General features: G+C 43.2%; 36 protein-coding genes, 3 tRNA genes and 1 CRISPR repeat array. Of the genes, 16 read left to right on the top strand and 23 right to left on the bottom strand.

What is annotated here, in order from left to right; genetic code table 11:
- Positions 1–257 precede the first annotated feature (257 nt).
- Positions 258–1061 carry a DnaA regulatory inactivator Hda gene (gene hda, locus B4240_RS02585; RefSeq protein ID WP_068407080.1) on the top strand — a complete coding sequence of 268 codons (804 nt, stop codon included), beginning with the start codon at positions 258–260 and terminating at the stop codon, positions 1059–1061.
- 54 nt (positions 1062–1115) lie between these two features.
- Positions 1116–1823, top strand: coding sequence for a DUF2057 family protein (locus B4240_RS02580; protein WP_296236677.1), 708 nt, complete (start codon positions 1116–1118; stop codon positions 1821–1823).
- A gap of 148 nt (positions 1824–1971) precedes the next feature.
- Here B4240_RS02580 and B4240_RS02575 read toward each other — a convergent pair whose 3' ends face one another.
- Positions 1972–2460 carry a Dps family protein gene (locus B4240_RS02575; protein WP_296236676.1) on the bottom strand — a complete coding sequence of 163 codons (489 nt, stop codon included), beginning with the start codon at positions 2458–2460 and terminating at the stop codon, positions 1972–1974.
- Between the two features lie 326 nt (positions 2461–2786).
- Positions 2787–3452, bottom strand: a complete 666-nt coding sequence (locus B4240_RS02570) for a YcxB family protein (RefSeq protein ID WP_296236675.1) — start codon at positions 3450–3452, stop codon at positions 2787–2789.
- Positions 3453–3968: 516 nt separating this feature from the next.
- Here B4240_RS02570 and serS point away from each other — a divergent pair.
- Together serS and tkt are read left to right on the top strand one after the other, a co-directional pair.
- Positions 3969–5255 carry a serine--tRNA ligase gene (serS, locus tag B4240_RS02565; RefSeq protein WP_296236674.1) on the top strand — a complete coding sequence of 429 codons (1287 nt, stop codon included), beginning with the start codon at positions 3969–3971 and terminating at the stop codon, positions 5253–5255.
- A 278-nt stretch (positions 5256–5533) separates the two neighbouring features.
- Positions 5534–7531 (top strand): transketolase, encoded by a 1998-nt coding sequence (tkt, locus tag B4240_RS02560; RefSeq protein ID WP_296236673.1) that lies wholly within the window; start codon positions 5534–5536, stop codon positions 7529–7531.
- Between the two features lie 387 nt (positions 7532–7918).
- On the opposite strand, the gene B4240_RS02555 is transcribed toward tkt, so the two are convergent.
- Positions 7919–8524 (bottom strand): YceI family protein, encoded by a 606-nt coding sequence (locus tag B4240_RS02555; RefSeq protein ID WP_296236672.1) that lies wholly within the window; start codon positions 8522–8524, stop codon positions 7919–7921.
- Between the two features lie 232 nt (positions 8525–8756).
- Here B4240_RS02555 and B4240_RS02550 point away from each other — a divergent pair, with 232 nt between their 5' ends.
- The gene (locus B4240_RS02550; protein ID WP_296236671.1) at positions 8757–9719 is read left to right on the top strand and encodes a nuclease-related domain-containing protein; all 963 of its coding nucleotides are present in this window, start codon (positions 8757–8759) and stop codon (positions 9717–9719) included.
- 86 nt (positions 9720–9805) lie between these two features.
- Here the strand turns inward: B4240_RS02550 and B4240_RS02545 are convergent, their stop codons facing one another.
- The 9 genes from B4240_RS02545 to B4240_RS02505 all read right to left on the bottom strand — a co-directional run bounded on the left by B4240_RS02545 (position 9806) and on the right by B4240_RS02505 (position 20161).
- Entirely contained in the window at positions 9806–10777 is a 972-nt protein-coding gene (locus B4240_RS02545) for a peptide ABC transporter ATP-binding protein (RefSeq protein WP_296236670.1), read from the bottom strand.
- On the bottom strand, positions 10774–11868 hold the full coding sequence (locus B4240_RS02540) for an ABC transporter ATP-binding protein (RefSeq protein WP_296236669.1): 1095 nt from the start codon (positions 11866–11868) through the stop codon (positions 10774–10776). Before B4240_RS02540 ends, B4240_RS02545 begins: the two co-directional genes overlap by 4 nt.
- Positions 11869–12783: an ABC transporter permease gene (locus tag B4240_RS02535; protein WP_200661657.1), complete on the bottom strand. Its 915-nt coding sequence runs from the start codon at positions 12781–12783 to the stop codon at positions 11869–11871.
- Between the two features lie 148 nt (positions 12784–12931).
- Positions 12932–13948, bottom strand: coding sequence for an ABC transporter permease (locus B4240_RS02530; RefSeq protein ID WP_296236668.1), 1017 nt, complete (start codon positions 13946–13948; stop codon positions 12932–12934).
- Between the two features lie 231 nt (positions 13949–14179).
- Positions 14180–15820 (bottom strand): ABC transporter substrate-binding protein, encoded by a 1641-nt coding sequence (locus B4240_RS02525; protein WP_296236667.1) that lies wholly within the window; start codon positions 15818–15820, stop codon positions 14180–14182.
- 506 nt (positions 15821–16326) lie between these two features.
- Entirely contained in the window at positions 16327–16581 is a 255-nt protein-coding gene (locus B4240_RS02520; RefSeq protein WP_296236680.1) for a GMC oxidoreductase, read from the bottom strand.
- Entirely contained in the window at positions 16533–17972 is a 1440-nt protein-coding gene (locus B4240_RS02515) for a GMC family oxidoreductase (protein WP_296236666.1), read from the bottom strand. The genes B4240_RS02520 and B4240_RS02515 overlap by 49 nt, the downstream gene beginning before the upstream one ends.
- Before the next feature lie 217 nt (positions 17973–18189).
- Positions 18190–18516: a DUF779 domain-containing protein gene (locus B4240_RS02510; RefSeq protein WP_296236665.1), complete on the bottom strand. Its 327-nt coding sequence runs from the start codon at positions 18514–18516 to the stop codon at positions 18190–18192.
- A gap of 118 nt (positions 18517–18634) precedes the next feature.
- A complete protein-coding gene (locus B4240_RS02505; RefSeq protein ID WP_296236664.1) occupies positions 18635–20161 on the bottom strand; it encodes an aldehyde dehydrogenase family protein in 1527 nt (508 codons plus the stop codon).
- Positions 20162–20418: 257 nt separating this feature from the next.
- Here B4240_RS02505 and B4240_RS02500 point away from each other — a divergent pair, with 257 nt between their 5' ends.
- From B4240_RS02500 to B4240_RS02490, 3 genes are all read left to right on the top strand, one after another.
- Positions 20419–22347, top strand: coding sequence for an AAA family ATPase (locus B4240_RS02500; RefSeq protein WP_296236663.1), 1929 nt, complete (start codon positions 20419–20421; stop codon positions 22345–22347).
- Positions 22348–22489: 142 nt separating this feature from the next.
- Positions 22490–23623 carry a type I glyceraldehyde-3-phosphate dehydrogenase gene (locus B4240_RS02495; RefSeq protein WP_296236679.1) on the top strand — a complete coding sequence of 378 codons (1134 nt, stop codon included), beginning with the start codon at positions 22490–22492 and terminating at the stop codon, positions 23621–23623.
- A gap of 155 nt (positions 23624–23778) precedes the next feature.
- A tRNA-Ser gene (locus tag B4240_RS02490) sits at positions 23779–23869 on the top strand.
- Between the two features lie 86 nt (positions 23870–23955).
- On the opposite strand, the gene B4240_RS02485 is transcribed toward B4240_RS02490, so the two are convergent.
- From B4240_RS02485 to B4240_RS02475, 3 genes are all read right to left on the bottom strand, one after another.
- Positions 23956–24699, bottom strand: coding sequence for a hypothetical protein (locus B4240_RS02485; RefSeq protein ID WP_296236662.1), 744 nt, complete (start codon positions 24697–24699; stop codon positions 23956–23958).
- A 225-nt stretch (positions 24700–24924) separates the two neighbouring features.
- Positions 24925–25278, bottom strand: a complete 354-nt coding sequence (locus B4240_RS02480) for a CopG family transcriptional regulator (RefSeq protein ID WP_296236661.1) — start codon at positions 25276–25278, stop codon at positions 24925–24927.
- 209 nt (positions 25279–25487) lie between these two features.
- Positions 25488–25563 (bottom strand) — tRNA-Asn (locus B4240_RS02475).
- Positions 25564–26138: 575 nt separating this feature from the next.
- Between B4240_RS02475 and B4240_RS02470 the strand changes: the two genes are divergently transcribed.
- From B4240_RS02470 to B4240_RS02455, 4 genes are all read left to right on the top strand, one after another.
- The gene (locus B4240_RS02470; RefSeq protein ID WP_296236660.1) at positions 26139–26483 is read left to right on the top strand and encodes a DMT family transporter; all 345 of its coding nucleotides are present in this window, start codon (positions 26139–26141) and stop codon (positions 26481–26483) included.
- Positions 26484–26533: 50 nt separating this feature from the next.
- Entirely contained in the window at positions 26534–27040 is a 507-nt protein-coding gene (locus B4240_RS02465) for a M48 family metallopeptidase (RefSeq protein WP_296236659.1), read from the top strand.
- Between the two features lie 61 nt (positions 27041–27101).
- Positions 27102–28046 carry a DMT family transporter gene (locus B4240_RS02460; protein ID WP_296236658.1) on the top strand — a complete coding sequence of 315 codons (945 nt, stop codon included), beginning with the start codon at positions 27102–27104 and terminating at the stop codon, positions 28044–28046.
- A 144-nt stretch (positions 28047–28190) separates the two neighbouring features.
- Positions 28191–29024, top strand: a complete 834-nt coding sequence (locus tag B4240_RS02455) for a sterol desaturase family protein (protein WP_296236657.1) — start codon at positions 28191–28193, stop codon at positions 29022–29024.
- Positions 29025–29082: 58 nt separating this feature from the next.
- Here the strand turns inward: B4240_RS02455 and B4240_RS02450 are convergent, their stop codons facing one another.
- Positions 29083–29829 carry a type 1 glutamine amidotransferase gene (locus B4240_RS02450; protein WP_296236656.1) on the bottom strand — a complete coding sequence of 249 codons (747 nt, stop codon included), beginning with the start codon at positions 29827–29829 and terminating at the stop codon, positions 29083–29085.
- Positions 29830–30037: 208 nt separating this feature from the next.
- Here B4240_RS02450 and B4240_RS02445 point away from each other — a divergent pair.
- A tRNA-Val gene (locus tag B4240_RS02445) sits at positions 30038–30114 on the top strand.
- Between the two features lie 360 nt (positions 30115–30474).
- Here the strand turns inward: B4240_RS02445 and B4240_RS02440 are convergent.
- Positions 30475–30720: a helix-turn-helix domain-containing protein gene (locus B4240_RS02440; RefSeq protein WP_068408359.1), complete on the bottom strand. Its 246-nt coding sequence runs from the start codon at positions 30718–30720 to the stop codon at positions 30475–30477.
- Positions 30721–30836: 116 nt separating this feature from the next.
- On the opposite strand from B4240_RS02440, the gene B4240_RS02435 reads away from it, so the two are divergent.
- Genes B4240_RS02435 through B4240_RS02425 form a run of 3 tightly spaced genes read left to right on the top strand, consistent with a single transcriptional unit; the run spans position 30837 to position 32553 of the window.
- Positions 30837–31052, top strand: coding sequence for a hypothetical protein (locus tag B4240_RS02435; protein ID WP_011959964.1), 216 nt, complete (start codon positions 30837–30839; stop codon positions 31050–31052).
- Between the two features lie 11 nt (positions 31053–31063).
- Complete coding sequence (locus B4240_RS02430) at positions 31064–32266, top strand: Arm DNA-binding domain-containing protein (protein WP_296236678.1); 1203 nt, start codon at positions 31064–31066, stop codon at positions 32264–32266.
- The gene (locus B4240_RS02425) at positions 32263–32553 is read left to right on the top strand and encodes a hypothetical protein (RefSeq protein WP_296236655.1); all 291 of its coding nucleotides are present in this window, start codon (positions 32263–32265) and stop codon (positions 32551–32553) included. The genes B4240_RS02430 and B4240_RS02425 overlap by 4 nt, the downstream gene beginning before the upstream one ends.
- A gap of 510 nt (positions 32554–33063) precedes the next feature.
- Positions 33064–35793: a CRISPR direct-repeat array (repeat unit 28 nt; unit sequence TTTCTAAGTCACCTATGCGGTGATGAAG).
- 170 nt (positions 35794–35963) lie between these two features.
- Here the strand turns inward: B4240_RS02425 and cas6f are convergent.
- From cas6f to cas1f, 6 genes are read right to left on the bottom strand one after another with little or no spacing between them, the layout of a single operon-like run.
- A complete protein-coding gene (cas6f, locus tag B4240_RS02420; protein WP_296236654.1) occupies positions 35964–36560 on the bottom strand; it encodes a type I-F CRISPR-associated endoribonuclease Cas6/Csy4 in 597 nt (198 codons plus the stop codon).
- Entirely contained in the window at positions 36561–37580 is a 1020-nt protein-coding gene (csy3, locus tag B4240_RS02415) for a type I-F CRISPR-associated protein Csy3 (protein WP_296236653.1), read from the bottom strand. It abuts the gene before it with no gap.
- A gap of 44 nt (positions 37581–37624) precedes the next feature.
- Positions 37625–38629 carry a type I-F CRISPR-associated protein Csy2 gene (gene csy2, locus B4240_RS02410; RefSeq protein WP_296236652.1) on the bottom strand — a complete coding sequence of 335 codons (1005 nt, stop codon included), beginning with the start codon at positions 38627–38629 and terminating at the stop codon, positions 37625–37627.
- 3 nt (positions 38630–38632) lie between these two features.
- A complete protein-coding gene (locus B4240_RS02405) occupies positions 38633–39901 on the bottom strand; it encodes a type I-F CRISPR-associated protein Csy1 (RefSeq protein WP_296236651.1) in 1269 nt (422 codons plus the stop codon).
- A gap of 53 nt (positions 39902–39954) precedes the next feature.
- On the bottom strand, positions 39955–43311 hold the full coding sequence (cas3f, locus tag B4240_RS02400) for a type I-F CRISPR-associated helicase Cas3f (RefSeq protein ID WP_296236650.1): 3357 nt from the start codon (positions 43309–43311) through the stop codon (positions 39955–39957).
- Positions 43312–43314: 3 nt separating this feature from the next.
- Complete coding sequence (gene cas1f / locus B4240_RS02395) at positions 43315–44307, bottom strand: type I-F CRISPR-associated endonuclease Cas1f (RefSeq protein ID WP_296236649.1); 993 nt, start codon at positions 44305–44307, stop codon at positions 43315–43317.
- Positions 44308–45047 lie beyond the last annotated feature (740 nt).

Raw genomic sequence — 45047 nt, 5'->3', positions numbered from 1 at the left:
TCTTCTTTTTTCAATCACTTTCGAAGTTGAGAGTGAGGTAACTTATTGTCAGTTGGCTAAATAAGGATAGATTATCCTTAACGGGTAAAAGACTTGTCAGTCATTTTGCAAATATGTTATATATAGGCGCAGTAATAACGGTATTTGCCGTTACTAGGTTGGCTTTGTTAAATGTAAATGCTAGCAAGGCCAGTTTACAGAGTATTAGTCGTTTAGCCTTTTTAGTGATTGCGCTACGCAAACCGAGTTGATGATTCATGGCAGAAGCACAGCTAAGTCTCAATCTGGACATTAAGCATGATGCGAGTCTCAGCGACTTTGCCGGTCCAGGTTGGATGTCTATTATCGATGCAGTGCGGCAGCTACATGTCGGCCTGATAGGTCAGTTGTACCTATTCGGCAGCCCTGAGACGGGCAAGTCGCACTTATTATCCGCCATCTGTGAGTCGTTTATCGAGATGGACAAATCAGCGATTTGTCTGTCATTAAATGAATTGATTCATACCGATGTCAATGTTCTCTCTTCTTTAGAAAACTTTTCCTTGATTGCGATTGACGATTTAGAGGTGCTTGAGCAGAGCAGCCAATGGCAAGAAGCTTTATTTCATCTGATTAATCGTAGCCGCGAAGGGCAACGCCAGCTTATTTTTGCCTCCAATAAACCGGCAACCGAACTGCCGTTTCAGCTGACAGACTTGCTTACTCGTTTGGCACAATCGCCAAGCTTTAAAGTGCCAACTGGTCACGATTTGGCGGACCGTCAAGCCTTGCTACAATCTATCCTACGCCGCCGCGGTTGGCAGTTTGATGAGCGTATTATCAATCATTTGCTTACCGAAGGGCCGCACCGTATTGGCGCTATGATGGATGTGCTAAATTACATTCAACCGATGTTTTCCAATCTTGGGCGTAGTAATATATCCAAAGCGGTCATTAGCGATGCGCTGCGTACGATTGATGAGCAGACACTTGCCGCTGAGCTGGCCGATATTGCCCAAGAAACGCAAGGTGATAATGAGGTCGCCAACCAAGACCAACATACCATGCCGCTCGATTTTTAAGATTTAAAAATCCAGTTTTTTTATAAAACGTATTTACTATCAATGGAACAATTTATGAAATTAAGCGCTTCTATACTAAAAAAACTGACTGTTGGCTCGTTATTGGTAGCGGCAGGCTCAGTATCGATGCTAACGCATGCCGCAGTTACCTTACTTGTTGATGACCATATCAAAGTAACTGCTATCAACGGCCAAGAAATCCAGCAAAGTCCGTTTCAGCCGTTAAAGAAGTCGTTTACCTTAGAGCCAGGTCAGCACGCGATTACGGCTAAATATGACCGTTTATACAACTTGCGCCGTGATGAGCACGATTATCTGCGCTCGGGTAACGTGAGTGTAACGGCAGAATTAAAAGACAATCAAACGTACCGTCTGACCATGCCAAATCAGCCAGAAAAATATGAAGCGGCAAGAGAGTATGCCAAGCGCCCAACACTGGCGGTGCAACAAAACAATACTATCCTAGCCAGTCAGCAGGCTTTAGAGGGCGGTCAAGGTGGTTTACTGTCTGGTCTAGGTAAAACGTTGGGCGGCGTGTTTGGCGGTGCTGATGATGCCGAGCTACAAAACCAACGTGCCATAGCCGCTTTAGGTCAACCATCTACCAACACGCCAAGTACTGTCAATACAGGGGCTATGACCACAGTTAAGCAAACGGCAAGCGCTGCTTCATCGACCAGTACTTTAGATCAGTTTATGCAAATTTGGCTACAAGCAACGCCAGCTGAGCGCGAAAAAATACGCCAGTGGATTCAAAAGTAGTAAACATTTAGACATTGAGAGAGCTTAGAATTTAAGCATTTTTAGTCAAGCGAGTACAAAAAAAGCACCTAAATTAGGTGCTTTTTTCTTACTTATGATTTCATTGAAAAGTATTGATAAGTCGTTTTATCTGTCATCTTTTTAGGCATTATTTAGCCAAAAAAGCGTTGTACATCCAAATGAGCTTTTCTTGCTGCTGTACGTATTCATCAACTAAGTCAGCGGTACCTTGGTCTTCAGATTTCTCTGCTAACGCTGATACTTCACGCTGCTCTTCGATAAGCGCTTGTAGACCAGTGACCACACCTTGCACACAAGCGTTGCCATCTTTGACGTTTTTATCTTCTTTGATATTGGAATGTTGGCTAAAGTCGCTATAGGCATGGAGCGGCGTGCCACCCAAGGTTAAAATACGTTCAGCGATTTCATCAATTTCTACTTGCAAATTGGTATACAGCTCTTCGAACTGTGGGTGCAAGGTGAAGAAATGCTCACCTTTTACGTTCCAGTGATAGCCGCGCACGTTGATGTAAAACATATGATAGCTTGATAATAAGTCGTTTAGCTTAGCAATCACTTCGCTCATGTCTGCTTTTTCTAGACCAATTTGGTTGGTTACGTTATTAGTATTACTCATAATATTATCCTTATAGTTTGAGTGTAGATTTAATAGACTGGTTGTTTTAGTTTTATAAACTCAGACTGTACCATCCTAAGTTCAGTATAGAAGTCTAAGAGTGTAGCAAGCCGTCTCCTGCATTGCTACGCCCATCTATTGCCTATTGATGCTTATTATAATAGCAAAGAAACTATGATAAGTTAAATTTGATTAATCTAATGCTGTGATTGATTTAACGAATCATAGAATCTGTGCTATGCAAATTATTTTATAAGGCCAATACTTGAGCAATACTAATGTTTAAGTGTAAAAAACCACCAACCGCGACACTGTAAAAATGACTTCTATACTGTTGCAGGGGGCTGTAGATTCTCAGGATTTAAACCTTTAACAGCAACCACTTCTTGTAGGTGCTGGCGTACGGTATCGATTGGAAATTTTTGCGCTTGTAAACGCTTAGGAATGATTTGGCTACCTTGCTGACCTTTTAGCTCAAACATCACAAAGATATAGTCGTCGGTTTCATCCCAGCTTTTAACGGCGCTCCAAGGAATAACGGCTTGCTGAGTGCTACTGGCGCGCATTTGCATACCGCGCATCTGATTGTTGTTAAACATATCAGACTGATTGACTGGCATTGCCATGACCAAACCGTGCTTTTGCACGCCCAACTTCATTTGGCGCATCTCATCGGGCATTTCTTGGTCAGCCACTTGTTTTTCAAACTCTTTTTTGACATACCATTTAAAACCAAGGGTACGCACCAATAGATAAATGACCACCGCCGCTAGCATAAGCCAAAAGATAATCGTTGAGTAACCGGTCAAAAAGACTAGACCTGCGATGGCTAATATGACGACCACCGCCATAATAATCCACTCTTTCATCTTAATACTCGACAGACCAAACGACGGGCTGGCACTGGCAAATAGCTCATACTGTGCTTGGTGAAATTCGGCCTCGGTTAAGTTTAAGGCGACAGGTTGTAGCGTGTAGGGGTACAGGGCCATAAAGGTTCTCAGATACTTATGTTAAAAGCGTGGGATGAAAAGCGCCAAAGCGAAGCTGCGATGCCATGCTTAGCGATTTTATACGACGCTTAGCGATGCTTGGCGAAAAGTAGAATAAAGATATGCGCTTATCTTACCGAAAACTGCTCTTAAATGAAACATATAAGCAGCGCTGTTCATGGATAGCCCGGTTATTTATAATATTGGCGACCCTGATGTGATTAATAACGCAATTATGTGTCGCATATTTGTTCAGTAAAGGTGCAATAGAGAGCGCGGGGAACTTCGCTAAAAATCAGCCAAAGCGCAAGCAAAATTTAGCCAAAACATGGTCAAATCTGCTCGGTCTTGGTATGATAGCAGCTACTACTTATTCTGATGTTTGACACGGCGTTATCGCTTAGCTTTATAATGATATTATAAGGCGGCGCGCTATTTTGTGTTTTTACGATGTGACTTTGCTACTATTTTCTCCTTTTTATTTCTTACTCACTTTTGGCGCTACAGGCAACTATTATGATTGACCCAAAACTCTTACGCGGTGATTTAACGGATTTACAACAGCAGCTGGCGACGCGTGGTTACGCGCTTGATGTAGCGTTTTGGCAAAGTGTTGAGAATGAACGTAAATCCTTGCAGGTTAAAACAGAAGAGCTGCAATCGCGCCGGAATGCGGGCGCCAAGCAAGTGGGCGCGCTAAAAAAAGCGGGCGAAGATGCCAGTGAATTATTGAGCGAGATGCAAAGTGTCAGCGGTGAGATTAAGGCAGCCGAAGATGAGCTACGAACCTTGCAAGAGCGCATTAGCCAAGCGGCCATGCAAATCCCAAATATCCCAGCTGCCGATGTACCGGTTGGTACGTCAGAAGACGATAACGTCGAAGTGCGCAAATGGGGCACGCCGCGTGCGTTTGATTTTGAGATTCAAGACCATACGCATATCGGTGAGACGCTTGGTATGCTTGATTTTGAAGCCGCCGCAAAGCTGACTGGTAGCCGTTTTAACGTCTTAAAAGGTCAGCTTGCGCAACTGCATCGCGCCTTGATTCAGTTTATGCTCAATACCCACACCATCAAGTACGGCTATACTGAAACCTATGTGCCTTATATTGTCAATTCTGAAAGCTTAAAAGGTACGGGGCAATTGCCAAAGTTTGAAGATGATTTGTTTAAATTGACCAATCATACCAATAATGATGGCACAGACTTTTATCTGATTCCGACCGCCGAAGTACCCATGACCAACTTGGTACGCGGTGAGCGTTTGGATATCAAGGAGCTGCCATTAAAATTCACCGCTCATACGCCGTGTTTTCGTAGTGAGGCGGGCTCGCACGGCCGTGATACCCGTGGTCTGATTCGCCAGCATCAGTTTGAAAAAGTTGAGATGGTTAATATCGCCACTAGCGAGCAGTCCGATGACTTGCTTGAAGCGATGACGGCACAAGCTGAGTACATTTTACAGCAGCTTAATCTGCCATACCGCGTGGTCAAGTTATGTACCGGTGATATGAGCTTTGCGGCGCAAAAAACTTACGATATCGAAGTCTGGTTGCCAAGCCAAGATACTTATCGTGAAATCTCTAGCTGCTCAAACTGCGGCGACTTCCAAGCTCGCCGTATGGGCACGCGCGTTAAAGATGGCAAGCAAACTAGCCTAGCGCATACGCTAAATGGTTCGGGTTTAGCCGTTGGTCGTACGTTACTTGCGGTGATGGAAAATCATCAAAACGCCGATGGTAGTATCACCATTCCAGAAGTATTGCGTCCGTATATGGGCGGTGCGGAAACCATTTCAGCTTAACAAGTGAATTTTTATCTAAACTGCGGGTCAATTGCTGATTCGCAGTTTTTTAATTAGTATTGGTTTAATAAAACTGATACGAATGATTGTTAAATACAAACGCTTCTGTCAGCGCATTTTTAGATTGCGCGATAGCAAATATGTTAATATTGCATTGTGATTTTATAATCTATCTTTTGATGACGCCTATTGTATTTTGTCGTATTTTTGATGGATTGCCCTCTGAGTAACCCCTTCTCTTATGCTCCATACTTTTCATTCGAATATTAGGACACGCTATGCCGACTCCAATTAATGAGCGCAAACTTGCCAATGCCATCCGCGTACTGTCGTTCGACGCGGTTCAAAAAGCCAACTCTGGACACCCAGGCGCGCCGATGGGTATGGCTGATATTGCCGAAGTGTTGTGGCGCAAATTTTTAAAGCACAATCCTGCTGACCCGCAATGGCATAACCGTGACCGCTTTGTGTTATCAAACGGTCATGGCTCGATGCTTATTTACTCATTGCTACATTTGACGGGTTATGATGTCAGCGTTGATGACTTAAAAGGCTTTCGTCAGCTGCATTCAAAAACCCCTGGTCACCCTGAGCTTGGTTATACCCCAGGCATTGAAACCACGACGGGTCCACTAGGTCAGGGTATCGCCAATGCGGTTGGTTTTGCGATTGCAGAGAAAACGCTAGCGGCGCAGTTTAACCGTGACGGTCATAACATCGTCGATCACCATACTTATGCGTTCTTGGGTGATGGCTGCTTGATGGAAGGCATTAGCCATGAAGTTTGCTCATTGGCTGGCACGCTAGGCCTTGGTAAATTGGTATTCTTCTACGATGATAATGGCATCTCAATCGATGGTGATGTTGAAGGCTGGTTTACTGACGACACGCAAGCGCGCTTTGAAGCGTACGGCTGGCAGGTGATTAAAGTTGATGGTCATGATACCGATGAGATTACCAAAGCGACTGAACAAGCGATCAAAGAGACGACTAAACCGAGCTTAATCATTTGTAAAACCACGATTGGTGCCGGTAGCCCAAATAAGCAAGGCCTAGCAGCCAGTCATGGTGCACCGCTTGGTGATGATGAAATTGTTTTAACTCGTGATGCGTTATCTTGGAAGCATGCACCGTTTGAATTAGATGACGAAATCTATGAAGCATGGGACGGTAAAGTAAAAGGCGATGTGCTACAAAAGAACTGGGAAGCGGACTTTGACGCGTATAAAAAAGCGTATCCAGAACTCGCAAGCGAGCTACTACGCCGTTTAAACGGTGAGTTGCCAGCGGATTTTGAGGCACAAGCGAAAGATTATATTCAGCAAACCCAAGAAGCGGGCGGCGATGTTGCCAGTCGTAAAGCCAGTCAAAATGCGATCAATACTTTGCAGCCATTATTACCAGAATTACTGGGCGGCTCAGCGGATCTTGCTGGCTCAAATCTGACACTATTTAAAGGCGCAAAAGGTATCGAAAAAGACGCTGACGGCAATTATATTTACTATGGCGTCCGCGAGTTTGGTATGACAGCGATTGCCAATGGTATTGCGCTGCATGGCGGCTTTATCCCTTACGTGGCGACCTTCCTGATGTTTATGGAATACGCGCGTAACGCGGTGCGTATGGGCGCACTGATGAAGCAGCGTGTGATTCATGTTTACACCCATGATTCAATTGGTTTGGGTGAAGATGGTCCAACGCATCAGCCAGTCGAGCAATTGACCAGTCTGCGTACCACACCAAACCTACGGACATGGCGCCCTTGTGATGCGACTGAATCTGCTAGTGCTTGGGTTGAAGCGATTAAGTCTGAAAATAACCCTTCTGCTCTTATCTTTAGCCGTCAAAGTCTGCCACATCAAGCGCGTGATGCTGAGCAAGTGGCTAACATTACTAAAGGCGGTTATGTCTTAGCGAAAGAGGAAGGCGAGCTTCAAGCTATTATCATCGCTACGGGTTCAGAAGTCGGCCTTGCCATGCAAGCGCATAAGACGCTTAGCGAAAATGGCGTTGGCGTACGTGTGGTGTCTATGCCATGTGCAGAAATCTTTATGGAGCAAGATGCCAGCTACCGTGAAGCGGTATTGCCAGCTAATATCCGTGCGCGCGTTGCTGTAGAAGCCGCGCATGTCGATTATTGGTATAAGTTTGTCGGTCTTGATGGCAAAGTCATCGGTATGACCACTTATGGTGAATCGGCGCCTGCGGACGAGCTGTATAAAGAGTTTGGTATTACTGCTGAAGCGGTGGTTGATGCGGTAAATAGTTTGGTCTGATTCATCAAAGCTTAAACTTAGTTTTTGAGCTTATAAAAGAGCTGCTGGAGAAATCTGGCGGCTTTTTGTTTGTTAGAATTTAGAATGATGAGTAGGTCGGCGCCAAGGTTCGAGTCCTAACAAATTGTTGAATTGAAGCGTTGGGTGCCGAAAGCTTCACCCAACCTACGCCCTAAGTTCAATAATGAAAATGTGCGCGCGAGGGACGAGCGCCGAGCGAAGCTTTTAAAGAAAATCGACCCATGCCACGCATATTTCCTCACTTTTAAAGCAGCAGATATCGAGGCTAATTTTTTTGTCTTTTCCTAACTTATAAAATGTCTGAATCCTAAACCAAAAAAAGAGTTGCTAGAGTAATTTGGCCACTCTTTTTTACGCTCTTTATTATTAATTCGCAGCAATCAGCTTTCCTGATATCTCAAGTGGGATGATATTGCTAATAAGTTTTGGGAAGGCGGTCACCCCGTAGCTATAGCGATCTACCTTACCCGTCGCGCGAAACTTTAGCGTTGGTTGGGCGGTAACGGGGTCAATTTCGACATCCGATAGGGTGACTCTTACCGTTAACGGTTTGGTTTGACCCAAGGCAGTAAAATCGCCCGTGACGTTGGCTTCTTTCGGCGAAATCATCGTGACTTTTTTTGAGACAAACGTCATCGTTGGATATTGCTGCGTATTGAGCAGCTCTTTTCGGCGTAAAAAAGAATCACGTAGGCGGCGCTCGGTGTCAATGCTATCGGTATGCACAGTAAAATTAATCGTCGTGCTGGCAGGCTTTCTGACGTCATAATTGATGGCGCCGTTTACCTTACGAAACTTACCGTCAGTCGTCGCCTTGCCTAAGTATTTGACCTCAAAATCCGCACTGGTTTTTGGCACATCCAGCTTCCATTTTTGTGGCATGGTACTAGCGGCTTGTCCCATTATGGGTAGCGATAATAATAAAGTGGTGCCAAGGGTAATGTTGAGCCAAGATACGGCGCGTGTATTCATACGTATAATCCAAAGGGTGATAATAAAGCGTTCATGTTTAAGAGTGTTTATGAAACTTTGTTGTTTTTTAGACCGTAAATAATAAACAGCAGCCTACTACAATTAACTTATTTCAATGTATGATTAAAGTTGTCATTCAGCGATAGTCATAAGTATCGCTGCGCTTTTATAATAAGCGCCTTTATAATAACTGTTTTTATCCTATTCTTTATGTCTTCTATGGTAGAAATCCATGTCTTTGATGTCCAGTTTTAAAGGTATCGTCGGCGAGACCGTCATCAATGTAGCCATGTGGCTAAAGCTTGATAAAGATATTTATCATCGCCTAAACAATGTCACTTTGCCATTAGCAGATGGCGGCAGCACCCAAATCGACCATGTCATCGTCTCTGTGTATGGCATCTTTGTCATTGAAACTAAAAACTATAAAGGCTGGATTTTTGGTAACGAGAAGCAGCGGCAGTGGACGCAAGTTATCATGGGGCGTAAGTATAAATTTCAAAATCCACTGCGGCAGAATTATCTGCATATTAAGACATTGGCAGATTTGTTAGCGCTTGATATGAACTATTTTCACTCGATGATTGCGTTTATTGGCGAGTGCGAGCTTAAAACTCGTGATGAGTTGCCTGAGCACGTATTGACGAGCGGTATGGTGTCCTACGTGAAGAAAAAACAGGATAAATTGCTTACCGATGAAGAAGTCAAAGCTATCGTTGTGCAAATTGAAAGCAATCGATTTAGCAAGTCTTGGCACACTAACAGGGCGCATAAAGCCTATCTAAAAAACAAGCATAGCAATGCTAGCAAGACAAAAAAAATAATGCCAAATGCCAGTTTGACAGCACAAGCAAACTCACAAGCAGACGCGCCAATTAGAAACGCGCCAATTAGAAGCGAGGTCAAAGAGTATGCTCGCTGGTCTGGTCAAACGCAGGTTGAACAATCAGATTTTAATGCCGCAACGGTTGCATCTATCAATGTACAGCTTAGTAATAAAGTGTTTGATGATAATGCGGAAGAAATCTTCATTACCCCGTTCGAAGTTATAGAGCCTAAAACTCAACCTCACCAAGCTTCGATAACAGAGCAGTTCGTTACGCCTGTCAGTAACGAGGTCATTCCCACTTGTCCAAAATGCCCTAAGTGCAGTGGTGAGATGGTTCAGCGAATCGCCAAAAAAGGCGCGCGCTAAGGTCAGATATTTTATGGCTGTGCTCAGTTTCCAAAATGTCGCGGGGTAGTGAATGTGTAATTCACCTTCATAAACGGACGACTGTCTTATCCGTATATCTCTTCTAAGCGTAAACAAGCAACCAAGCGGCCATCCCACTCACGCAGCTGCGGCTCGACTTCGCTACATTTTGGTTTGGCATAAGGACAGCGTTTATGCAGCGCGCAGCCACTTGGCGGATTTAGCGGACTTGGCAATTCACCTTGTAGCGTTAAATCATTCTTATGACCACTGACAGTTGGCGCAGCCGCTAATAAAGCGATGGTATAAGGGTGCTTTGGCGCACTGTAAATCGCTTCTTTTGGTCCATGCTCAACCGCTTGGCCTAGATACATGACCATCACATCATCAGCAACATGGCGGACCACTGATAAGTTGTGCGAAATAAACACGTAAGCAGTATGGTATTCGGCCTGCAAATCCATAAATAGATTCAACACTTGCGCCTGAATCGATACATCGAGCGCAGAAGTCGGCTCATCAGCAACGACAATTTTTGGATTGAGCATCATCGCGCGGGCGAGGGCTATACGTTGGCGCTGACCACCCGAAAACATATGCGGAAAACGCCCAGCGTGTTCGGGACGTAGGCCGACATTTCTCATCATCTCGTTTATTTTTTCGCGCTTTTCTTCTTTTGACAATTTGGTATGAATATCTAATGGCTCGGTCAATTGATAGCCAATCGTATGACGCGGGTTTAAGCTGCCGTAAGGATTTTGAAAAACCATCTGAATCTCGGTTCGCAAATCTTTTAATGCTTTTCTACTATAGCCAGTCGTTGCGGCATCGTTGATAAACAGCTCGCCATCAGTCGGCTCTTCGATAAGTGTCAATTGACGCGCAAGGGTAGATTTGCCGCAGCCCGACTCACCCACGACGGCAAGCGTTTTGCCCGCTTCAAGCTCAAACGAGACGCCATTTAACGCTTTAACATAAGCTTTTGGTTTACCCAAACCTTGCGATACGGGGTAATGCTTGTGTAAATTGTCTGCTTTTAAGACCACTTTATGACTCATGCTTGGGACTCCAAAGTAGCAGGGTGCGGGGTGGAAATGCGAGTGGGTAAGCTTGGTAGTTCGGCGTGAATACAGCGCACTTTGCCAGTAGGCGTGTCTAAAATGGGCGGTGGCACTTCACAAGCGGCTTCTTTATACGGGCAGCGCGGAGAGAGCAAGCAGCCGCTTGGACGGTCATATTGGCTTGGCACCACACCCGGTAAGCTATTGAGCCTGTCTTGGCCAATAGCCAGCTCAGGAATGGCTTGCAGCAGCGCATCGGTATAAGGATGAGTAGGATGCTGGAAAATCTCTGGCACCGTACTAGTTTCAACCACTTGCCCGGCATACATGACGGCGACATCACGTGAGTTTTGCGCCACCAATCCCAAATCATGGGTAATTAATACCATGGCCATTTGTTTTTCGCGTTGTAAGCGCCCAAGCAAATCCATAATTTGCGCTTGCACCGTGACGTCAAGCGCCGTGGTTGGCTCATCGGCGATGAGTAGTTTTGGCTCGCAAGCAATAGCCATGGCAATCATAATACGCTGACTCATACCGCCCGATAATTGATGCGGATAAACTTTTAGCCGGTTTTTAGCATCGGGCATTTCAACCAATTCAAGCAGCTCTAATATACGCGAGCGCACAGCCGAACCGCGCAGGCCAAGATGCTTGCGTAGCACTTCGCCCAACTGCATCTCAACCGTAAAGCTTGGATTTAAGCAAGACATCGCATTTTGAAAAATCATAGAAATGTCTTTGCCAATGATGCCGCGTTTTTCTTTGGCGGACATACTCAGCATGTCTTTATTATCAAACATCACCCGCTGCGCCCGAACTGTGGCAGAGGGCGGCAAAAGTCCCATGAGCGCCATCATGGTGACCGATTTCCCTGAGCCGGATTCCCCAACGACAGCGAGAACTTCACCTTGGGTGATTTTCAACGATACATCATCAACGGCGCGAAAAGCGCGCGCGCCTTGACCAAAGGTAACCGAAAGATTTTCAATATCTAACAATAACGGCGCTTGTTTTTTTAATAAACCAGTCATCGAAGTGTCACTGGCGGCGGTAGTAGTAGCGGTTGTATTTAACGTACTAGTCATTTAGGTCACCTGCTTTAATTTTGGATCTAGCGCGTCGCGTAGCCCATCACCCGTCAAGTTAATTGACAGGGCAGCTAAGAAAATAGCGACACCGGGCCAAATGGCAAGCCAAACATTACTTTGAATGTATTGCCGCGCTGTACCGAGCATCGCACCCCACTCAGCATCAGGTGGTTGTACGCCAAAGCCTAAGAAACCAATCGCCCCTGCTTCTAAAATAGCAGAGGAAAAAATCATCGTCGCTTGGACGATAAGCGGCGCCATACAATTGGGCAAAATGGTGATAAATAATAAGCGTAGTACGCCAGCACCCATCACTTGCGAAGCGATAAAGTACTCACGCTGTAGCTCGACCATCGCCGTTGCCCGAGTCAGACGAATAAACGGCGGCGTACAAACCAAGGCAATGGTAATAATGGTATTGGTCATAGAAGGGCCTAAAATAGCTGCAATAATAATCGCCAATAGTAAGCTGGGGTAAGACATCAAAATATCATTGACCAGCATCACCGCTTTGCCCCAAACCTTTGGCCAAAACGCCGCGCTCAGTCCTAAAGAGATACCGACCAACATCGCAAGGGTCGTTGCGCTAAGGCCGATAAATAAAGAATAACGCGCGCCATACATTACCCGTGATAACGTATCGCGGCCGGCATCATCAGTACCGAGCCAAAACATACTATCGCCGCCACTTAAAAAGGCGGGTGGTAATTGCTCTTGACCAGTAAATAACTCGTAAGGGTCATGCGGCGCAAGGGTGGGCGCAAGTATGGCAATAACGACCATCAAGGCTAAGACAAGAAAGCCCAGTACCGCGCCTTTATTTCGGCAAAACGTCGACAAAAATAACTGCAAAGATGACGGCGGTGTGGCAGCTATCAGATTAAGATCTGAGGGAAGAACAGAAGGCTTCATGAGTAGTTCCTATAGTGGCCAGCGCTAAAAGCATTTAGAGTCTCATTCTTTATTAACCTTAAAAAATTGAGGACTTGCTAAAAATTGCTCTAAACCATATAAGCGCGTATCGCCACTATTTATAATATGGGTATTTATCATTATTAAATTAAGAGGTATGTCGAATACGCGGATTGATCAAACCATATAAAATATCAATAAATAAACTGACTAAAATCAAGGCAGTGGCAACCAATAAGATACCGTTTTGTACAATAGGATAGTCACGGGTAAAAAAGCCATCGAGAAGCCAATTACCAACGCCCGGCCAACTAAAAATGGTCTCGGTGATAATCGCGCCAGCGAGCAAGGTCGCCATTTGTAAGCCAATCACCGTGACGACAGTAATCAAGGCATTGCGCATCACGTGTACCAATATCACGCGGCGCGGCGATAAGCCTTTTGCCCTTGCCGTGCGCACATAGTCTTCGTCCAGCACTTCTAGCATCGCCGAGCGCGTCATCCGCGCAATCATCGCGAGTGGAATGGTCGATAAGGCAATGGAAGGCAAAATAAAGTGTTTTACCACGTTCCAAAATGCGCCAGGCTCACCGGACGTCAAAGAACCTAATAGCCAAGAGCCATACAGTGGATGGACATCTAAAAACTGAGCGACGGAAATGACACCAGCGACGGGTAACAGGCCTAAATAATGGGCAAATATACCGGTTAGGATAGGCCCTAATAAATAGATGGGCATCGAGTATCCCGCCAGTGCGCCTGACATCAAGGTGTAATCAATCCACGTGCCACGGCGCAGCGCCGCAAAGATACCTAAGCTGACCCCGACGACGCTAGCAATGATAATCGCACATACTGCAAGCTCTAGCGTTGGGACAAAATGGGCAAAGAAGTCTTGTAATACCGGGGCGCGCGTACGAAAAGATGCCCCAAAGTCACCGGTCAATATACCGGATAAGTAATCCCAATATTGGACGATGAGAGGTTTGTCTAATCCAAGTCGTTCTAAGGCGCGAGCATGTAGCTCTGGATCAACCATTCGCTCACCCATCATAATCTCGACGGCATCTCCTGGTACGAGACGAATCAGGGTAAAAGTGGACAGCGTTAAGCCAAGATAGACAGGAATTAAAATCGCAATTCGGCGCAGAATATAAAGTAGCATGGGCTGCTCAATTGTTGTGGTTCAGTAGTTATGGTACAAAAGTTATAAATCGAAGAGTAAAGCATGAGCGGTGATAAGAGCGTCCGTGACAAAAGGTTCAACAAGGTATTTAACAAAGTGCTAAACAGGTCGCTGAATTTATAGAAATTCGGCTGGAGCAAACAAAGCGTCTGACCAGCCGAATACCAATTAAATAACCGTGCCTGTCGTACCGGACTTTATGAGCGGCTGCTATTCAACTTTTACACCATCGAAGCGTATGGCACCAAGCGGGCTGATTTTATAATCGACAACGTTTGGTGCGGTGAATACGGTCACGACCGAATGCGCCATCGTCGTCCAAGGTAGCTGCTCTTTAAATATTTGCTGAGCTTTTACATAATCATCGACACGCTCATCCTGATTGGTAATCTGACGGGCATTGGTGACCAAGGTGTCAAAGTCTTTATTACACCAGCGCGAGTAGTTATTACCGCCGACCGCATCACAAGATAATAGCGAACCAAGCCAGTTATCAGGATCGCCATTGTCACCCGTCCAGCCTGCCAAAATCACATCAGGCTCACCTTTCGCGGCGCGTTTTAAATACTCGCCCCATTCATAAGTGACGAGCTTGGTATCGACGCCAATTTTGGCCCAATCTGCTTGTAGCATTTCAGCCATGAGCTTGGCATTTGGATTATAGGGTCGCTGAACCGGCATATACCATAGGTTGATAGACAGGTTATCCGCGCCTGCTTCTTTGATAAGGGCTTTGGCCTTTTCGACGTCATAAGGCGCATCTTTAATCGATTCATCGTAACCCCATTGCGTTGGCGGCATAGGATTGGTTGCTTTAACCCCCTCACTTTGATAAACCGCATTGATGATAGCGTCCTTGTTAATGGCCATATCTAACGCTTGACGAACTTTAAGGTCGCTAAGTTTTGGTTTTTCAACGTTGTAGCCGACATAACCGACGTTAAAGCCGGGTTGGTCAAGAACCGTGGCTTTGCCAGATTTCTTGACAGAATCAATTTCAGCAGGTTTTGGATAAGCGGACACATGACATTCGCCAGCTTGTACTTTTTGCGCGCGCACGGCCGAGTCTTTAGTGATGACAAACACTAAGTTGTCGATATGAATGTCATCTTTGTTCCAATAATCTGGGTTTTTGCTATAGCGAATTTGCGCGTCTTTTTGATAGGAAGTAAAGACGAAAGGCCCGGTACCAACTGGCTTGGTATTAATATCAGCCGCGTTACCAGCCGCCATTAATTGGTCAGCATATTCAGCAGAATCGATATAAGCGAAGGCCATAGCTAGGTTTTGCAAAAACGGCGCGTTGGTTTCGCTTAAGGTAACTTTTACCGTATAGTCATCAACTTTTTCAATATTAGAGATAAGATCAGGCAAACCCATACCGACTGAGTATGGGAATTCAGCAGGATACGCTTTGTTAAATTCAAAATCAGGGTTGGTGAGGCGTTCTAGGGTAAAGACAACGTCGTCAGCGTTAAAATCGCGGGTCGGGGTAAAGTAATCGGTTTTACCAAATTTGACGCCTTTACGCAGATTAAAGGTGTAAGTTTTGCCGTCTTCACTGATATCCCAACTTTCAGCTAATGCTGGCTGAATCTCGGTGCCATCTCTTTTAAATTCTACTAGGCCGTTGTAGATAGGATAGGCGCTCGCATCAAAATCAGTACCTGCCGTGTACTGCGCTGGGTCAAAGCCAGCAGGGCTGCCTTCTGAGCAATAAAGCAAGGTTTTGGCGCCTTTGGCGTCTGAGCTGGCAGCAGAGTCATCGGTGGTTTTGTTGTCGCCGCTACAGGCACTGATACCCAAGATAACCGTCGCTAACAGGGTCAGTTTGAAGAGTGATTTTTGCATTATTACATCCTATGTAATGATAAGTAGTCGCCAACATAACTATCGGTTCATAAGCGAACCATAGATATAATTAACGCGCTGCTAATTCCCTTTAAAGTGTTTATAAATAAAGTATTTATCCTATGCAAAAAGAAAATGAGTGAGGTGTTATTAACTCAAATTGCAGACTGCAATAAATAGCAATATAAATAAGTGGTTTAAATATACTACCTTACGCAGTTGTAACGCAAGGTGTCTATAGATTTAATTTGATAGAAAATGTCCCGTTTTAAAAAGACGGTTCCAAGGCGTTAATTACACCAAAAATGGCGACCCATATATTCAGTTTAAGATAAAATCGATACACTAGTACGATGCGCGACTGGTATAAATTTTCCTTGCTTGCTGTTATCACAGAGGCTACGAAAAATTTATCCCAGTCGTCCTGTATCTGTTTTAAAGTAAATCCACTATAACGCAGTAAGTTAAATATAATTTAAGCAAATTCGCTAAGACCGTCCTTTGTTTTAGGCAGCTACCGTCTCTTGGCTAACATGCTGTGCTTTGATCAGGTCGGCCATTTTTTCCGCTATCATAATCGTTGGCGCATTGGTATTGGCGCTAATCAATGTCGGCATCACGGATGCGTCAATGACGCGTAAGCCGCTCACGCCGCGCACCTTTAATTCTAAGTCGACTACAGACTGGTCATCTGAACCCATACGGCAAGTGCCTACAGGGTGATAGATGGTGTCTGACTTACTACGAATATAGCCAAGCATGCCGTCTTTTTCGATATAAGGGGCAGGGTAGTCTTCGGTGATATATTTGGCGATGGGCGCTTCTTGCATGATGGCGCGCTACGCTCAGCGCCTGCGACCATATATTCTACATCTTTAGGATGGGAGAGGAAGTTTGGATCAATTAATACGCACTCTGAGGGGTCAGCTGACGCAAGCCTGACGGTACCGCGGCTTTCAGGGCGCAAATAGGAGGCGTGACAAGAGATGGCAAAGCCGCGTCTAAGGTCACGTCCGTGCTCAATCACCCGCGAGATGACAAAGTGCAGCTGGATATTTGGCCACTCCTTTGGCGCGTCACCGACGCTAAAGAACGCACCAGCTTCGGCGTAGTTGGTAGACAGCAATCCTGTGCCATCTTTTCTCCATTGGCGAATGCTTTTAGACAAGGTTGAAAGCGTTGCCATACCAATACCGATAACATCGGTGGTATTGACCTCGTAATCGAACACCACATCTAAATGATCTTGTAGATTACCGCCAACCTCAGGCGCATCGATCAATACATCGATGCCGTGCGCCTGCAAATGCTCAGCAGGACCAATACCCGATAGCATCAAAACTTTCGGCGAACCAAAAGCGCCGCTCGACAAAATAACTTCCTGACGCGCCATCACTGTGTGCTCGACGCCATCTTTTTCATAAGCGACGCCAACGGCCTGTTTGTCTTCAAAGATGACACGGTTGGCTTGCGCGTGGGTAATGATGGTTAAATTTGGACGGCTTTTCTGCACGGGGTGTAAATAAGCGGCAGCAGCAGAGCAGCGTTGACCTTGTTTTTCACCATGAAAATGGGTGACTTGATATAGCCCTGCGCCATCTTGTTTTTTGCCATTAAAATCATCATTTTTATCTAAACCATTGGCGACGGCCGCTTCTACAAACACTTTTGATATTTCACGCGGGCTTAATAAATCACTGACATGCAAGGGGCCGCTATCGCCATGCCGCTCGTCTGCGCCGTGGACATTGTTTTCAGCTTTGATAAAGTAGGGCAGGACATCGTCAAAGCCCCAACCTTCGCAGCCTTGCTCAACCCAGCGCTCATAATCAAGCGCGCTACCGCGGGTATAAATCATCGCATTAATGGCAGAGGAGCCGCCCAAACATTGACCGCGTGGCTGAAAGCCGCGACGATTATTAAGATGGGTTTGCGGGGTAGTATGAAAGCACCAATTGTTTGATTTTAGCGGTTTTCCTGGAACTAAAAGGATTAAACCCGCCGGTACGCGAATCGCAAGGTCTTTGCCTTCGCCGCCGTACTCCAATAAACACACTTTGATATCGGGATTTTCTGTTAGGCGGCTGGCAAGTACGCAGCCCGCAGAACCGCTGCCCACGATGACGTAGTCAAATTTTGGATCAACTTCCATGTTATCTTCCTTTTAGCATCCATGCTTATTAAGACGTGCTCGTTAAAACAAGCTTATTAAAATAGCTTCTCCTTACAGTATCTATTATTTTGCTAAAACAATGCAATAAAAATGACTAGCGCGTGTTATTCGTCCATAAGTCTTAGAAGAAAGAGAACTTAAATTTTTAAGCTAAGATTATGTTTATTGATAACAATTTATACTTCGCAAGGCTGCTTTACACTTCGCACATCTCAGAGCGCACGATAAAGCGTTTGCCCTCAGGTATTTCTAGCGAAAAACTTGCCCCGCGTCCATCGACCACATCGATGGTCAAATCGGTGTGTTGCCAAAGCTTATACTGCGCTTTGCCCATATAAAAAGGGCAGCCGGCCAGCTCACCAACCAAGACATCTTGTCCGCCTATCTTAAACTCGCCAAGTGGGTAGCACATCGGCGAGCTGCCATCGCAGCAGCCGCCAGATTGATGAAACATCAGCTCGCCGTGTTTAGACTTTAATAATTTAATGAGTGCTTTACAGGAATCTGTCGCCGTGACTTTCATGATGAACTCCTTATCACTTATCAATAGCTTGTGCGTATTAATGCTTTATTAAAGCAAAAATGCAATCTACCTTACGACAGATTGCATTGGTTTATTTAAAGAATGCTCAAAGAAGGATTTAAAAGAAGCCCATCTTTTTGGGACTATAAGAGACCAGCATATTTTTGGTTTGTTGATAATGATCAAGCATCATCAGATGGTTTTCGCGGCCGATGCCTGATTGCTTATAACCACCAAAGGCGGCGTGCGATGGATAAATGTGATAGCAGTTGGTCCATACGCGTCCTGCTTGGATACCGCGACCAAAACGATAAGCTTTATGCACGCTGCGTGTCCAAATGCCAGCGCCAAGCCCATACAAAGTATCGTTGGCAATGCTCATGGCTTCGTCATCGTCTTTAAACTTGGTGACGGCAAGTACGGGTCCAAAGATTTCTTCTTGGAACACACGCATGTCATTGGTGCCTTCAAAGATGGTCGGCTTCACATAATAACCGTCGCCAAGATCGCCATCGTGCTTGGCTTGCTCGCCGCCAACCAAGACTTTTGCGCCTTCTTTTTTACCGATATCTAAATAAGATAAGATTTTTTCTAACTGGTCTGAGCTGGCTTGTGCACCAATCATGGTGTCAGTATCTAATGGATTGCCCATTTTGATGGCTTTAACACGCTCGATACAGCGTTGCATAAATTCATCATAGATGCTCTCATGTACCAGCGCACGCGATGGACAAGTACAAACTTCGCCTTGGTTTAAGGCAAACATCACCAGACCTTCGACCGCTTTATCCAAGAAGTCATCGTCTTCATCCATAATATCGGCAAAGAAGATATTTGGACTTTTACCACCAAGCTCAAGCGTCACAGGGATGATATTTTCACTGGCATACTGCATGATAAGGCGACCAGTGGTGGTCTCACCAGTAAAGGCGACTTTGTTAATACGTGGATTAGAGGCCAGTGGTTTACCGGCTTCAACACCAAAACCATTGACGATATTCAGCACGCCCTTTGGTAATAAGTCAGCGATGCCGATGGTTTCTAACATAAATAAAATCGAAGCAGGCGTTTGCTCAGCAGGCTTCATCACGATACAGTTACCAGTAGCGAGAGCGGGTGCGATTTTCCATACCGCCATTAAAATAGGAAAATTCCACGGGATAATTTGTCCAACGACGCCGAGCGGCTCATGGAAATGATAGGCAACGGTGTCTTCGTCGATTTGGCTGATACCGCCTTCTTGCGCACGAATGGCGCTGGCAAAATAGCGAAATTGGTCGATGGCCAATGGAATGTCTGCCATTAAAGTCTCGCGCACCGGCTTGCCGTTTTCGTAACATTCAGCAATGGCTATTGCTTCTAGATTGGCTTCCATTTTATCAGCGATTTTTAGGAGCAAATTGGCGCGTTCAGCGACGCTGGTTTTGCCCCAAGCGTCTTTGGCAGCATGGGCGGCGTCTAAGGCTTTTTCGATATCGGTTTCTTTTGAGCGCGCGACTTGGCAAATGATTTTGCCATCGATTGGGCTTGGGTTGTCAAAGTACTCGCCATCGACTGGCGCGACCCATTCACCATTGATAAAGTTGTCGTATTTTTTGCGGAATTGGACGGGACTGTTTTCAGTATTGGGATAAGCGTATAACATGAACGATTCCTTGTTGTGTGCTATGGTTATATAGAAACGTACCTGGCCTTCCTGACCAAGCTATCCATCTATCGTACTGAGCTTTTACCCAGAGTTATAATGATTTTTTATAATGATATATTTTGTATCACATAACTTTAAGTTATTAGCAGGTCAATGGTTAAAAGGGACCGCAAAGTTGATGTAGCTGTTATAATCATGGCAGCTATTTTTTATGCTCTTTTTCTTTTTACTATTTATTTAATTGGTTTGGATATATGCGTCAATCTTCTGCTCTTGATATCTTAAAAACAGGTCAAAACGTGTTTTTGACCGGCTCGGCAGGTTCAGGTAAGACCTATACGCTCAACCAATATATCGACTATCTACGCGCGCGCCGTGTACCCGTTGCAGTCACGGCTAGTACGGGTATTGCTGCCACGCACATGAACGGCACGACCATTCATAGTTGGTCGGGTATTGGGATTAAAGATGAGCTGTCGGATCGCGACTTGGCCAATTTATCGCGTAAGCAGTTTTTGGCAGACCGATTAAAGGATACCGCGGTACTTATCATTGATGAGATATCGATGCTGCATGCCAAACAGCTTAATTTGGTCAGCCAAGTTTTAAAGTATGTACGCAAAAACGACAAAGCCTTTGGCGGTATTCAGGTCGTCGTTGCCGGAGATTTTTTTCAGCTGCCGCCCATTGGTAGCAAGGGTGAGACCAACCGCGAAAAATTTGCCTTTATGAGTGAGGCGTGGCTTGAGGCCAAATTTCATATTTGCTACTTATCTGAGCAACATCGGCAAGTGAGCGAAGCGGCAAATGGCGGGCTTGATTTAGACGATATTCTCAATCAAATTCGCCGTCAAGAAGTGAGCTTTGAAGCCATTGCTGCCTTAGAGGCCACCTTTGATCAAAACGTTGATATCAAGCGTACCCGTCTTTATACCCATAATCTCAACGTTAATAAAATCAATGATAAAGAGCTTGCCGCCTTAGATGGCGAGATGATGCGTTTTGAAGCCACCGCGACTGGCGATAGCAAATTGGTTGAGACGCTAAAAAAGACCGTGCGTACCCAAGACGATTTGGTATTAAAAGTCGGTGCCAAGGTCATGTTTATCAAAAACAATAGCGAGCTTGGCGTCTCTAACGGCACGATGGGCGAGCTGATCGGTTTTGCTGCGGTAAAAATCGATGATAAAGACACTAGCGCTGATTTGATTGAAGATGATGAGGAAAATGCTGAAAGCGCTACTGCTAAGGGTACAAAAAGCAAAGCTAAAAAAGATAAAGAAAGTAAGGAAAAACCAAAAGATAAAAAACCAACCACGCAAAAAATGCCGGTAGTGCGGCTAAACTCGGGGCGTGAAGTCATCGCTGAGATAGAGGAATGGATTATCGAAGATGAGACGGGCGATGTACTCGCAAGCTACCAGCAAGTGCCGCTATGTCTGGCGTGGGCAATTACCATTCATAAGTCGCAAGGCATGACCCTTGAGGCGGCAGAGATTGATTTGTCACGTACCTTTGAGCTTGGGCAAGGTTATGTCGCATTGTCACGCTTAAAGTCGCTGGCAGGTCTGCAGCTACTTGGTATGAATGATATGAGCTTGCAGCTTGATCCGCTGGCACGCGGCGCAGATAAACGCTTCTTAGCACTATCAGAAGAAGCCGACGCCAACTATGCCATGCTTGATGAAGAAAGCATGACGCAGGCGCATGAGAAATTTATTTTAAAATCAGGCGGCACGCTTAGCAAGTCGGTGATTGAAGCTTACGCCAATTTGCAGAAAAAACGCCGCGAGCAGCAGCAAGCGCAGATAGAAAAAAAACAAAAACTCGGCAATCAAGTCTCTGATAAATCGGACAGTACCTTACTTGCGACACGGCTGTTATTAGAAGAGAGCTTGTCAATTGCGGAGATTTCGCAAGCGCGGCAGCTGTCCCAATCGACCATTATGCGCCACATTGCTGAATTAAAATCGCAAGATCCAAGCCTCGCTTGTGATCATTTGCGTCCAAACGATGAGGTGATGACAGCGGTTGGCAATGCCTATGTGGCGATTAGAGTGGCCAATAACCCAAATGATTTTAATGATGATGGTAGTATTAAGCTGCGTCCTATCTTTGAGCATCTGAGGCAAGCGATTGATTACAATACCATTCGTTTGGCATTGATTTTTATTACGCCTTAGTATTTAGAGCAGGATAAAAACTTGCTAATGGCGTTATCGTGTTGCTGTGGTTTAGTGATGACGCGTCATTGTCTTTATATCCCATTATGGCGATATTTTTATAGTAATACCTTTGATAGCAGGGTCTTGTATGTCTGATGTTATGCCTGATTTTTCTAGCGCCACTTACCAATTAAACGCCGAGCCTAGAGTAGCACTGACGCATGCGACGGGCGAGCATACCCAGCCCTTGAGAATAGCTATCAATGGCTTTGGCCGTATCGGGCGCAACGTGCTGCGCGCGTTGCTCGAGCGCTTTGAGGTATTGGGGCGCGCTATCCATGTGGTGGCGATTAATGATTTGGCACCGGCTGATATTTTATTACACTTGTTAAAATTCGACAGTACCCATGGTCGCTTAAGCCGACTTGGCGTCAGTGCTGAGGTTTTAGACGATAAAAACAATACTCAGCTGTGTTTGACAAAGAACAATCTCACGTACTGCATTAAAATGCTCTCGGAGCCTGATCCAAAAAACCTGCCATGGCAAGCGCTTGGCATCGATGTGGTACTAGAATGTACGGGGCATTTTCGCTCTTATGAGCAGGCGCAGCTGCATATTGCGGCGGGCGCACAGCAGGTGATTATTGGTGCTGCGCCCTTTGACACTGTCGATGCTTGTATCGTTATGGGCGTAAACACGGCTGAGCTCACGCGGGCGCTGCCAATTATCTCGAGCGTTTCTTGTACCACGCAGGCATTGGTGCCGCTGATTGACACGCTTGATAAAGCGTTTGGCGTAAAGTCGGCGATGATGACCGAGATTCATGCCGTCACTGCGGATCAGACAGTGCTCGACCAAGCACACCGCGACCCAAGACGCGCGCGTGCCTCTGGCTATAATATTATACCAACCACATCGAGTAGTATTGCCGCAACAGAGCGCGTATTGCCTGCAATGATAGGAAAGATAAATGGTCACTCCATTCGCGTACCGACCATCGATGTGGCGGCGATTGATGTGACGTTTATATTTGATACGCCAAATGTCAGCGTTGAGGCGATTCGAGAAAATTTAAGAGCTGCCAGCGTTGGTCATTTGATAACCATCATGGCGTATACCGATGAGCCGCTAGTTTCCAGTGATTTTATCCATCAGCCAGAATCGCTGATTATCGATGGGCAGCAATTGATGCAAGTGGGCGAGCAATATAAGGTTTTTGCCTGGTACGACAATGAGTGGGGCTATGCCAATAGGCTACTAGATATGTGCTTGCATCTTGCTTCAAGTAAATAACGTAGCGCCGCGTGAATATTTCAAGATAAAGCGCTGAGTAAAAAGTGTTGAGCAAACGGTAAGTTATTGATTTAAAAACGTCTAGAAATTAATTTCATTTTTTTAATATGAAGCGCTTGCATTATACGATGATATCTATATAATGATGCACCAATGGAGACGTGGCAGAGCGGTTGAATGCACCGGTCTTGAAAACCGGCAAGGGTTCATAGCCCTTCGAGAGTTCGAATCTCTCCGTCTCCGCCAAATTCAAAAAAGCCCCAATCAATAAATGATTGGGGCTTTTTTTATGTCATTAAAGCAACAGTTTTTATAAAATCAATAATTGCCTTTTATTTTGCGAGCGACTGCTTAAAAACTACTTCTTGCCCATCTGCCAAAACCAATTTTCCTTCGCTAATCTCGATATGTATCCCTGTGTTATTTTTAATCGCGCGCATGACATTCACATCTTCAATACTGCTTTCGATAATGATTTTGCCAGACTGCTCTGGTTCGATTGGCGGCTCAAACTGGGTCAATGGCACGTTAAAGCTTTTGCTTTTGGTCAAATGCGCCTCTTGCATGGTGAGCTTACCTTTAAAGCTTTGAATCGCTACTTTACCGTGGTTTGAGAGCATAAACTGCAATTTCACTTGGTTTAAGCTGTCACTATCGCTGGTTTTTACGGGCAGTAAAGCGATAGGATAATTTTGCGCTTTCGCAGTGTCCGCTTGCTGACTGGTCACAATCGGGCTTTTTTTGCCAGTGGGATTGTTTGGATGGAGGCGCTCATATTCGCGCTGCTGGATAAGGGCCTGCTTGATAGTAATACGCGGCATCGCTCCAGACTCATACGCACCGCTTAACTTCATACGCAGCATATAGCGGCTCAGTAGCTGTCTGTCAGCCTCAGGCAAGCGCTCAAAGGTATCGCCCAGCTTCTTTTGCCACTGATCAGAGTTGGTCGGTATGGTCTGCTTGCTTGGATCGGTGGGCGGCTGTGAGCAGCCATTGATAACAGGCAACAGCGCCAAAGTAATGGCTAATAACCTTGCTTTGCCTGCCCAGCCTGCCTGTTTGTATAAACCACTCATCTTATGTTTCCTCATAAAACCCATATACATGATAATGGCTCTTATACTAGACTATCGCCTATGATGATTTTGTATGTTTATTTATCGCAAGTGATGACTGCTCCTTTACCTGTAAAGATATTGAGATTTTAAAAGCTAGGGTATTTTAAATGACAAAAAAAGACTAAGCGCTGTTAAGCAAACTTAGTCTTTTTTATATTGTATTTATTATCAGGGCAATAAACGTTACTCTTTATCTTTATTTTTGTCTTTACCTTGATCTTGCAGCTCAGTCAGCGGATGGGTCGTGGTATTATTGTGCGTCACCACGATCGCCTCATCAATAATACGCTGACTCACACCGCGCTTACGCAAGCTTTCGATAAACACTTCATCATGCGCCAAGGTATAATCCTGATGGTCGCGATCAAGTCCTTGACGAATATAAAGACGAATCAGGCCCTGAATACGTTTAAATCCCAGCTCTGATGAGGTAGATTCTAATAATCTGATCATCTCTTCAGACAGGCGAATACTGATCGGGCGCGTGATTTTTTGCGGATGATCAGAAAATTTATTTTTTATGCGGACAGGTATCATAATAAACCATTACTTTTAGTGAGTAGGAATAAAACACTCAGACAAAAACGAATGTGGTCATAGCTCCTCTTACCATACAACAAAAGCCGCTAAAAGAACACCGCCGCTTTATTAATATTGCGCGGGCCAGTACTAGGCGCGATGAACGGCTAAAAGCTGCGACCATAAAAAAACCTCCATCAAGTAGTTGATGAAGGTCTTTTAGAATATGGCTCTCCAACCTGGGCTCGAACCAGGGACACACGGATTAACAGTCCGTTGCTCTACCAACTGAGCTATTGGAGAATAAGTTGTCATAACGGTTAATAAAACAAGTTTTGCAACGCCTTTGGTTACTGCGATTGCTTCTGTTGTTTGCGTTATGTGGGGCACATTTTAGCCAAGTAGTTATGGGCTGTCAACCTTATTAAGCGATAAATTATAAATATAATTATAAACAGGATAAAATTGAGTGTGTTTACTTTTAAAGTGGCGGTTTTATTGAATTTTTTCTATAAATAACACTAGGGCATGTCCGCAGTGCAACCGATAGATCATAAATGAGCTAAAAATGGCGAAATTTTGCCAAACGGCGTTAAACAGCTGATTGTTAAATGGTTTTAAGCAGACTATCTATTTGAAACTAAAGAAAAACCTTAGATTACTTTAACGCTTAAAATCTCTATTTCAAGCACCCATATAAACCTATAAAATAGCCATCCGAGCGTTTCTTTAGTGTTTTGGCTTTACTTGATTATTTTTAACCTTTATTTGATTATTTTTAACCTTTATTTGCTGCCATGCAATACGTTTTAACCAGTTTATTTTTAAACAATGTCGTTTTAACCAATCACTTTTTAATCAATATAGGTGCCTTAAATATGAGTCCAACCATGATTGCTTACGGTTACCTTGCCACCGCTATTGTTTGCGAAGTCATTGGCACTACCTTTCTCGTCAAATCTGAACAATTCACCCGCTTGATACCTACCCTTATTATGGCGGTGCTTTATGCGATTTCGTTTTATTTATTGACCCAAACGATAAAAACCATTCCTATTGGCATTGCCTATGCGTTATGGGGCGGACTTGGTATCGTGCTGACTTCGCTTGTGGGGCTGTTCTTTTTTAAGCAAACGCTCGATACCGCAGCGATAATCGGCATCGCGATGATTGTTGGCGGCGTGGTGGTGATGAATTTATTGTCAAATTCGGTGACCCATTAAGTAAACATTAATTATTAGGCGTTAAAAATAAAACGTCGAGGATAATCACGTTGACCACGTTAAAGTATATTGCTCACTATCCTGAGCAGATTCAAAACCAAGCGGCCATGCTTATTAGCACGGGCAGGTTGGGCGAGTATTTGGATAAAAATTATCCCAATCGCCATCAAATACAAAGCGATAAAGCGCTATATCACTATATTAATGAGATTAAAAATCAATATATGCGCAAAAGCAGTCCGCTGTCGCAAGTGACTTATAACAGTAAACTTGCCGTGCTCAAACAGGCGCTTGGTATTCACACCTATCAATCGCGCGTGCAGGGCAGTAAGCTAAAATCGCACAATAGCATTACGGTGGCAAGTCTGTTTAAAGAAGCGCCGCCTGAATTTTTGCGTATGATTGTGGTGCATGAGTTGGCGCATTTTAAAGAGCAAGAGCATAACAAAGCTTTTTATCAGCTTTGCTGTCATATGGAACCCGATTATCATCAGTTTGAGCTCGATGCTCGTTTGTGGTTGCATTGGCGCGAGCGCGAACCTGTCTTAACAAGATAAAAGCTAATAATGCTAGGGCAACATAACAGTTAACAGTGCTGTTTTAAGAGTAAGGTAGAGTATGAGTGAGTCAGCGCAGCAAGGTATGGCAGGTGGTAAAAAAGCGTGGCTCATCCCTGTGCTATGTCTTATCGCTGGCGGCGGGTTAATTGGTATTTCTACCAATTTGGCAAAGTTTGCCGGCGAGGTTGGCCTCACGCCGCTGGCCTTTCTTTTTTGGTCCATTACTGGCGCGGCGTTTATTTTACTTAGTTATGCATGTCTACGCCGCGAGCTGCCGCCGTTAAGTAAACCAACGCTAAGCTATTATTTGGTAGCTGCCTTAGTCAGCGTCGCAGGTTCAAATCTAATCTTTTTCTCCGCTATTCCACATGTTGGCGCCAGTTTTGTCGCCTTGATTATCTCCCTGCCGCCGCTCCTGACTTATTTAGCGGCAATCATCTTAAAAATAGAGCGCTTTACCAAGCTGCGCGCGCTTGGCGTGGTCGCGGCACTGGCGGGAGCAGGGGTGCTGGCAGCGCGTAAATTTGCCGCACCCGATGCCAGCGTGTTTTGGATTGGGCTGGCGCTTTGTGGTCCGGTGTTACTAGCAATTGGCAATATTTATCGCACCTTATATTGGCCAGACAATCTGTCGCCAAGCGCGCTTGCGCCAGGGATGCTGATAGCGGCTTCCATGCTACTAGGCTTGGTCAGTATTCTGCCTAATTACTCACTTGCCGTTTCGCTGGCTGAGATGTTACCGCTAGGACTGATTGCAGTGCAGGCGTTCGTTTTTGCCGGTCAATTTTTGCTGCTTTTCTTACTACAAAAAACCGGTGGCCCAGTGCTGCTAAGCTTACTAGGTTCTGTCGGGGCGGTTGTTGGTGTGCCGGTTGCTATTTTTTTACAAGGGGAGAATCCACCAGAGGGTTTGTTTTTGGGCGCCTCACTGATAGCGCTGGGTGTCGTCTTAGTCACCTATGGCGGCGTAAAAATGGCGACATCAAGCCAACAAACGCGGTAAGATAGGGATATCAACTCGTGTTCAGTCTGATAAAATGAACCATTAGTAAGAGGTTTTAACAGGTTTATTTAACGACAAATTTTTTTCTAAGTTTTTAATTCTTAAAGATTTTTATTTCCAAACGTAATGTTCAATAGGTGACATATGGATGTGTTCTCGTATTGGCGGGGGTTTTATAACGACCCTTGGTTTTGGCAGTTTCCCATGGCGACCCTTGCTATTAGCACGGCCGCTTTTTTGGTGGTCGCTATTCCATGGACGATAGTCGCTTGGTGTGATCCGATAACTTTGCGTAAATATAAAATTCAGCAAAAACCGTTTGAGATGCGGCAGTTTTTATTGCCTTCTATTGCGCGTCTCATCATTAATAATACTATTTTAGCCACGTTATTGGTGCTGGTCTGGCCACTATTAAAGCTAACTGGCGTGCATAATGGCGAGATGCCTGCCTGGTATATTGTCATCGCCCAGCTGATTTTTTTCGCGCTGCTCGATGATTTTTTATACTACGGTATGCACCGCTACATGCATGAAAATAAGTGGCTGCTGCGAAACATCCACAGTGTGCACCACCGCATTCGCAATACCTGCGGTATCAATGGCAATTATATGCATTGGGTAGAGTATTCTTTGACAGCGGCGCTAACCTTGGTGGGACCAATCATTTTGGGCGCGCATATTTATGTGGTATGGATGTGGGTGATTTTACGTCAAATCGAAGGGGCGGATGGGCATATTGGTTATGATATACCGTGGAATCCTGCGCACTTATTGCCTGTCTATGAAGGCCCTGTCTATCATGACTTTCATCATGCCAAGTTTAAAGGCAATTATGCAGGATTTTTACCTTACCTCGATAAATACTTGGGTAAAACCCATATTCCCGCTTATCTTAGTTATCTTAAAGGTAAGAGAAATGGCTTAACGCCGCTAGAAATTGAACAAAGCGAACTTGCGGCAAAAAAACGCAAAAAATAGCTAAAACGTTGAGTTTTATGGATACTTAAAAGGTTAGGCGTAAAATATGAGTGACATCTTAGCGGCTGTCTACCATACGATTGAGCATAGCAGCTAAGCGCGCATTGTTATCGTCAATGTATTTATCACCAAGCGCTGTTATCTCAGTAGGCGGCTGTACGGTTTTAGGGTAGTCAATAAGCCCTTTTTGAATGGCTTTGTTGCCATTTGCTACCATCTTAAAGATGCTTTCTTCGGTGACCTCAAAGTGGCACTGCCAAGCCATGACCCAAGTACCGAGCGCTTTTTGCAGCGGCGTTTGATACAAAAAGCCTTGATTGAGCCATGCTTTTGATGTTGCCAAAGGAATCGCTCCTTTTGGGTATTCAAAACCATCGCCGTGCCAATGAAAAACGGTAAAGGGTTGCTTTGGTAAGTCTTGTAATAAAGGATGCGCCTGAGCTTCTTTGGTCAACTGAATGGGTAGCCAGCCGATTTCTTGTACGCCCGCTGGCTCTACGCTCGCCCCCAAGCAGTGCGCAATAAGCTGCGCGCCCAAACAAACGCCAATCACTGTTTTACCGTTGTCCATACTTTGTTTAATCAAACGTTTTTCTTCTATTAACCAAGGATGGCTGTCTTTATCATGGACACTCATCGGCCCGCCCATGACGATTAACCAGTCAAAACGATCAAGCGCCGGCAAGGGGTCTTTATTATACGAGCGGGTGTAGGTAATAGTGTGCTGATGATTGTTTGCCCACTTCTTAATAAAGCTGAGGTCTTCGTAATCTGTATGAAATAGGGCATGAATACGTAAGGTCATGTGATGGCTTCAATATGGAGGTTATATTTTTATGCTTTTAAAATTCTATAACTTATGAGCTATCTTAGATAGCCAAAATTTAGAATAATCTTATTTCCGTAAGTACTTCATTATAAAGCTTAATAATTGGTATTTTAATAATAAGTTTAGATTGTGATAGAAAAGGCTTGCAAAGTTTTAAAAACTTGCTAAAATGCATGTCCTAAATAGGCGTATAGCTCAGTTGGTTAGAGCGCTACCTTGACATGGTAGAGGTCGCTAGTTCGAATCTAGTTACGCCTACCAGATTCGAAAGCCCCAATCTTTATGATTGGGGCTTTTTTTATGCCCATTTTATAGGGGTTGTAGCGCAAATCGAAAGTATACATCCGGCAAAAACTCTGTTTGTCTATCCGTAAGTTAAATCCGTCAAAAAGTCCGTGTGCCTAAAATGTGCCCAAGGCGTGCCTAACGTATTTTTGGCTCGTTAAATAATGGAGCTTTTTGACCTCAACTTTAAGTACTATCAATGTTTGCAGTTTACATGCTTCAAGAGCCCATATTAGCGAAAGCCTAAATCATCACGTGATTTGGGCTTTTTAATGCCTAACACATATGCCAAAGCGTATCTAAATCGGCAGTTAACTATACAGCTCGAGCTTATTGCTAACTTTTCTTAGGTTCTAGCGTTTGTGCATTCTCCATATCGGCACTAGCAACATATTCAAAGATATCTCCAACCCCAACTTCTAAGAATTCACACAGCTTATCAATGGTATCAAAATCAATTCTTGATGATTGGTCGTTATATATTTTATGTAACGTCGTTTTGCTGATTCCTGTCGCGCGTACGGCATCCGCTACCTTTAGTCTTCTTTCGGCTAACAAAGTCGGTAAATGATTAACTATCACATCAAAACTCCAATCTTAGTTGTAAAAAGTACTTGCATAGTTATAAAAATATGTTAAATTACAACTATGGTGTTCAAAAGTACCATTATAATTAAACTTTATATAAGGAATGTATTATGTCACACACTTACCTGACAACCCAAGAGCTTTCTGAGCGTATCAAATACAATCCGCGCACGATCCGTAATGAGCTTAAGGATAGCGTACTTATTGAAGGCATTCATTACATACGTCCTTTTGGTGGTCGCAAGATTTTATACGTTTGGGAAGAAATTGAAAAAGACATGCGCACTGGTATCACCGGTAGCATCAACGCCATGGCACTGCAATAAGGAGAAATATGATGGCTAGCATTAGAGCACGTAAAGGTAGCAACATGCTATTTGTTGATTTTTATTATATGGGCAAACGCTGTCGGGAGACGACAAACCTGATAGATACTCCGGCAAATCGTAAAAAGCTTGAAAGTATTATTTTGAATATGGAAGCCGAAATTAGGTTAGGTATTTTTAATTATGCTAAATACTTTCCGAAAAGTGATAAGGCTGCAGAAATGGTGGCTTTGAACGATCGTAAGGAATGCATTAATAGCAACGTTCCTTCCTTCAAGCAGTTCGCAACACTGTGGTTTTCTGAAAAGGAAATTGAGTGGCGCGATACTTACAAGCGCAAAATACAGGAGATTATTGATATGTATTTGCTTCCTGAGTTTGGTAATAAAGCCATTCATGTCATAAAAAAGACAGATGTATTAGCCTTCCGTTCATCGCTCGCCAAAGTAACGTACGGAAAAGCTAAAAAACATCTGTCAGCGGCACGCATCAATTCGATAATGGTACCTTTGGGTATGATACTAAAAGAAGCCGCTAAACGCTATAAGTTTGATAACCCTTATTATGATATCAAGGCACTCAAACAGCCTAAAACTGATATTCAGCCTCTCACCTTAGAGGAGGTTTGGACGTTTATTAATGGCGTAAGGGAAGATTATCGCCATTATTATCTGGTGCGGTTTTTTACAGGTATGCGTACTAGTGAGATTGATGGGCTGACATGGGATAACGTTGATTTTAATCGTCGTGAGATTGTCATTAAGCAGGCGTTAGTCAAAGGCAAGATTGTCCCTCCTAAAACACAGGAGTCTTATCGTGCTATTCAGATGTCTCCATGGGTCTATGATGCGCTTAAAGAGCAGCAAGAAATCTCTTATAGGCGTTCGGATTATGTGTTTTGCTCACATACGGGTGAGCCACTGGATTATAACAATGTGAATAAGCGTATTTGGCATCCCACACTTAAAGTTTTACGGTTGAAGAAGCGCAACGCCTATCAAACACGCCATACTGCAGCGACTTTATGGTTGGCGGCAGGTGAGAGTCCTGAGTGGATAGCCAGTCAAATGGGCCATTCGACGACTAAGATGTTATTTAATACTTATAGTCGCTATGTACCAAATATGACACGCCAGGATGGTAGCGCATTTGAGGCACTCGTAAGTCGAAGCCAGATTACTCAAGCATCTACTGACAAGGGGACGTCAAAATGAAAATTATTGATTACGACAAGCTATTTTCCGAGTTTAAACCTAATGGCTATGTCAGTGAGGATGCAAATACTATCGCCAATATGCTGATTTATGATCTATGTATTCAACCTGGCTCTAATCTAGCACGCTTTTTAGGAGTTAAGCCTTGCTTTGATAATCATATGGCGATGCGTATATGGGTACAGAAGCGCTTGGATGTGAGTCTTGGATATGTGGTTGAGGATATGTGTAGTCAACTACAGAGCGAGCTTTACGAGCTACTACCACCATCTGGATATGGCTACTAACGAGGAGAATATCATGAGTGTAAATTTTGTGTTCGACTCAAGCCTAGATGATGAAGCAAAGCGTTTGTGCCATCAGTATTGGTCGTATGTATCACCCAATGATTATATCGCTCATCTAAAGATACTTTGCTACGATTACAATATAAGGTCTGAGGAGTTGTTTGCTACGCTTGCAAAATGCCAGGTTTATTTAGATGACATACATTGCGAGTATTGCGGTCGTCCCTATCAACTAGATGTGCCAGCAGACATCCCCCGTGCAAGACAACATAAGTCTTGGTTCTGTGATGGATGTATCAGTTTTTCTGGGGGACAGCTTACGGTTAGTAGATAGATATTTAAGAGTATTTGATAACCAGATGGCCTAGGCTGTCTGGTTTTTTTATGTTGATTATTTTCTTCTATTTAAAAAGCGTAGTGCTTAATCAGTCTATTTTCGAGAATTATAAGCCACCTATGTGGTTATGTGGTGAGGAAAAATCTAACAAACCATCTAAGCCGTTTGTAACTTTTCTGAGTCACCTATGCGGTGATGAAGCGTCAATCTCTGCTGAGATGTTGCCCGTGCGTTTTCTAAGTCACCTATGCGGTGATGAAGAAAAGCCCACGTTATTGCTAGCGTGGGCGTATTTTCTAAGTCACCTATGCGGTGATGAAGCCCAACAAGGCGGTATTACGTTTGAAAAGTTTTTTCTATGTCACCTATGCGGTGATGAAGCCGATTCTGCAAGCCTTGGAGGGTGAAGTAATTTTCTAAGTCACCTATGCGGTGATGAAGCTTGTAAGCCTGTGACTGTGTGCGTATTGGTTTTTCTAAGTCACCTATGCGGTGATGAAGTTGGGACAAGAGCCGCAAACGATTATCATCGAATTTCTAAGTCACCTATGCGGTGATGAAGACGATGGCACATGGGTAAAAGTACCGCGTACATTTCTAAGTCACCTATGCGGTGATGAAGTCTGCTCACCGACCTTTTTCATCACTCTTGATTTTCTAAGTCACCTATGCGGTGATGAAGTGCAACTGGATGTTTATCACAACAACTATGACTTTCTAAGTCACCTATGCGGTGATGAAGTATCCCTTTAAAAGTAGTTGGTTTATCAAGTGTTTCTAAGTCACCTATGCGGTGATGAAGAAGAAATACCAAGTAAGCGGCGGGCTATTGGTTTTCTAAGTCACCTATGCGGTGATGAAGACAACCTCAGGGGGTTGATAGCGGTTATTACTTTTCTAAGTCACCTATGCGGTGATGAAGAAGGGTGTAGTACCCCTGCTCAACTTTGAGCATTTCTAAGTCACCTATGCGGTGATGAAGTTAATACCGTTTCGGCAGTCGCTGGCGTGATATTTCTAAGTCACCTATGCGGTGATGAAGATATTGCGGAATTAGACTAACCATACATAAGGTTTCTAAGTCACCTATGCGGTGATGAAGTCTAACATCTCTGCAATCTTAGCCACGCCAGCTTTCTAAGTCACCTATGCGGTGATGAAGGCAAATGTTGTTTAGTCGCATGACGCGCAAATTTTCTAAGTCACCTATGCGGTGATGAAGAGCGCAAGTTTACGCTATGTACGACGCATTAATTTCTAAGTCACCTATGCGGTGATGAAGGAATACCAAATGATTGCTGATGGTCAACCCATTTTTCTAAGTCACCTATGCGGTGATGAAGTATTGTCTGACATTTTTGGTATTCCTTAAGATTTTCTAAGTCACCTATGCGGTGATGAAGTAAGCGCACAGCGGTTGAAGCTTTAGTAAACTTTTCTAAGTCACCTATGCGGTGATGAAGTTTGTTTATTGCCATTGATGATTTCTTTAATGTTTCTAAGTCACCTATGCGGTGATGAAGAAACATACGCCCTCACAATGGGCGCTTTTTTTTTCTAAGTCACCTATGCGGTGATGAAGTCGGTGTAAAATTTTTCAGTGTCGGTGTAATATTTCTAAGTCACCTATGCGGTGATGAAGGATTTATTCCTTACTATAGATTTGCTCTTATTTTTCTAAGTCACCTATGCGGTGATGAAGGAAGTAGTGGATTTCTTTGAAAAGCACAAAGATTTCTAAGTCACCTATGCGGTGATGAAGACGCATTTTACGCAAGCGATTATTAACATCAGTTTCTAAGTCACCTATGCGGTGATGAAGGATATCAGGCGTCAGTCATTGTCGCCCAGTATTTTCTAAGTCACCTATGCGGTGATGAAGGTGGACTTAAGGCTTTTCTTGCCTGACTGACGTTTCTAAGTCACCTATGCGGTGATGAAGATTTTAAACGTGGGCGGCTTTCTCGCAATAAATTTCTAAGTCACCTATGCGGTGATGAAGGATATCAGGCGTCAGTCGTTGTCGCCCAGTATTTTCTAAGTCACCTATGCGGTGATGAAGTGGCAGCGATGCAAGGATTGCTTAGCGGTGGTTTTCTAAGTCACCTATGCGGTGATGAAGGCCTTTAATTCGCCCAGTACCCATCAAGTCATTTTCTAAGTCACCTATGCGGTGATGAAGCGGTATTGAGGGTATTGACGGTACAGAGGCCTTTTCTAAGTCACCTATGCGGTGATGAAGGACTTTCGCCTGTAAAGATAACCCTTCATTTTTTTCTAAGTCACCTATGCGGTGATGAAGTTGCTAGGTGCTTAATGGCGGTCTTTTTAAAGTTTCTAAGTCACCTATGCGGTGATGAAGGTCAACCAAGCCATTTACCTGACACATCCAGTTTTCTAAGTCACCTATGCGGTGATGAAGAATGACCTTCCCTGTTCCCAATGACTCATCTTTTTTCTAAGTCACCTATGCGGTGATGAAGAAAATGAAGTTTGTATCAGCCAATATCTGTTTTTTCTAAGTCACCTATGCGGTGATGAAGCATTGTCTTTTATGATTATATTCATTAACAAATTTCTAAGTCACCTATGCGGTGATGAAGGGCACCTTTCCTTGAAGTCAATAACTCATCTCTTTCTAAGTCACCTATGCGGTGATGAAGATAATCTCCGCGCTTTCCAGCTTACGGCTATCTTTCTAAGTCACCTATGCGGTGATGAAGCGAATACTGCTGGATGCGTGGCTAAAGAGCTGTTTCTAAGTCACCTATGCGGTGATGAAGTTTACCGTGTGAGATTGCAGGTTCAATAGACTTTTCTAAGTCACCTATGCGGTGATGAAGTGACTGATGACGGTACTATTGACAGACGTTTTTTTCTAAGTCACCTATGCGGTGATGAAGAGGAATTATACCTCGAAAAATTCAGTTACGACAAGGCGTGAAGGGCAAAATACCCTATTTTACCCTCCATTTTTTACCCTTTCGTAAATTGTTGATTTTATTACAATTTTTTAAATAGCTCAAAAAAAGGGTTTTTATACCTTTTTTTTGGGTCGTGCGTAACGACCTTTTTACCAATGCGGTACGGTGACATGATCAGACATGCCATTCATACCATAAGTATTGAAGCTACCAGCCTTTGATGCATCACAAGGCAACTGTAGCACTCTTACACGATAATTGCTGTGATTGGTCTGGCTGCGCATCTGAATATAAGGCACAGACTTTTCAGATGTGCGCTTATCCACGGTTACTATGGCATCTTCATAACTGATGCCAAGCTTATCTGACAAGGTTTGCGCTTGCACCTCTACAGGCTTAAAGCGGTAGCGATGTACGCTGACATAGCTCTTTACTTTATCCATCGGTACTTCTTTGATGCGTTTGACATGCACATAGTCGGTTAATCTGTCTAACCATTTATCGAGATTGAGTGTCTCTAAGTCTTTTTGGCTAGGGGCAAAGATGCGCAGCTTTAGCCCCAGCTTAGATGATTTACCCTTTTCATCATAATGATAATCAGGGAAGCTGACACCGATGGAGGAGGTGTCGTGTTTGTTTTTCATCTCCGCCAGTGCAATGTGTATCTGATTAAATATCTTACTCCAAATAAAGTAGGGCGCAATCTCAGGATCGGGGATGATGGTAAGCTCTTGGTAGTATTTCATCTATTCGTCCTTGCCACCAAACACACCACCACGGATTAAGTTAGCAACTACAAAATGTTGCTCTTCCACAGATAAGTCTTCTTGGTTAATCCATTTAACCATCAATGAATACAAATCAGTTTTGCTAGGACGGTATGCGTCTCCTTGTGTTGGGACTGATCCATAAGGTTCAATAGCAATAGCGGGTTTAACGAGCAACTCCTCTTTAGCCACATACCATGTGTCTATTGTACGAATGGCATTGCCAATTTTCTCAGAATGTAGCCCTGCACAGCGCCCTTGCAAGGTCTCTATTTCATATAAAAACTTGGATTTATTATCCTTGTCTTTGTCACGCATTTCCTGTGAAGGGAATACTCTTTGTCCTAGACCAACTTTTGCAAAGGCTTCAACTTTTAATAATAAATACTCTCCCGTCTCAAAGCTATGAGCAATCAATTTAGCAAGATCGTCAATCTTAGTATTTTGCACCTCAAAATCATGTAATGATATTTTTTGAGCGTCTTCAAAAAGCCATGACTGGGTAGAGTTTTCTGTATTGGTCACTCTTACTACAACGCCCTCTGCACCGATACGATTACGCCATAAAAAACGGGCATTGGCTAAGTTTTGTGCATAACGCTTTGCTAAAGGCTCAAGCCCTATGTCTTGTTTATAATTTGAATAAGTTTGCTTTAATTTGGTGAGAAACTCAGGTTTATTATTCGCTGTGGCTTGGTCGATATTACCTAAAAACTTAACGGTAAATGTCACTTTAAGTGTATCTAATTCATGAGGTAAGCTGGCATCATCACCCCAAACAATATTGGGTTGAATCATTTCATCTTCTGACACGCCATATTGACTTTTGGTAGCACGATTACGCTTATCGTGCAGCTTAATGTTTTGCCATGCTTGTGGTTCATCTTGATTCTCCCACAATCCCGCTTGCATTAAGCCATCAGACGGCTCAATCTTACGGCTAAATGCCAATACACTAGGTACAGAGGCTTGATTTTTAGCTTTAGCTTTCTTAGCCATGGATAGTACTCCTCGGTTTATTAATTTAAAAGTTTTAGATAAGGTTAGTCATTGAAAACATCGTCAAAATAATCATCAATTAATGATTGCTTGCTTTCTTTAATGTGGAATGTTTGTTCACAAAGATACCATTCATCACTAACTTGGTATCGCCAAAAAATACTGTCTAAATCTTCAAGGCGATGTACACTTCGCCATTCACCCAGTCCATGAACCGCCTCGACAAAGCGAAATGGATAGCGTGTGTCACGCAGGTTGTCAACTTCACTAGGGTCATATAAAGGGCTAATGCCTTTAAAGCCTTTCATCAAGGGCACAATCCAACCTTTTTTATTGGGCGGAATATAGCGCGCCCACGTTACCTCTTTTGCGGTTTTATTAGGTGTCTCCTTATTGAGTGTCGCTCCATCTTGTACCACATCGTCTTGTACCGCTTGCTCTTTATAGGCAAAAAAGTCTGTCCATATATCTAATAATAATTTGTTAGGTTGTTCTTGCTGACACTCGTTAAAATGTGCTTCTAATAAATGAGTGGCATCCAATAATACAAAGCTCGGTAAGATAGCTCGTTTTAACGCTGTCATGTCATTACCTAACATACGAATGGATCTAATATGATAAATACTACCCCCCGCAAGACGAGCTGAATAAATATAAGATTTAAGCGCATTAATATAGGCGTTGATATCTTCACTATTGGTGGCTAAATTACCATCACAGCGCAATAATAAAGAGACAACCATATCCATCTTGCCCTCTTCAATAATGGGCGCAGGTTTTTTGGCATCGCCACCTTTACCCTTTAGGGTAGATGGTGGATTACGGCTTTGGATAAAACGTGTGTAATATTGTTCATAGCTATTAACCTTATAATCATGGCAAAAAATTGCACAGCCATTAAAGCCAATACCAAATTGCGCCTTGAACTGTCGAGATAAAAAGTGCTCAAAACCTAAAAAAGCCGTTACCGCAGGAAATCCATAGGTCAAGCCTGCAATACAATTGGCATTTTCAACCTTTATTCTTTCTAATAAAATATAGCTTGACATGGTTTACTCCGCTTTTAAGACTTGATATAGATTTTGAAGTATTGGGATCACAATTTTAATCCATAAATTTTCTAATTTAGTAGTGCGAGCAGTGTCTTTGATACCATCGCTAATTAAACTTGCTATCTTAGCGGACATCTCATTTAAATAGGCTTTAATTTCAGGTTGTGAAAACTGACTATTCGCTAAGACTTCTTTATCCATGAATAATCGTAGGTATATCGGCATATTTTTTGATGTTGTCCATCCGCTTGGTTGGGTTTGGCGAATCAATAGCATGGCATCGCAAATCTGTGACGCAATATCTTCAACCGAGTATTTGAGAGCTTGCTTGTGGTCATAGTTAATAAACAACTCTTTTTTGTTCAAAATATATAACAGCGAGCTTATATGTGCGAAGGCTTGCTTTGGATGAGTTTGATTCAATAACTGTTTTAATGTGGTAGGTGGGTTTGGGTTGACTTTCCATTGTGGCGGTAGAGCTGGGAATAAATACAGTAATCCACGACGCTGACCATTAAGTGAGGACACATTTTGATGCATACTTTTGGTAATACCTAATGTTGCGATGTTAGAATAATGAACATAAGTACCCTCATGCCATTGCTTTGTTTTTCTTGCTTTTCTTATTAGATTGTCTTTATCATTTGCGTCTTTAATAGATAAATAAATTTTATGTGCAAGCGAACTAGAATACATAGGAGAAACAAGGTGGTAATCATCATTATCCAATGGCATATAGACTTGTTTAGCTAGAGTGTGACTACGTATTTGTTTGGGTTGATATGCTTTCTGGATTTCTTCTGACCAATAAAGGCGTTGGGCTTTATTATCACTAATTTTACTGAAGTAGGCTTCATCTTCAGCAAGGTACTCACCAAGCTGTTTGTCTGAGTTAGCAACGGAGTAACTTAAAAACTGAGTGATTGGTGAATACCTTGCATCAGAATAGCCACTATCCAAATACTCTGTACCTACAGTTCTAGTAGTTACAAGATAAGGGTAATCTTTAGATTGGCTATTATCAAGCAAGCTTATGGCTTGATTGCTAGAATGAGTTAATTTGGCGACATGGCTGACATTCAAAAATAACTCTTCAATATTATCAACAACTTTATTTATCCAGTTAAAAGTCTCATAGTCATCACGTATCTTTTGAGCATCTTCTTCCGTAAAGTCTGCTTTAAGTTTTTTTTGCTTTTGCTCAATCGTAGTCTGTATTTTGTTGTCTAAAAAATCATCAATCGCCTGTTGCACATTTGAAATTGTCACCTTTGCCTCCTGTTAAATTTTGATAATATTTAAACTGATTCTATTTAAGTCTGTTAAGAAAACACTCCAAAAAATGGATGATAATAAAATTGCTTGTTTGATGCTTTATAATAAGGCACTTTTACCTCACCATAGGTGTACGGTATTTTCTCAAGTGGTAAGTCAAGCAGTTGTGCTATCGCTTCATAGCGACCCATCTCATCATTATTAAACCAATTGTCATTATTATGACCAAATACAGGGTCAATACAGGCGGTTATAAAATTGGTTTTAATTAGCTTATGATAGTCTTTATCTGCTCGATGATACCAAGTTAGCCGACCATTAGTGTCTGGTACATACACAAATGTCATCTCAGGTGAGGATAGCCGAAATGGTTGTTGCCGTTGTAATTCACCCGTCCAAGATATATGATTCTCCCACCAAAGCTTCGCATTATTCTCTTCATGATTAAGCCCCATAATTTTGAACCAGTGCGTACTTTGTTCCAAACTAACTAAATTTTTATAAGGTGGTGGTTTTGGTTTCACAACATCAATACTGGGTATGGCATTAATATGTTGATATTGATCTAAAGTCAGTAAATGAGTGATAGACTTATCATCAACTAAGTTGTATTTTCTACTCTCAAAACCGGGTCTTGCAAATGCTATAGACTTGCCATCTAACGCTTTGAAATTTTTATCTAAAATAAATAAGTTTGGATAATCAACTGCTTGTTTACGATGACGTTGAATGCGACCCGCCAACTGAATCAGTGAGCGCATGGAACTTGGTTCGGCAATCGCCCAGTCATAATCATGATCTCGTCCTACCTCGCAGACAGACGTTGCTAATACCACAAAGATATGATTTTTAACCTTTGGGTTTCTATTGATTATATTTACAATATCATCTGCTTTCCAAATGGCATCGGCTTGTTTGCGGTTAAGTAGATTATCGAGTTTAGTTTCGATAAATGAGCGCATGGCTAAAGTAAATTGGCTGTGATACACGCAATAATGAATACAAGTGTCATCAGGGTTGTCTATGGCAATTAAAGCATCTGTTATTTCAATCAATGGGTTAATATTAGCAAAACGTACCACACCAATTGAGATGTTATGTTGTCCGTCAGATTGATAGTGATGCTTATGTGCTTCAAATAGTCCTAGATGAATAGTATTGGTTAAACGTTCTATGGTCGTTTCACCGCCTACAATGGATAATATCTTAGCTTTACGGGATATAATATTTTCTTTGTCTACTAACTTTTTAGCTCTTTTATTGACAAACTGCTTATGCGCTTTTAATTGTTCATTTATATTCTGCGTCTCAACATAATGAACATCAAACTCATCAAACCAAGCGCAAGTTACAGGTTTTTGGACACTATTACCCATCATACTGCGATTATACATAGCTCGTCCTTGTAGATAAGCATCAAACAGACCATTTGCCATTGCTGGTGGTATGGTTGCACTTGATAGCAATACCTTTGACCCTAACATTCCTGCCCAATTGACCAATCGACATAAGGCAGGCAGATCAGCTAAGCCAAATTCATCAGGTTCATCAAGCACAAGGTCGCTACTTAACAATCGTAATATTGGGGCAATTTGCTTACCGCCCCGCAAGCCTTCTGTGGCAGGGATGATATAATCAATGGTGCTGACTAAAATAGGCGCATATAGCAATTTTTGATACTTTGGGTCGCCATCAAACCATTGTTTTAACAAAGTATTGTCCTTAATTTCTTCGTCATAATCTACTTCGAAATCATTGTTTAACTCTAAACTCTCACTGCCACGCATCGCCAAAGCTGACTTTTCCAACTCTTCTAACAACTGCCTTTGCTCTTGCAACAACTGGTTGTCTTTGGTTTCATCAATATCACTTTTATTAAGCAACTTTAAGATTGCTGACGAGCCAATTAGGGTAGCAATGTCCTCTTTGTCGAGTCGTAAATCTTTACTTAACGCCTTGCCTGTTTGGGTTGTCAAAGTTCGTAGGCCTAGCGCTATACTTAAACGAAACCCTTTGTTTCCATCTGCCAAGGCATACATAATGCGAGCGTTCGCAAAGGTCTTGCCTTTGCCTGTGGATGCCATGTTGATACCAAAAAAACCACCCTCATTACTAGATTTATTGATTCTCTGACACAATGAAACAGATTTATCTTGCCAACGGCTTAATTTTACGTCGGCATTATCAAAACCACGCTCTAGTATACGATTGTACTCAATGGTGGGTAATTCAGATATTAAATGTGGCAGTTTATGGCTAAAGTTATAGGCTTGATGACCTACCATAAGATTGTGTTCATCAAGCCTTTGCTTCAATTGGCGTTCAGCATCAGTATTGGCATAAGCCAAATAACACTTATCTTGGAAATAAGTATTAGCCTCTTGGCTTGAGTAGTTATGATCAGCCACCATAAGCATCGTACGAGCCAAATGTGCGGTCATAGTGTCTTGTTGCCAATTAAAATTCTTGATTATCATCATCGACTGCTTGGCATGGTTTGCAAGTTTAATGGTTTTTTTTTGCCATGCCTTACTTTGCAGAGGTAAACCAAGCGAGAATTGCCAGTTGACCGCTTTTTCTTTCTCTGTCCAATAATGTTTGATGATATTTGGTGAGTTCCATTTAACGTCACAATCTTTAAGCCAGTTTTTCGCTAACTCATCATGAGGTGTCAAAGGTGGTGGATTTTCTTGAAAGTATGGATAGACTAATAAGCGATGATGCGAAACTATCAGCCATGCAACCAGTTTGGTAAAATCATCATAGTTTGCAAAACAATTTAGCTCATCACCAGTTCTATTATTAAAATTATTCTGAAAAGTCGGATTTTGAACACATTCGATAGTATCAAGCTCATTTATTTGATTGGGTGTGAGTAATAGCTCTAGCCATTGCTCACAAGTTTTATGTTGTACGATTGCCTCAAATAATTTTAAAGATACCCATTCATGGCGATAAGGTTCATAGTTCTTTTGATCCTTGGGTTTATTAGGATTGAGCTTATTTTGGAACAAATCGTTGGCTTTGCCAAAGTCATGAAACAGCCCTGCTATCCCAGACGCTAAAGCAACCAGTTCTAAATTTTTCCAAAGGTTTTTATCTTGATACATGCTAACATCGTGCGCTGTCCAATTAACCGGAACCACCCCAATCTCATTAAACTTACGCTTATTGCCCACGATCCAGACCAGTTCCGTCAGCTGGCGGGTTTTATTACGATGACAGCTTACCGCCGTTGATTTGGTGGCAGATTTGCGCAGTAGTTGCTTAACGGTTTGTAATCCATCCTCAGTAATAGCCGTCTGCCAAACATTGTCACCGATACGATTGGCAAAAGAGTCCAAGATACGTCGTGTGCGCTTAAGTGATTTTTTCTCGCATTGGGAAACAAAGGTAACTATCATTTTCTACACCTTCCACTTAGTCATCGCCAACTGTTTAACCACCTCAAACTGATAATCCAGCGCTTTGTGCTTGGTAAACATATTAATACACTCTTGACGGAACTCTTGCTCACTCATGTTTTCACTAGCACAAATAAAGGCCAGGGGCAGCACCAAGGCATCTTTGATAATATCAGCGATATCAAACACCAAGGCACCGCGTCGCGTCTTACCATGCATAACAGCAAACCCATGTGGAATGCCGAGTGTCCATGCTGTAGTGGCACCGAGTCCATAAGCCAGATAGTTGCCATGATTTAGAAAGCCGTTGGCCTTGTCGATGCCTTCGTGCTCACGGGTAAAGCCGTCATAACCCGTATTTTTGGCGGCTAGCTTATACAGTTGCTTGGTCAGGCGAGCTTCTAGTTGTAATAAATGCATGACCTCGGTCTGCTTATCGATTTGATGGATATTATTATTAAGCAATGTTTCTACCGCATCATTACTACTATCAAAGCCCCAACGCTTAAAGTCACTTTCTTTATTCCACACTGCTTGCAGGTAAGCAATGCGGGCTATTTGCAACTGTTTGGCAGCGGCAAGACGTTTATCATCGTCCCACCACCAGCTCATCCAGCCTTGAATGTATTCTGTCGGACGATACTCGCTTTGCGGTGTCATCCATTCGATGAATATCTCACGCTCGCTACCCATAAATAAGGGCATGCCACCGCCGCCACAAAAGCCCACCAACACTCCCGCTTGGGACAGCAGACGCATCGCTGCTTGGGTAATAGATGTGCCAGTACCAAGCAATAATGAGGTAGTGTTAGCAATCGGAATGTTATAGTAGAGGTTCGCTTTTTCATCCTCGGTAAGATACAACACACGCCCGTCTTTTTGCATGACCCGACAATGCGATAGATAGTAGATATTGGCACGTTTAGAGTGCAAAATGGTCTTAAGGTCTGAAGAGACAAAGCTATTATCAGTATAAGGGTTGCTAGGTTTGCTCATTATATTTCCATTTCATGGCAAAAAGCCATATCAGATGTATGGGTTTAATATAGTTAAGATAATACTATTAAACAATAGTCAGTCAGAGATAACACGACATTTAGTGTCGTTTATATCATGAGTGTTTATTAAGATTGGATTTTAGAAGAGAGATAATACAAGTTTAAAAGACTGTAAGTTAACTGGGTTTATGAAATAGGGAAATGATTTATGAAAAGTATCATGCTGGCACGCCTTAGTAAGGGGTCACTCCATGAGCAGCGTAATAGCCCTACGTTATTCATGCCATCAAGGATTCGTAGATATACGGGTTTTCTGTGCGTTTTTTTACCGCATTTCGCTTTCATTACGGGCGCGTAGGTGGAAAAACCACTAATAAAACTCACCTGTGCCCGTTTAGGTTTCGCACCCATTGCGGGTGCGTGGATTGAAATATCTAAAAACGAGTCATTAGTTTTTATTTTTACTTTCTCACGACACCAATTGACGCTTATCTCTCAGAGCAGCTTTTTTAATATCCTTTAAGGTTGTAAGGTATTTAACAAGGGTAGAGGTCAAATTTTAGAGGAATATAAAATGGATAATGTCACTATTGCTAAGTTACAAAAGACTTCAGTCGTGATTTTTAATGACATCGTCAAATTATAGTCAATCCCACCTAAAAGTGTTATAAAGTAATTAACAAACCCAACTGTTATTATAAAGACCATGACTTACTCATTAGATTTTCGCAAACAAGT

This window comes from Psychrobacter sp. UBA5136 (assembly GCF_002414005.1).
GTDB lineage: Bacteria > Pseudomonadota > Gammaproteobacteria > Pseudomonadales > Moraxellaceae > Psychrobacter.
This window is presented reverse-complemented; position numbering and strand designations above follow the sequence as displayed.

Coding starts and splice junctions, on each gene's coding strand:
- serS (WP_296236674.1), top strand. CDS start 3,969: ATGATTGACCCAAAACTCTTACGCGGTGATTTAACGGATTTACAACAG.
- B4240_RS02580 (WP_296236677.1), top strand. CDS start 1,116: ATGAAATTAAGCGCTTCTATACTAAAAAAACTGACTGTTGGCTCGTTA.
- B4240_RS02435 (WP_011959964.1), top strand. CDS start 30,837: ATGTCACACACTTACCTGACAACCCAAGAGCTTTCTGAGCGTATCAAA.
- B4240_RS02575 (WP_296236676.1), bottom strand. CDS start 2,460: ATGAGTAATACTAATAACGTAACCAACCAAATTGGTCTAGAAAAAGCA.
- csy2 (WP_296236652.1), bottom strand. CDS start 38,629: ATGTCAAGCTATATTTTATTAGAAAGAATAAAGGTTGAAAATGCCAAT.
- B4240_RS02510 (WP_296236665.1), bottom strand. CDS start 18,516: ATGAAAGTCACGGCGACAGATTCCTGTAAAGCACTCATTAAATTATTA.
- B4240_RS02525 (WP_296236667.1), bottom strand. CDS start 15,820: ATGCAAAAATCACTCTTCAAACTGACCCTGTTAGCGACGGTTATCTTG.
- B4240_RS02450 (WP_296236656.1), bottom strand. CDS start 29,829: ATGACCTTACGTATTCATGCCCTATTTCATACAGATTACGAAGACCTC.
- B4240_RS02480 (WP_296236661.1), bottom strand. CDS start 25,278: ATGATACCTGTCCGCATAAAAAATAAATTTTCTGATCATCCGCAAAAA.
- B4240_RS02545 (WP_296236670.1), bottom strand. CDS start 10,777: ATGAGTCATAAAGTGGTCTTAAAAGCAGACAATTTACACAAGCATTAC.
- B4240_RS02505 (WP_296236664.1), bottom strand. CDS start 20,161: ATGTTATACGCTTATCCCAATACTGAAAACAGTCCCGTCCAATTCCGC.
- hda (WP_068407080.1), top strand. CDS start 258: ATGGCAGAAGCACAGCTAAGTCTCAATCTGGACATTAAGCATGATGCG.
- B4240_RS02500 (WP_296236663.1), top strand. CDS start 20,419: ATGCGTCAATCTTCTGCTCTTGATATCTTAAAAACAGGTCAAAACGTG.
- B4240_RS02550 (WP_296236671.1), top strand. CDS start 8,757: ATGTCTTTGATGTCCAGTTTTAAAGGTATCGTCGGCGAGACCGTCATC.
- B4240_RS02535 (WP_200661657.1), bottom strand. CDS start 12,783: ATGAAGCCTTCTGTTCTTCCCTCAGATCTTAATCTGATAGCTGCCACA.
- tkt (WP_296236673.1), top strand. CDS start 5,534: ATGCCGACTCCAATTAATGAGCGCAAACTTGCCAATGCCATCCGCGTA.
- B4240_RS02540 (WP_296236669.1), bottom strand. CDS start 11,868: ATGACTAGTACGTTAAATACAACCGCTACTACTACCGCCGCCAGTGAC.
- cas1f (WP_296236649.1), bottom strand. CDS start 44,307: ATGAGCAAACCTAGCAACCCTTATACTGATAATAGCTTTGTCTCTTCA.
- csy3 (WP_296236653.1), bottom strand. CDS start 37,580: ATGGCTAAGAAAGCTAAAGCTAAAAATCAAGCCTCTGTACCTAGTGTA.
- B4240_RS02470 (WP_296236660.1), top strand. CDS start 26,139: ATGAGTCCAACCATGATTGCTTACGGTTACCTTGCCACCGCTATTGTT.
- B4240_RS02485 (WP_296236662.1), bottom strand. CDS start 24,699: ATGAGTGGTTTATACAAACAGGCAGGCTGGGCAGGCAAAGCAAGGTTA.
- cas3f (WP_296236650.1), bottom strand. CDS start 43,311: ATGATAGTTACCTTTGTTTCCCAATGCGAGAAAAAATCACTTAAGCGC.
- B4240_RS02430 (WP_296236678.1), top strand. CDS start 31,064: ATGGCTAGCATTAGAGCACGTAAAGGTAGCAACATGCTATTTGTTGAT.
- B4240_RS02455 (WP_296236657.1), top strand. CDS start 28,191: ATGGATGTGTTCTCGTATTGGCGGGGGTTTTATAACGACCCTTGGTTT.
- B4240_RS02520 (WP_296236680.1), bottom strand. CDS start 16,581: ATGCTTGGCTATATTCGTAGTAAGTCAGACACCATCTATCACCCTGTA.
- B4240_RS02495 (WP_296236679.1), top strand. CDS start 22,490: ATGCCTGATTTTTCTAGCGCCACTTACCAATTAAACGCCGAGCCTAGA.
- B4240_RS02530 (WP_296236668.1), bottom strand. CDS start 13,948: ATGCTACTTTATATTCTGCGCCGAATTGCGATTTTAATTCCTGTCTAT.
- B4240_RS02460 (WP_296236658.1), top strand. CDS start 27,102: ATGAGTGAGTCAGCGCAGCAAGGTATGGCAGGTGGTAAAAAAGCGTGG.
- B4240_RS02570 (WP_296236675.1), bottom strand. CDS start 3,452: ATGGCCCTGTACCCCTACACGCTACAACCTGTCGCCTTAAACTTAACC.
- B4240_RS02425 (WP_296236655.1), top strand. CDS start 32,263: ATGAAAATTATTGATTACGACAAGCTATTTTCCGAGTTTAAACCTAAT.
- B4240_RS02555 (WP_296236672.1), bottom strand. CDS start 8,524: ATGAATACACGCGCCGTATCTTGGCTCAACATTACCCTTGGCACCACT.
- cas6f (WP_296236654.1), bottom strand. CDS start 36,560: ATGAAATACTACCAAGAGCTTACCATCATCCCCGATCCTGAGATTGCG.
- B4240_RS02515 (WP_296236666.1), bottom strand. CDS start 17,972: ATGGAAGTTGATCCAAAATTTGACTACGTCATCGTGGGCAGCGGTTCT.